At 68.4% G+C, this 53,823-nt stretch carries 57 protein-coding genes (1 of these 57 only partly in view); 31 read left to right on the top strand and 26 right to left on the bottom strand.

What is annotated here, in order from left to right:
• On the bottom strand, positions 1-254 hold the 5' portion of the coding sequence (locus tag ACLQ7T_RS10850) for a CsbD family protein (RefSeq protein WP_420471062.1). 55 nt of this gene lie to the left of the window's left edge; the window shows 254 of its 309 coding nt (coding positions 1-254); the start codon lies at positions 252-254; its stop codon lies off the left edge, out of view.
• 280 nt (positions 255-534) lie between these two features.
• On the opposite strand from ACLQ7T_RS10850, the gene ACLQ7T_RS10845 reads away from it, so the two are divergent.
• Positions 535-1,137, top strand: a complete 603-nt coding sequence (locus tag ACLQ7T_RS10845) for a DUF2239 family protein (RefSeq protein WP_420479445.1) — start codon at positions 535-537, stop codon at positions 1,135-1,137.
• 4 nt (positions 1,138-1,141) lie between these two features.
• Here the strand turns inward: ACLQ7T_RS10845 and ACLQ7T_RS10840 are convergent, their stop codons facing one another.
• Positions 1,142-2,884, bottom strand: a complete 1,743-nt coding sequence (locus ACLQ7T_RS10840; RefSeq protein ID WP_420479444.1) for an ATP-binding protein — start codon at positions 2,882-2,884, stop codon at positions 1,142-1,144.
• 178 nt (positions 2,885-3,062) lie between these two features.
• On the opposite strand from ACLQ7T_RS10840, the gene ACLQ7T_RS10835 reads away from it, so the two are divergent.
• Positions 3,063-3,260, top strand: a complete 198-nt coding sequence (locus ACLQ7T_RS10835) for a helix-turn-helix transcriptional regulator (protein ID WP_420479443.1) — start codon at positions 3,063-3,065, stop codon at positions 3,258-3,260.
• Positions 3,257-3,403: a helix-turn-helix transcriptional regulator gene (locus ACLQ7T_RS10830; RefSeq protein WP_420479442.1), complete on the top strand. Its 147-nt coding sequence runs from the start codon at positions 3,257-3,259 to the stop codon at positions 3,401-3,403. The genes ACLQ7T_RS10835 and ACLQ7T_RS10830 overlap by 4 nt, the downstream gene beginning before the upstream one ends.
• Here the strand turns inward: ACLQ7T_RS10830 and ACLQ7T_RS10825 are convergent.
• Positions 3,384-3,860 (bottom strand): hypothetical protein, encoded by a 477-nt coding sequence (locus ACLQ7T_RS10825; RefSeq protein ID WP_420479441.1) that lies wholly within the window; start codon positions 3,858-3,860, stop codon positions 3,384-3,386. The two genes, ACLQ7T_RS10830 and ACLQ7T_RS10825, sit on opposite strands and share 20 nt — an antisense overlap.
• Positions 3,860-4,864 carry a cobaltochelatase subunit CobS gene (gene cobS / locus ACLQ7T_RS10820; protein WP_420471058.1) on the bottom strand — a complete coding sequence of 335 codons (1,005 nt, stop codon included), beginning with the start codon at positions 4,862-4,864 and terminating at the stop codon, positions 3,860-3,862. The genes ACLQ7T_RS10825 and cobS overlap by 1 nt, the downstream gene beginning before the upstream one ends.
• A gap of 146 nt (positions 4,865-5,010) precedes the next feature.
• On the opposite strand from cobS, the gene ACLQ7T_RS10815 reads away from it, so the two are divergent.
• From ACLQ7T_RS10815 to ACLQ7T_RS10800, 4 genes are read left to right on the top strand one after another with little or no spacing between them, the layout of a single operon-like run.
• Complete coding sequence (locus ACLQ7T_RS10815; protein WP_420479440.1) at positions 5,011-5,643, top strand: TetR family transcriptional regulator; 633 nt, start codon at positions 5,011-5,013, stop codon at positions 5,641-5,643.
• Complete coding sequence (locus ACLQ7T_RS10810) at positions 5,640-6,617, top strand: HlyD family secretion protein (RefSeq protein ID WP_420479439.1); 978 nt, start codon at positions 5,640-5,642, stop codon at positions 6,615-6,617. The genes ACLQ7T_RS10815 and ACLQ7T_RS10810 overlap by 4 nt, the downstream gene beginning before the upstream one ends.
• Entirely contained in the window at positions 6,614-7,600 is a 987-nt protein-coding gene (locus ACLQ7T_RS10805; RefSeq protein ID WP_420479438.1) for an ABC transporter ATP-binding protein, read from the top strand. Before ACLQ7T_RS10810 ends, ACLQ7T_RS10805 begins: the two co-directional genes overlap by 4 nt.
• A complete protein-coding gene (locus ACLQ7T_RS10800; RefSeq protein WP_420479437.1) occupies positions 7,597-8,724 on the top strand; it encodes an ABC transporter permease in 1,128 nt (375 codons plus the stop codon). The genes ACLQ7T_RS10805 and ACLQ7T_RS10800 overlap by 4 nt, the downstream gene beginning before the upstream one ends.
• Here the strand turns inward: ACLQ7T_RS10800 and ACLQ7T_RS10795 are convergent.
• The gene (locus ACLQ7T_RS10795; protein ID WP_420479436.1) at positions 8,721-9,149 is read right to left on the bottom strand and encodes an organic hydroperoxide resistance protein; all 429 of its coding nucleotides are present in this window, start codon (positions 9,147-9,149) and stop codon (positions 8,721-8,723) included. The two genes, ACLQ7T_RS10800 and ACLQ7T_RS10795, sit on opposite strands and share 4 nt — an antisense overlap.
• Before the next feature lie 129 nt (positions 9,150-9,278).
• Between ACLQ7T_RS10795 and ACLQ7T_RS10790 the strand changes: the two genes are divergently transcribed.
• Positions 9,279-9,734: a MarR family winged helix-turn-helix transcriptional regulator gene (locus tag ACLQ7T_RS10790; RefSeq protein ID WP_420479435.1), complete on the top strand. Its 456-nt coding sequence runs from the start codon at positions 9,279-9,281 to the stop codon at positions 9,732-9,734.
• 6 nt (positions 9,735-9,740) lie between these two features.
• Here ACLQ7T_RS10790 and ACLQ7T_RS10785 read toward each other — a convergent pair whose 3' ends face one another.
• Entirely contained in the window at positions 9,741-10,415 is a 675-nt protein-coding gene (locus tag ACLQ7T_RS10785) for a J domain-containing protein (RefSeq protein ID WP_420471055.1), read from the bottom strand.
• 45 nt (positions 10,416-10,460) lie between these two features.
• On the opposite strand from ACLQ7T_RS10785, the gene ACLQ7T_RS10780 reads away from it, so the two are divergent.
• From ACLQ7T_RS10780 to egtB, 6 genes are all read left to right on the top strand, one after another.
• Positions 10,461-10,757, top strand: a complete 297-nt coding sequence (locus tag ACLQ7T_RS10780) for a BolA family protein (RefSeq protein ID WP_420471054.1) — start codon at positions 10,461-10,463, stop codon at positions 10,755-10,757.
• Between the two features lie 111 nt (positions 10,758-10,868).
• Entirely contained in the window at positions 10,869-12,680 is a 1,812-nt protein-coding gene (locus ACLQ7T_RS10775) for an ATP-binding protein (protein ID WP_420479434.1), read from the top strand.
• A 164-nt stretch (positions 12,681-12,844) separates the two neighbouring features.
• A complete protein-coding gene (locus ACLQ7T_RS10770) occupies positions 12,845-13,267 on the top strand; it encodes an RcnB family protein (RefSeq protein WP_420479433.1) in 423 nt (140 codons plus the stop codon).
• A gap of 125 nt (positions 13,268-13,392) precedes the next feature.
• Complete coding sequence (locus ACLQ7T_RS10765; RefSeq protein WP_420479432.1) at positions 13,393-14,367, top strand: mechanosensitive ion channel family protein; 975 nt, start codon at positions 13,393-13,395, stop codon at positions 14,365-14,367.
• A gap of 3 nt (positions 14,368-14,370) precedes the next feature.
• Positions 14,371-15,384, top strand: a complete 1,014-nt coding sequence (locus ACLQ7T_RS10760) for a threonine aldolase family protein (RefSeq protein ID WP_420479431.1) — start codon at positions 14,371-14,373, stop codon at positions 15,382-15,384.
• A gap of 100 nt (positions 15,385-15,484) precedes the next feature.
• Positions 15,485-17,638 carry an ergothioneine biosynthesis protein EgtB gene (egtB, locus tag ACLQ7T_RS10755; RefSeq protein WP_420479430.1) on the top strand — a complete coding sequence of 718 codons (2,154 nt, stop codon included), beginning with the start codon at positions 15,485-15,487 and terminating at the stop codon, positions 17,636-17,638.
• A gap of 58 nt (positions 17,639-17,696) precedes the next feature.
• Here egtB and ACLQ7T_RS10750 read toward each other — a convergent pair whose 3' ends face one another.
• Entirely contained in the window at positions 17,697-17,918 is a 222-nt protein-coding gene (locus ACLQ7T_RS10750; RefSeq protein ID WP_420471049.1) for a con-10 family general stress protein, read from the bottom strand.
• Positions 17,919-18,012: 94 nt separating this feature from the next.
• Positions 18,013-18,213: a hypothetical protein gene (locus ACLQ7T_RS10745; protein ID WP_420479429.1), complete on the bottom strand. Its 201-nt coding sequence runs from the start codon at positions 18,211-18,213 to the stop codon at positions 18,013-18,015.
• Positions 18,214-18,338: 125 nt separating this feature from the next.
• On the opposite strand from ACLQ7T_RS10745, the gene ACLQ7T_RS10740 reads away from it, so the two are divergent.
• Positions 18,339-18,629, top strand: a complete 291-nt coding sequence (locus ACLQ7T_RS10740; protein ID WP_420479428.1) for a hypothetical protein — start codon at positions 18,339-18,341, stop codon at positions 18,627-18,629.
• 7 nt (positions 18,630-18,636) lie between these two features.
• On the opposite strand, the gene ACLQ7T_RS10735 is transcribed toward ACLQ7T_RS10740, so the two are convergent.
• Positions 18,637-19,350 carry an MBL fold metallo-hydrolase gene (locus ACLQ7T_RS10735; RefSeq protein ID WP_420479427.1) on the bottom strand — a complete coding sequence of 238 codons (714 nt, stop codon included), beginning with the start codon at positions 19,348-19,350 and terminating at the stop codon, positions 18,637-18,639.
• A 186-nt stretch (positions 19,351-19,536) separates the two neighbouring features.
• Between ACLQ7T_RS10735 and tig the strand changes: the two genes are divergently transcribed.
• The 5 genes from tig to ACLQ7T_RS10710 all read left to right on the top strand — a co-directional run bounded on the left by tig (position 19,537) and on the right by ACLQ7T_RS10710 (position 24,160).
• Positions 19,537-20,880 carry a trigger factor gene (tig, locus tag ACLQ7T_RS10730; protein WP_420479426.1) on the top strand — a complete coding sequence of 448 codons (1,344 nt, stop codon included), beginning with the start codon at positions 19,537-19,539 and terminating at the stop codon, positions 20,878-20,880.
• A gap of 179 nt (positions 20,881-21,059) precedes the next feature.
• Positions 21,060-22,004 (top strand): hypothetical protein, encoded by a 945-nt coding sequence (locus tag ACLQ7T_RS10725; RefSeq protein ID WP_420479425.1) that lies wholly within the window; start codon positions 21,060-21,062, stop codon positions 22,002-22,004.
• 92 nt (positions 22,005-22,096) lie between these two features.
• Positions 22,097-23,017: a hypothetical protein gene (locus ACLQ7T_RS10720; RefSeq protein ID WP_420479424.1), complete on the top strand. Its 921-nt coding sequence runs from the start codon at positions 22,097-22,099 to the stop codon at positions 23,015-23,017.
• Positions 23,018-23,114: 97 nt separating this feature from the next.
• A complete protein-coding gene (locus ACLQ7T_RS10715; RefSeq protein ID WP_420479423.1) occupies positions 23,115-23,762 on the top strand; it encodes an ATP-dependent Clp protease proteolytic subunit in 648 nt (215 codons plus the stop codon).
• 74 nt (positions 23,763-23,836) lie between these two features.
• Positions 23,837-24,160 carry a hypothetical protein gene (locus tag ACLQ7T_RS10710; RefSeq protein WP_420471041.1) on the top strand — a complete coding sequence of 108 codons (324 nt, stop codon included), beginning with the start codon at positions 23,837-23,839 and terminating at the stop codon, positions 24,158-24,160.
• A 6-nt stretch (positions 24,161-24,166) separates the two neighbouring features.
• Here ACLQ7T_RS10710 and ACLQ7T_RS10705 read toward each other — a convergent pair whose 3' ends face one another.
• Entirely contained in the window at positions 24,167-24,814 is a 648-nt protein-coding gene (locus ACLQ7T_RS10705) for an HAD-IB family hydrolase (protein ID WP_420479422.1), read from the bottom strand.
• 189 nt (positions 24,815-25,003) lie between these two features.
• Here ACLQ7T_RS10705 and clpX point away from each other — a divergent pair, with 189 nt between their 5' ends.
• Positions 25,004-26,281 (top strand): ATP-dependent Clp protease ATP-binding subunit ClpX, encoded by a 1,278-nt coding sequence (clpX, locus tag ACLQ7T_RS10700; protein ID WP_420479421.1) that lies wholly within the window; start codon positions 25,004-25,006, stop codon positions 26,279-26,281.
• Positions 26,282-26,353: 72 nt separating this feature from the next.
• Here the strand turns inward: clpX and ACLQ7T_RS10695 are convergent, their stop codons facing one another.
• Both ACLQ7T_RS10695 and ACLQ7T_RS10690 read right to left on the bottom strand, forming a co-directional pair.
• Complete coding sequence (locus ACLQ7T_RS10695) at positions 26,354-27,667, bottom strand: chloride channel protein (protein ID WP_420479420.1); 1,314 nt, start codon at positions 27,665-27,667, stop codon at positions 26,354-26,356.
• Positions 27,668-27,738: 71 nt separating this feature from the next.
• Positions 27,739-28,071, bottom strand: a complete 333-nt coding sequence (locus tag ACLQ7T_RS10690; protein ID WP_420479419.1) for a hypothetical protein — start codon at positions 28,069-28,071, stop codon at positions 27,739-27,741.
• A 357-nt stretch (positions 28,072-28,428) separates the two neighbouring features.
• Here ACLQ7T_RS10690 and lon point away from each other — a divergent pair, with 357 nt between their 5' ends.
• On the top strand, positions 28,429-30,825 hold the full coding sequence (gene lon, locus ACLQ7T_RS10685) for an endopeptidase La (protein WP_420479418.1): 2,397 nt from the start codon (positions 28,429-28,431) through the stop codon (positions 30,823-30,825).
• 101 nt (positions 30,826-30,926) lie between these two features.
• On the opposite strand, the gene ACLQ7T_RS10680 is transcribed toward lon, so the two are convergent.
• The 4 genes from ACLQ7T_RS10680 to ACLQ7T_RS10665 form a co-directional block, all read right to left on the bottom strand.
• Complete coding sequence (locus ACLQ7T_RS10680; RefSeq protein ID WP_420479417.1) at positions 30,927-31,445, bottom strand: hypothetical protein; 519 nt, start codon at positions 31,443-31,445, stop codon at positions 30,927-30,929.
• Between the two features lie 137 nt (positions 31,446-31,582).
• Complete coding sequence (locus tag ACLQ7T_RS10675) at positions 31,583-31,960, bottom strand: hypothetical protein (protein ID WP_420479416.1); 378 nt, start codon at positions 31,958-31,960, stop codon at positions 31,583-31,585.
• The gene (gene aroC / locus ACLQ7T_RS10670; protein ID WP_420479415.1) at positions 31,960-33,045 is read right to left on the bottom strand and encodes a chorismate synthase; all 1,086 of its coding nucleotides are present in this window, start codon (positions 33,043-33,045) and stop codon (positions 31,960-31,962) included. The genes ACLQ7T_RS10675 and aroC overlap by 1 nt, the downstream gene beginning before the upstream one ends.
• A gap of 10 nt (positions 33,046-33,055) precedes the next feature.
• On the bottom strand, positions 33,056-33,790 hold the full coding sequence (locus tag ACLQ7T_RS10665; RefSeq protein ID WP_420479414.1) for a DnaJ C-terminal domain-containing protein: 735 nt from the start codon (positions 33,788-33,790) through the stop codon (positions 33,056-33,058).
• Positions 33,791-33,876: 86 nt separating this feature from the next.
• Between ACLQ7T_RS10665 and pdxH the strand changes: the two genes are divergently transcribed.
• Positions 33,877-34,551, top strand: a complete 675-nt coding sequence (pdxH, locus tag ACLQ7T_RS10660; protein ID WP_420479454.1) for a pyridoxamine 5'-phosphate oxidase — start codon at positions 33,877-33,879, stop codon at positions 34,549-34,551.
• Between the two features lie 6 nt (positions 34,552-34,557).
• Here the strand turns inward: pdxH and ACLQ7T_RS10655 are convergent, their stop codons facing one another.
• Together ACLQ7T_RS10655 and udk are read right to left on the bottom strand one after the other, a co-directional pair.
• Complete coding sequence (locus tag ACLQ7T_RS10655) at positions 34,558-35,181, bottom strand: TetR/AcrR family transcriptional regulator C-terminal domain-containing protein (RefSeq protein ID WP_420479413.1); 624 nt, start codon at positions 35,179-35,181, stop codon at positions 34,558-34,560.
• A gap of 68 nt (positions 35,182-35,249) precedes the next feature.
• Positions 35,250-35,897: a uridine kinase gene (gene udk, locus ACLQ7T_RS10650; protein ID WP_420479412.1), complete on the bottom strand. Its 648-nt coding sequence runs from the start codon at positions 35,895-35,897 to the stop codon at positions 35,250-35,252.
• A 214-nt stretch (positions 35,898-36,111) separates the two neighbouring features.
• Between udk and ACLQ7T_RS10645 the strand changes: the two genes are divergently transcribed.
• From ACLQ7T_RS10645 to ACLQ7T_RS10630, 4 genes are all read left to right on the top strand, one after another.
• The gene (locus ACLQ7T_RS10645; RefSeq protein ID WP_420479411.1) at positions 36,112-37,746 is read left to right on the top strand and encodes a long-chain-fatty-acid--CoA ligase; all 1,635 of its coding nucleotides are present in this window, start codon (positions 36,112-36,114) and stop codon (positions 37,744-37,746) included.
• A 4-nt stretch (positions 37,747-37,750) separates the two neighbouring features.
• Entirely contained in the window at positions 37,751-38,440 is a 690-nt protein-coding gene (locus tag ACLQ7T_RS10640) for a DUF1499 domain-containing protein (RefSeq protein ID WP_420479410.1), read from the top strand.
• Between the two features lie 112 nt (positions 38,441-38,552).
• On the top strand, positions 38,553-39,674 hold the full coding sequence (locus ACLQ7T_RS10635; RefSeq protein WP_420479409.1) for a YjgN family protein: 1,122 nt from the start codon (positions 38,553-38,555) through the stop codon (positions 39,672-39,674).
• Positions 39,675-39,676: 2 nt separating this feature from the next.
• Positions 39,677-40,828 carry a M48 family metallopeptidase gene (locus ACLQ7T_RS10630; protein ID WP_420479408.1) on the top strand — a complete coding sequence of 384 codons (1,152 nt, stop codon included), beginning with the start codon at positions 39,677-39,679 and terminating at the stop codon, positions 40,826-40,828.
• Here the strand turns inward: ACLQ7T_RS10630 and ACLQ7T_RS10625 are convergent.
• Positions 40,730-41,635, bottom strand: coding sequence for an MBL fold metallo-hydrolase (locus ACLQ7T_RS10625; RefSeq protein WP_420479407.1), 906 nt, complete (start codon positions 41,633-41,635; stop codon positions 40,730-40,732). The genes ACLQ7T_RS10630 and ACLQ7T_RS10625 overlap by 99 nt on opposite strands.
• Before the next feature lie 66 nt (positions 41,636-41,701).
• Between ACLQ7T_RS10625 and ACLQ7T_RS10620 the strand changes: the two genes are divergently transcribed.
• Entirely contained in the window at positions 41,702-41,848 is a 147-nt protein-coding gene (locus tag ACLQ7T_RS10620; RefSeq protein ID WP_420479406.1) for a hypothetical protein, read from the top strand.
• On the opposite strand, the gene ACLQ7T_RS10615 is transcribed toward ACLQ7T_RS10620, so the two are convergent.
• Positions 41,845-42,246 carry a protein tyrosine phosphatase family protein gene (locus ACLQ7T_RS10615; RefSeq protein WP_420479405.1) on the bottom strand — a complete coding sequence of 134 codons (402 nt, stop codon included), beginning with the start codon at positions 42,244-42,246 and terminating at the stop codon, positions 41,845-41,847. The two genes, ACLQ7T_RS10620 and ACLQ7T_RS10615, sit on opposite strands and share 4 nt — an antisense overlap.
• 275 nt (positions 42,247-42,521) lie before the next feature.
• Here ACLQ7T_RS10615 and ACLQ7T_RS10610 point away from each other — a divergent pair, with 275 nt between their 5' ends.
• Together ACLQ7T_RS10610 and ACLQ7T_RS10605 are read left to right on the top strand one after the other, a co-directional pair.
• Entirely contained in the window at positions 42,522-45,497 is a 2,976-nt protein-coding gene (locus ACLQ7T_RS10610; RefSeq protein ID WP_420479404.1) for a TonB-dependent receptor, read from the top strand.
• A 169-nt stretch (positions 45,498-45,666) separates the two neighbouring features.
• On the top strand, positions 45,667-46,233 hold the full coding sequence (locus tag ACLQ7T_RS10605) for a hypothetical protein (protein WP_420479403.1): 567 nt from the start codon (positions 45,667-45,669) through the stop codon (positions 46,231-46,233).
• 32 nt (positions 46,234-46,265) lie between these two features.
• Here ACLQ7T_RS10605 and metH read toward each other — a convergent pair whose 3' ends face one another.
• Genes metH through ACLQ7T_RS10585 form a run of 4 tightly spaced genes read right to left on the bottom strand, consistent with a single transcriptional unit; the run spans position 46,266 to position 51,915 of the window.
• Positions 46,266-48,932 (bottom strand): methionine synthase, encoded by a 2,667-nt coding sequence (gene metH, locus ACLQ7T_RS10600; RefSeq protein ID WP_420479402.1) that lies wholly within the window; start codon positions 48,930-48,932, stop codon positions 46,266-46,268.
• Positions 48,933-50,012 carry a homocysteine S-methyltransferase family protein gene (locus ACLQ7T_RS10595; RefSeq protein ID WP_420479401.1) on the bottom strand — a complete coding sequence of 360 codons (1,080 nt, stop codon included), beginning with the start codon at positions 50,010-50,012 and terminating at the stop codon, positions 48,933-48,935.
• Complete coding sequence (gene metF / locus ACLQ7T_RS10590) at positions 50,009-50,956, bottom strand: methylenetetrahydrofolate reductase [NAD(P)H] (protein ID WP_420479400.1); 948 nt, start codon at positions 50,954-50,956, stop codon at positions 50,009-50,011. Before metF ends, ACLQ7T_RS10595 begins: the two co-directional genes overlap by 4 nt.
• The gene (locus tag ACLQ7T_RS10585) at positions 50,953-51,915 is read right to left on the bottom strand and encodes an ArsR/SmtB family transcription factor (RefSeq protein WP_420479399.1); all 963 of its coding nucleotides are present in this window, start codon (positions 51,913-51,915) and stop codon (positions 50,953-50,955) included. The genes metF and ACLQ7T_RS10585 overlap by 4 nt, the downstream gene beginning before the upstream one ends.
• Before the next feature lie 126 nt (positions 51,916-52,041).
• Between ACLQ7T_RS10585 and ACLQ7T_RS10580 the strand changes: the two genes are divergently transcribed.
• Positions 52,042-52,611, top strand: coding sequence for an EF-hand domain-containing protein (locus ACLQ7T_RS10580; protein WP_420479398.1), 570 nt, complete (start codon positions 52,042-52,044; stop codon positions 52,609-52,611).
• On the opposite strand, the gene ACLQ7T_RS10575 is transcribed toward ACLQ7T_RS10580, so the two are convergent.
• Both ACLQ7T_RS10575 and ACLQ7T_RS10570 read right to left on the bottom strand, forming a co-directional pair.
• The gene (locus ACLQ7T_RS10575) at positions 52,612-53,436 is read right to left on the bottom strand and encodes a DUF6065 family protein (RefSeq protein WP_420479453.1); all 825 of its coding nucleotides are present in this window, start codon (positions 53,434-53,436) and stop codon (positions 52,612-52,614) included.
• A gap of 129 nt (positions 53,437-53,565) precedes the next feature.
• A partial coding sequence (locus tag ACLQ7T_RS10570; protein WP_420479397.1) for a hypothetical protein occupies positions 53,566-53,823 on the bottom strand: 258 nt, incomplete at its 5' end.

Below are 53,823 nucleotides of genomic sequence, written 5' to 3'. Positions count from 1 at the left end.
CCGGTGGTCAGCAGCGGCTTGCGACGGGCGAAATCGAGACCCTGACGGGCCTTGTCCTGGTATTGGGTGGGGGCCTTCTCGACCAGGCCGTCCAGGCCGTCGATGACGCGGCCGTAGGCGTCGAGCGCCTTGCCCTTCACCTCGTTGAACTTGCCGTCGAACTGAAGCTTGGCGTCGCCGGTGAGGCGGCCGAGGCCGGACTGGGTCTTGCCCTCGATCTCGGTGGCGAGGCCTTCGATGCGTTGGTCGGTCATGGGAATCTCTCGTGAGGATGCGGAGCCGGGGAGGCCTGTCGGAACAGCGCGAAAGCGGGGCGGTGGTTCCTTCGCGGCGGCGGCTTCTTCGTCGCCGCCCGCGAATATTACCCGGGTGATATTGCGCGCCGTATTTTACCCGGGTAAATATCGTCCGGACGGCAAAAAAACCCGTCCAGACCGTCCAGACCGTCCAGATCGTCTACCGATCCCTGACGGGGACGGGCTGATCCTAACCCTGGCCTGCGTCATTTCCGGACGCAGGCGCCCGAGACCGCCCATGACCGTGTCCGCTGATCGTTTCGTCCTCGCCTTCGCCGCCGACCGGCGCATCGCCGACGGCCCCCTGACCGAGGCCCTGCCGCTGATCCAGACGGCCGTTCAGGCCGGGCGGGATGTGCTGGTGTTCGACGCCGCCACGGGCAAGGTCATCGACCTGGACCTGCGCGGAACCGCGGCCGAGGCCCTGGCCCGGCTGGCGCCGGCCCCGACGCCGGAAGAGGCGGAGCCGGAGAAGCGCGGGCCGGGCCGACCGAAGCTGGGCGTCGTGCCCCGCGAGGTGACCCTGCTCCCGCGCCACTGGGACTGGCTGGCCGGCCAGCCGGGCGGCGCCTCCGTGGCGCTGAGGAAATTGGTCGAGGCGGGCATCCGCTCCGGCGAGGGGCCGGACCGCGCCCGTCGCGCCAAGGCCGCGACCTATGCCCTGATGACCGCGCTGGCGGGCGACCGGCCGGGTTATGAGGAGGCCGTGCGGATGCTGTTCGCGGGGGACTGGACGGCGTTCGACACGGCCGTGGAGGGCTGGCCCGACGACGTCCGCGAGACGGTCCGCGCCATGGCCTCGGCGGCGTGGCGGAACGGCGGGGGGCGGCCGGGAGTCTGAAGACTCAGCCCGCCGGGACAGCCGCCAGGGTGTCGTGCAGGGCCTCGATCTCGATGGGCTTGCGCAGGACCCCGTCGGCTCCGGCGGCGCGATAGCGGGCCACGTCCTCGTCGAAGACATTGGCGGTCAGCATATGGACGGGCAGGCGAGGGCGGCCGCTCCCGGCCTCCTCGGCGCGGATGGCGGCAAGCGCCTGGACGCCGTCCATCACCGGCATCATGACGTCCATCAGGACCAGATCGAAGCCGCCGCCCCGGGCCGCCGCGACCGCCTCGGCGCCGTTCTCGACCAGGGTGACGGTGGCGCCGAACTGGGCCAGCAGCAGGGCCAGCAGGCGGCGATTGGCCTCATGGTCCTCGGCGGCCAGAACGGAGAGGGGGCGCACCTCGCCGGTCGGAGCGGCGGTCTCGCCCAACAGGGCGCGGCGGGCGGGGATCTCGAACCAGAACAGGGCGCCGCCGTCCGCGCCGGCCGAGGCTCCGATGCGGCCGCCCAGACCCTCGATGTTGGCGCGGCAGATGGCGAGACCCAGACCGGCGCCGCCCGCGGCGCGCCCGGCCTCCAGCTGTTCGAACGGCTGAAAGATGCGTTCACGCTGGTCTTCGGGCACGCCCGGTCCCTGATCCTCGACCTCGATGCGCAGGGTGACGGCGTCGTCGCCCGCCGGCCGCGCCACGGCGCGGATCCGGATCACGCCGGCGGGAGTCAGTTTCAGGGCGTTGGACAGCAGGTTGATGACCACCTGTTCGAACCGCCCGCCATCGGTGGCGATGACGAAGTCCCCGGGCGCGCCGTCACAGTCGACCTCGAGCATCAGACCGAGCTCCTCGCTGCGCAGACGCCAGACGCGGGCGACGGCGCCCATGCGGGCGCGGATGTCGACCGGCGCCAGCTCGGGCTCGCTCTGGCCGCTCTCGATCTTGGAGAGGTCCAGGGCGCCGTTCAGCAGGCGCAGCAGCATGCCGCCGGCCTCGCCCATGTCCTCGACCAGCCCGGCCTCTTCCTTGCTCCGGCGCTTGCGGCGCAGCACCTCGACGATGCCGAGGATGACGTTCAGCGGGGTGCGGACCTCGTGGCTGATCATGGCCAGGAAGCGGGACTTGGCGCGGTTGGCGGTCTCGGCCGCCTCGCGCCCGGCGCGGGCGTCGTCGAGGGCGGTGTGCAGGGCGGCGGAGCTCTGGGTCAGGTCGACATAGAGCTCGACCGTGTCCCGGTCGCTGGTCGCCTGACGCCAGGCGGCGCCGGTGACGCCGAGCACGAACAGCAGGGCGGCGAGCAACAGGCCGGGATCGCCGCCGGCCTCGACCACGGCGATCAGGCCGATGGCGAGGGACGGGGGGATGACGGCGGCGGCGAAACTGAGGCGGCTGACGTGCACCTGCAGCGCCCCGACCATGAGATTGCCGCCGATCAGCATCAGCAGGTGCGGGGTCAGCGACGGCTCGGCCCGCCACGCCGCCAGGACGAACAGGGCCGTGTGCAGGGCGAGGGCGAGGGTCAGGATCTCGGTCCGGCCCTTGAGCCTGGCCCAGGCGCCGGGTTCGTCCGGCCGGGTCCGCGCCCGCTCCACGACCCGCCACAGCAGCCAGTAAACGGCGGACTGGCAGATCGCGAAATTGGCCGCCCATCCCCAGGACATCAGCCACAGCGCCAGACCGACGATGCCGGCCACCGACAGCAGACGGATCAGGAACATGTCCCGATAGCGGGCCGCATAGGCCCGCACGTGTTCGGTACTCTTGATCACTGCACGCGCCCCGGTTGTCGGGGCGGGGTTTAGACGGTGCAGCTTAAGGAGGGGTCAACTGGAGGCGGTCTCCTCGTCGCGCCGGCGCCCGTCGATCTGTTCGCGGCTTGATGTAGTGCGATTTCGGACGAACAATGTTTTGTCATGGGTTTGGGGTGAAGCGGAGGAGGGTGTGAGGATGTCGAAATCTGCGACTTTCACTGACCGGGGCGCCGAGGCCGGACACCCGGACGAATGGCTGAAGAACCCGACGCCGGGCGACATCCTGTCGGAAGACTTCCTCAAGCCGTCGGGTATGAGCCAGACCGCACTCGCCAACGCCATCGGCGTGCCGCCGCGGCGGATCAATGAGATCGTGCTGGCAAACGGGCGGTGACCGCCGACACGGACCTGAGGCTGTCGCGGTATTGGGGGCTGAGCGCCGGCTACTTCCTGGGGCTCCAGATGGATCACGATCTGCTGGAGCAGCGCCGGAAGATGGGGGCGGCGCTGGCGATGATTACACCGAGGGCGGCGTGATGCGGAACACGAACGGGACCTCGCTGTATTCCTGAACGTAGTAGGGGCGCCGCTCACCGCGGTCGCTGAACCGCATCCGATTGTCAGCCCACAGATGGCTTCGGATCAGGTAGTCGAGCTCCTCAGGTGACCCGGAAGCGTAGCGTGGGTCTTCATCGAACTCTGCGGCGAAGATGAGTGCAGCGGGTTCGGCGCCGTCGCGGAGCAGGATGTTCGCGATGCCGCAGATGATCTTTCTCGCCTCGTCCAGTCGAGGCGCGTGCGGCGAACCCGTCTCTTTCAGCGAGAAGACGTGTGGACACCCCAACGCTTCGAAAGTCCGTCGCATCGGCGCGCGGAACTCGGAATAGAACCCGCTATCATCCAACCAGAGCAGATCGGCGGCGCCGGCCAACTCGCCGATGGAGGTTTCAGCTTCGGCAGACAGCTTCTGACTGGAGCCGAAGCCGATGTTCATTACCCCACCTTCACCCTAGTCGCCGCTTCCGGAAGGTCTTCCCCGAAGGCGCGCTGGTAGAACTCGGCGATGGTCGGGCGCTCCAGCTCGTCGCACTTGTTCAGGAAGGTCAGGCGGAAGGCGAGGCCGATGTCGCCGCCGAAGATCCGGGCGTTCTGGGCCCAGGTGATGACGGTGCGGGGCGACATGACGGTGGAGATGTCGCCGTTCATGAAGGCGTTGCGGGTCATGTCGGCGACGCGGACCATGGCGGCGATGACGCCGCGGCCCTCGGCGGTGTCGTACTCGGGCGCCTTGGCGGCCACGATCCCGGCCTCGACGTCATGGTCGAGGTAGTTGAGGGTGGTCACGATGTTCCAGCGGTCCATCTGGCCCTGATTGATCTGCTGGGTGCCGTGATACAGGCCCGAGGTGTCGCCTAGGCCGATGGTGTTGGTGGTCGAGAACAGGCGGAACCACGGGTTCGGCCGGATGACGCGGTTCTGGTCCAGCAGGGTCAGGCGGCCCTGGGCCTCCAGCACGCGCTGGATGACGAACATCACGTCGGGACGGCCGGCGTCATATTCATCGAAGACAAGCGCGATGGGGCGTTGCAGGGCCCAGGGCAGCATGCCCTCGCGGAATTCGGTGATCTGCTTGCCGTCCTTCAGGACGATGGCGTCCTTGCCGACCAGATCGATGCGGCTGACGTGGCTGTCGAGGTTCAGGCGGACCAGCGGCCAGTTCAGGCGGGCGGCGACCTGTTCGATATGGGTCGACTTGCCGGTGCCGTGATAGCCCTGGACCATGACCCGACGGTCGAAGCTGAAGCCCGCGCAGATGGCCAGGGTGGTCTGCGGGTCGAAGCGATAGGCCTCGTCGATCTCGGGCACATGCGGATCGCGCTCGGCGAAGACCGGCACGGTCATGTCGCTGTCGATGCCGAAGAGCTCGCGCACGCCGGCGTGGCGGTGGGGCTCCAGCGTCAGGAGGGGATCGGGCGTCGAGTCGAGGGGGGAGGTCATCCGTCACCCTTAGAAAACCGCAGGGGCGGGGTCCAGCATCTTCAAATCCGTTCGTCCGGGCGAGGGGGCCGGGCTGAACCCGGGAGGCGTTTACAACGGCGTTCCCTGTCATTAATAACTGACCGGTCAGTTATAGAGAGCGCGCGATGCTGCCTCCCGGCGAACCCAAATTCCGGCGTCGGCCCGCCGACAGGCCCGCGGAAATCCTCGCGGCGGCGCTGGAGGTGTTCGCGGACTACGGCTTCCATGCCGCGCGGCTGGAGGAGGTGGCCCGGCGGGCGGGCGTGTCGAAGGGCGCGCTCTACCTGTATTTCGAGACCAAGGCCGACCTGTTCCGGGCGGTGGTGCAGACCGCCGTCACGCCCAATTTCGAGCATGTGAAGGCGATGGCGGTGGCCGCCGCCGCGACGGGGTTCGAGTCGGCGCTGCGGACGGGCGTGGGCCTGCTGGCGCGCAATGTGATCGCGGACCGGCGGATCAGCGGCGTGGTGCGGCTGGTCATCGCCGAGAGCCGGACCCATCCCGAACTGGCGACCATCTGGTACGAGACGGTGATCGCGCCGGGGGTGGCCCTGATGACCACCCTGATCTCGGAGGCGCAGACGCGCGGCGAGGTGCGGGCGGGCGATCCGCGGATGTTCGCCTTCGGCCTGATGGGACCGATGATCCTGTCGATCGTCTGGCGCGAGACCTTCGAGCCCGTCGGCGCCGAGCCGGTGGATGTTCCCAAGCTGGCGGACCAGCACGTCGAGACCATTCTGAGGGGGATGCGGCCATGAAACGCCTGCGGCCTGTGTTGATCCTCGGCGCCGTGATCGCGCTCGGCGCGGCCGGGTGGTGGGTGTTCCTGAGGCCGGATCCGGCCCGCACCCTGACCGGCTATATTGAGGGCGAACGGGTCTATCTGTCGGCGCCGGTCTCCGGCGCGGTGGCCCGGCTGTATGTGCGCGAGGGCGGACGGGTGGAGACGGGCGGCCGCACCTTCCTGATCGATCCCGGCGTGCAGCAGGCCCAGGCCGAGAGCGCGGCGGCGGGCGTGGGCGCGGCGCAGGCGCGGGTCGAGGACCTGACCAAGGGGCAGCGGGCGGAAGAGCTGTCGGTCTACGACGCCGAACTGCAGGCGGCGCTGGCCGGCGAGCGGCAGGCCGACGCCGACTACAACCGCATCGCGCCGCTGGTGCGGCAGGGCATCTACGCCCCGGCGCGGCTGGATCAGGTGCGGGCGGCGCGGGACGCGGCCCGGGCCCAGACAGCCGCCGTGCACCGGCGCCGCGAGGTCGCCACCCTGGGCGCCCGTCAGGACGCCGTGGCCCAGGCCCGTCAGCAGGTGGCGCAGGCGGAAGGCGGGCTCGCCGAGGCGAGCGTTCGCCTGCGTCAGTTGTCGCCGGTCTCGCCGTCCCCGGCGCGGGTCGAGGAGGTCTTCTACCGGCCGGGCGAATGGGCGCCCGCCAACCAGCCGATCCTGGCGCTGTTGCCGGACCGGGAGGTGAAGCTGGTCTTCTTCGTGCCCGAAGCCGAGATGGCGCGTTACCGGGCCGGACGGACGGTGCGGTTCGCCTGTGACGGCTGCGCGGCCGGGGGGCAGGCGCGCATCACCTGGATCAGCGCCCGGCCCGAGTTCACCCCGCCGATCCTGTACAGCAAGGGCAGCCGCGACCGGCTGGTCTATCGCGTCGAGGCCCTGCCCGCGAACGCGGCGGCCCTGAACCCCGGGCTGCCGGTCGATGTGACTCCGCTGGGGGCGGGGGAGTGACGGGACGGAAGCCTTCCCCCCTGACCGTCGAGGGGGAGGGCTCACCGGCCGTGATCGACGTGCGGGGGCTGAACAAGGCGTTCGGCGCCCTTCAGGCGGTGAAGGATTTCGGGATCACGGTCCAGCGGGGGCGCATCTGCGGCTTCCTGGGACCGAACGGAGCCGGGAAGACGACGACCCTGCGGATGCTGTGCGGCCTGCTGACGCCCGACAGCGGCGAGGGAGCCGTGCTGGGCTTCGACGTCATGAAGCAGTCGCGCGAGATCAAGACACGGGTCGGCTACATGACCCAGAAATTCTCGCTCTACGAAGACCTGTCGATCGAGCAGAACCTGATGTTCACGGCGCGGGTTCACGAGCTGCCGAACCGGCGCGCGACGGTGCAGGCGGCGCTGGAGCGACTGGGGCTGGAGAAGCGGCGGGCGCAACTGGCGGGCAATCTGTCGGGCGGCTGGAAGCAGCGGCTGGCGCTGGCGGCGGCGACGCTGCACCAGCCCGACCTGCTGCTGCTGGACGAGCCGACCGCGGGCGTGGACCCCGAGGCGCGGCGCACCTTCTGGGACGAGATCCATGCGCTGGCGGCGGACGGCATGACGGTGCTGGTGTCGACCCACTACATGGACGAGGCCGAGCGCTGTCACGAGATCGCCTATATCGCAGGCGGGCGGACGCTGGCGCGCGGGACGGCCGATGAGGTGATCGACGCCTCGGGCCTGATCACCTTCCACGCGGAAGGCTCGGGCGCGGACCGGCTGGGGTCGCAGCTGCGCGGCAAGCCGGGGGTGGAGATGGTGGCGCCGTTCGGGACGGTGCTGCACGTGTCCGGGCGGGACCGCGCCGCGCTGGAGGCCAGCATCGCGCCGCTGCGCAAGCCGCCGCTGGTCTGGAGCGAGACGCGCCCGACGCTGGAGGACGTCTTCATCCAGCTGATCCACGACATCGAGGCGGAGAAGGCCCGAATGCCGGAGGAGGCCGCCGCATGATCTCGCTGACCCGGACCTGGGCCGTGATGGCCAAGGAGTTCATCCAGCTGACGCGCGACCGGATCACCTATGCGATGATCCTCGCCCTGCCGATCGTGCAGTTGCTGCTGTTCGGCTACGCGATCAATGACGATCCCCGGAACCTGCCGACGGCGGTGCTGGTGCAGGACAACGGCGGCTTCTCGCGCTCGATCCTGACAGCCCTGGAGAACAGCGGCTATTTCGACATCACCCTGCAGGCGCGCAGTCAGGCCGAGCTGGACCGGGCGCTGGCGCGGGGCGAGGTGCAGTTCGCCGTGCTGATCCCGGCCGACTTCACCAGACGGGTGGTGCGCGGGGATCAGGCGCAGATTCTGGTGGAGGCCGATGCCGCCGATCCGTCAGCGACCAGCGGGGCGGTGGCGGCGATCGCCAGCCTGCCGCAGCAGGCGCTGGCGCGGGAGCTGACCGGGCCGCTGGCCGGCCGGGCGCCGGGGACGCAGCCTTTCGAGGTGGTGATCCACCGGCGCTACAATCCCGAGGCCATCACGGCCTACAACATCGTGCCGGGGCTGCTGGGCGTGATCCTGTCGATGACGCTGGTGATGATGACCTCGCTGGGCATGGCGCGGGAGCGCGAGCGGGGGACGATGGAGAGCCTGCTGTCGACGCCCGTGCGGCCGCTGGAGGTGATGATCGGCAAGCTGACGCCCTATGTGGTCGTCGGCCTGCTGCAGGCGGTGGTGATCCTGACCATGGCGCGGCTGCTGTTCGCGGTGCCGATGAGCGGAGGCTGGATCGCGCTGATCCTCGGCCTGAACCTGTTCATCATCGGCTCGCTGGCGCTGGGCTTCCTGATCTCGACCCTGGCGAAGACGCAGCTGCAGGCGATGCAGATGAGCTTCTTCTACATGCTGCCGTCGATCCTGCTGTCGGGCTTCATGTTCCCGTTCCGGGGCATGCCGGAGTGGGCGCAGGCCATCGGCACGGCGATCCCCGTCACCCATTTCCTGCGGGTGGTGCGGGGATCGCTGCTGAAGGGCGTCGGTATCGAGAACGCGGGCCCGAGCCTGATGGCCCTGACCCTGTTCGTGCTGGTGGTCGGCGCGCTGGCGATGCTGCGCTACCGGACCACGCTGGACTAGATGGCCTTCAGCTCGACGTCGACGTTGCCGCGGGTGGCGTTGGAGTACGGGCAGACCTGATGGGCCTTCTGGATCAGGTCGTCGATGACCGACTGCTCCAGCCCGTGGTCCGAGACGGTGATGCCGATGTCGAGGTTGAAGCCCTCGCCGCGGGTGTTGGGACCGATGCCGACGCGGGTGGCGATCTTCGTGTCCGGACCGACCGGCGTGCCCGCCTTGCCGCTCACCAGCCGCAGGGCGCCCATGTAGCAGGCGGCGTAGCCGGCGGCGAACAGCTGTTCCGGGTTGGTGCCCGCGCCACCCTTGCCGCCCATTTCGGCGGGCAGGGACAGCAGGACGTCGATCTTGCCGTCGTCGGTGGTCGAGCGGCCTTCGTCGCGGCCGCCGCCGGTGGAGACGGCGTGGGCGGTGTAGAGAATCTGCATGGGAAACGCTCCTGGGGAAGCCGTCGCGTCGGCGAGTTCTTTATCGCGATAAGGAATACCTAGGCGCGGATCTCCCTGCTGTCCAGTCGAAAGTTGGCGCGAAAGTAATTATTGTGATAATCAATCGGCATGGCCCGATCCGCTCCCATTCCGCCGCTGACCCTCGACGACCAGCTGTGCTTCGCCCTGTATTCCGCCTCGATGGCGGTGGGGCGGCTTTACAAGCCGCTGCTGGATGAAATGGGCATCACCTATCCGCAGTTCCTCGTGCTGACGGCGTTGAACGACGAGGGGACGCTGACGGTCGGCGGGCTGGCGGCGCGGCTGGGGCTGGAGCCGAGCACCATCACCCCGCTGGTCAAGCGGCTGGAGGCGGCGGGCTCGGTCCAGCGCAAGCGCGGGCTGAAGGACGAGCGGCAGGTGGAGGTCTCGCTGACCGGGACAGGCCGGGACATCATGGCCCGCACCCCCTGCCTGGCCGAGGCGCTGCTGGGCAAGGCGGGGATGTCGATTCCGGAGCTGAAGGCCTTCAAGGCCCAGGTGCAGGCCTTCGGCGCGAAGATCGCGGCGGCGGCGAACGACTGACCGGCGTCAGGCCGCCAGCCCGGCCTTCTTCAGCGTCTTGTAGGCCTTGATGACCCGCTGGAGCTTGGCCTCGGCGCCGCGGTCGCCGCCGTTGGTGTCCGGGTGGAAGCGCTTGAGCAGCTCATGATAGCGCGCCTTGACCGCCTGCTTGTCAGTGCGGACGTCCAGATCGAGGTCGGCGAGGGCGGTGCGTTCCAGCTTGCCGATGCGCAGGTCGTCCTGCCCGGCGGGGGCGGCGTGCTCGGTGGTGCGGCGGCCGAACAGGCCGAAGCTGTCGCGCCATGAGCCGGCGCCCTGGTTGTTGGACGTCCCCATCTTGGCGGCGAAGGCGGCGGCCTCGCGCGTGAACTTGCCGGCCTGCATCTCCCAGGTCGGGCGACCGCCGGTCATGGCCTCATTCTCCTGGGCGGCGCGGACCTCGCCCTCGCTCATCCCGGCGTAGAAGTTCCAGCCCTTGTTGTACTCGCCCGCGTGACGCTGGCAGAAATTATAGAAGTCGTTCAGCCGCTCGCGCGACTTGGGCGCGCGCGCCGTCGCGGCCTGACGGCAGTCCGGCCAGTCACAGGGTTTTTCGCCCGGCTTCAGATGCAGGACGTCGGCTTCCGCCGCCTCCTCTTCGGGCTTGGGCGGCTTGACGCGCATGTCCTTGAAGCGCGGCGTGTATTGAAAGGCGGACGACATCGCACGAAGTGTAGGGTCGATTTAGACCGCAACAAGGACTTGACGATGCCTGAGGGCCCGATCGCGACGATTATCCGCGAGAAACTGACCGCCGGGCTGGCGCCGGAGCGTCTGGAGATCGAGGACGACAGCTGGCGTCACGCCGGTCACCACCATGAAGGCGGCATGGATGCGAAACCGGGGGGCGAGTCGCACTTCAACATCGTCGTGGTCGCCGCGGCGTTCGAGGGGGTGGGCCGGGTCCAGCGACAGCGGACGATCAACGGCCTGTTGCGCGACGAACTGGCCGGGCCGGTGCACGCCCTGTCCATCAAGGCCCTGACCCCCGCCGAGGCGGGCTGAGCACAGGTTCGACGAACAAAGGTTGTCATCGAACCGTCAGCGTTCACTTCGTCTTAGGGTGTTCTACGTAGCGTCCCCGCCGGGTTGTGCAATCGCATGGCGGGGCAGGGCATGGTTGAATCAGACGGCATCGGAAAACCCGCGGGGGAACCCGACGCCGGCGAGGCCGCCCAGGCCCTGCGCGCGATCCTGCAGACGCAGTATCTGCGCTATCTGATTATCGCCAGCTGGGCGATCGGTCTGCTGGCCACCGTCGGCTGGACCGCCGCGACCCTGTGGTTTGTCGGCACCCTGGCCGCCGGCGCCGTTCGCGGCGCGGTGGAGAAGCGCATCAGCCAGCGTGTGGGCGCGGGCTGGGGGCTGGTGTTCCCGGCCGTCGCGACCGCGACGACCGCCGCCTGGGCCGTGGCGCCGCTGCTGGCCTGGTTCTCCGGCGCGACCTTCGGTCCGTCGCTGGGCATGACCCTGCTGGTCGCCGGCTATGTGCTGGTGTTCGCCCAGCTGCGCAGCTCGCCCCGACAGGCCATCGTGATTTCGTCGCCCTATGGCGTGGCGGCCCTGATCATCGCGGCCAGCCTCTGGGGACGGCCGGAGTTCTGGCAGTTCCTGGCGGTGGTGCCCTTCACCGCGGCCGGCCTGTTCGTGCTGGTCACCATGACCATGCTCCGCGAGGAGCGGATCCGCGCCTTCCAGGAACATCAGGCCCACCTGATCGAGGAACTGGAATCCGCCCGCGACAAGGCGAATGCGGCCAATGACGCGAAGTCCAACTTCCTGGGCGTAATCTCGCACGAACTTCGGACCCCGATGAACGGGGTGCTGGGCGCCGCCCAGCTGCTCGGCGCCACGCGCCTTGAGCCGACCCAGCGCGAATATCTGTCGATCATCCGGAACTCGGGCGACAACCTTCTGAGCCTTCTCAACGACATCCTCGACATGACCAAGATCGAGGCGGGCAAGATGACCTTCGAGGTCGTGGACGTGGACGTCGAGGATCTGGACAAGCGGGTGATCGGCCCGTTCCAGGCCCAGGCGGAAGCCAAGGGGCTGGATTTCGTCGCCGTCCGCGAAGGGGACATTCCGTCGTGCGTGCGGGGCGACCCGCTGCGCGTCTGCCAGGTCATCCACAACCTGCTGTCCAATGCGGTGAAGTTCACCGACCAGGGCCGGATCACCTACACCGTCCGCGGCGAGCGGCTGGACGACAGGAATGTGCGCTTCGACTTCGTGGTGCGGGATTCCGGCGGCGGCATCGCGCCCGACGATCTGGCGCGGCTGTTCCAGCCCTTCACCCAGGTCGACGCCTCCTCGACCCGCCGGTTCGGGGGCACGGGTCTGGGCCTGACCATTTCGCGCCGCATGGCCAACATCATGGGCGGCGACATCACGGTCGAGTCGACGGTCGACGAAGGTTCGGTCTTCACCTTCAGCGTCGAGGCCGAGGTGGTCCGCTGGGCGCCGGAGACGGCCGCCGAGGCCATCGTCGCCGAGGTCGAGGGCGGCCAGCTTCTGAAGGTGCTGGTGGTCGAGGACCATCCGGTGAACCGCATGATCCTGGAAGCCTGGATGTCGTCCGCGGGCCATACCTCGGCCACGGCCGAGAACGGCGAGATCGCCATCGCGGCGGCGGACGAGCAGCCGTTCGATCTGATCATCATGGACGTCAACATGCCGGTCATGGACGGGCTGACCGCCACCCGGGCCATCCGCGCCGGCGACGGCCCCAATCGCGATACGCCGGTGGTGGTGCTGTCGGCCTCGGCCCGGACTGAGGATCATCAGGCCGGACTGGACGCGGGCGCCGACGCCTATCTGAACAAGCCGATCGACTTCGCCGCCCTGGCCCAGGTCATGAACCGGGTGAATGGCGGCCGGGCAGGGATCCAGGCCCTGTCGGTCGTCCAGGAAGCGCAGGCGGCCTGACGGGCCGCGTAACGGTCGCGTATCAGCGCTGAAACACTGTCGGTTGAAACCCGGCGCTGCGCTGAACGGCGGGCGAATGTCGCCGTTCAGGTCGGGCTCAAGGCGGGTGCTCCACAGTGCGGGCAAGTCGGGACGTTCCCGGCTTCCAGCACAGGAGACTGACCATGAAGAAGATTCTGACCGCGGCGATCGCCGCCACCCTGGCCCTGGGGTCGGTCGGCATGGCGTCCGCCGCCGAGGCGCAGAGCCGCGGCCATGACCGCCAGGAACAACGGCAGGATCGTCGCGACGACCGGGCCGACCAGCGCCAGGACCAGCGCGCCTACGCCCGCTGGCAGCGTTCGGAACGCCGCTACAACGCCGGCCGCTACACGCCGCCGCGCGGCCAACAGACCCGCGCCTGGGCCTACGGCCAGCGCCTGCCGGCCAGCTACCGGTCGAGCCAATACGTCGTGCGCAACTACAGCGCCTACGGCCTGCGCCGGCCGCCGTCGGGCTACCAGTATGTCCGCAGCGGCAATGACGTGGTCCTGGCCGCCGTCACGACCGGCCTGATCACCGCCGTCATCGCCGGCCTGTTCAACTAGGCCCGGCATGCTGTCCGGGATCGTCGCCCCGGGGGTCCGTCCCCCCGGGGCGCTTTCCTGCCGGAAAGGCAAATGAATCCGGCTCGCGGGGTTCCATTCCGGGACTCGTGCGTTAGACCCGGCCCATGTCCAACTTCGTCTCCCCCCTGACCGAGGCCGTCGCCGCGGGCCAGAAGGCCGTCGCTGTCGACGCCGCCATGATCGCCAAGCTGACCGACATGGCCGGCGATTTCGCGATCAACCTGTCCATCGCCCTGATCATTCTGGTCGTCACCGTCTTCGTCTCGAAATGGGCGGCGGGGGTGACCCGTCGGGCCCTGTCGCGGGTGCGCGGGTTCCGGCATGACCCGACCGTGCTCAGCTTCGCCGTGCAGGTGGTGCGGGTGGTGGTGCTCATCGTCGGCTTCATCGCCGTCCTGCAGAGGCTTGGCGTCCAGACCACCTCGATCATCGCCGTCCTCGGCGCCGCGTCGCTGGCCGTGGGCCTGGCGCTGCAGGGCACACTGTCGAACGTGGCGGCGGGCGTGCTGCTGCTGGTGCTCCGCCCCTACCGGGTCGGCGATGTGATCGACATCGGCGGCGTCGCGGGGTCGGTGCAGCGGCTGGACCTGTTCACCACCCAGATGTCGAACGCCAACAACCACAAGATCGTGGTGCCGAACTCCAAGGTGCTGGGCGACACCATCCTGAACCTGTCCGGGCAGAAGACGCGGCGGGTCGAGATCAACTTCACGGTCGGCTACGGCGAGGATCTGAATGCGGCCCGACGCGTGCTGGCCGCCGTGGCCGAACTGCACGAGAAGGTGCTGCCCGACCCGGCGCCCTGGACCGGGGTGACGGGCCTGCTGGACAGCGCCGTGCAGATCACCCTGCATGCCTGGGTCGAGTCCGGTGACTGGTGGCAGACGCAGGCCGACCTGATGCAGGGCGGCAAGGAGGCGCTGGACGCCGCCGATATCGAAATTCCGTTCCCGCACCAGGTCGCCGTGCCCTATGGGGACGAGGACGTGATGCCGGTCGTCACCGTCCGCACCGCCGAACAGAAGGTGGAACGCGACCGGGTGTCCGGCGCGGACGAGGCGCCGCAGGGGGAAGGCTGAGTGATGCGTTACGACTTCGGTTCCGACAACACCGCCGGCATGGCGCCGTCGGCCCTGCAGGGGCTGATCGACGCCAACACGGGCTATGCCCGGGCCTACGGCGCGGATGACGTCACGGCGCGGGCGGCAGACCAGATCCGACAGCGGCTCGACGCCGACGCGGAAGTCCGGTTCGTTTTCTCGGGCACCGCGGCCAACGCCATCGCCCTGTCGATGCTGGCCTGGCCGCATGAGGCGGTGCTGGCCCACCACGCCGCCCACATCTGCACCGACGAGACGGGGGCCCCGGGCTTCTTCGGCCAGGGCGTGGGTCTGATCGGCCTGCCGGGGTTCTCGGGCAAGATCGATCAACTGGCGCTTCAGGCCGCGCTGGAGGAGCCCGAGGTGGGGCACCGTCAGCCGCCGGCGGCCCTGAGCCTGACCCAGGCCACCGAATACGGCACGGTCTACACCGAGGAAGAGCTGCGCCACCTGATCGAGCCGGTGAAGGCGAAGGGCTACGGCGTCCACATGGACGGCGCGCGGCTGGCGAACGCCGCCGCCGCAGGCTTCGACCTGACGCAGATCGCCCGGCTGGGCGTGGACCTCCTGGTCTTCGGCGGGGCCAAGGCGGGCGCGAACTGCACCGAGGCCATCGTCATGTTCGACAAGTCACTGGCGCGGCGGATCGACAACCGGCTCAAGCAGGCGGGGCAGGTGGCCTCCAAGGGACGGTATCTGGCGGCGCCCTTCCTGGGCCTGCTGGAAAGCGGCGACTGGGAGAGCGGCGCGGCGCACGCCAATCTGATGGCGCAGAAGCTGGCCGAGGGGATCGCGCTCAACACCCCCTTCGTCCTGGCCCATCCGGTCGAGGCCAATGCGGTCTTCGTGCGCATGCCGCCGGAGGCGCATGAACGGCTGAACGCCCTGGGCTGGGCCTGCTACCGCTTCGATGACGGCTCGGTGCGCTTCGTCTGCTCTTGGGCGACCACGGAAGAGACGGTCGAGGCGGTGCTGGAGGCCATGCGCGGCCTTTGAGCCCGGCCTGTCGCCACCCTGCTGACAGGAACGGGACCGGACCGTGGCAGTTTCCCTTTCGACGCCCCATCTTGGTGGCGTGCGTTGGGGAGCCGTCCGCATGAACGTCCATTCGCCTGTCCCGTCGACCGTAGACGACGACATCGCCCTGTACCGCCGGGTGCGGGCGGGCATGCCGGAACTGGCGAAGGGCCTGTCGGCGGAGGATCTGGCGGCCCAGTCCATGGCCGACTGCAGTCCGGGCAAGTGGCACCTGGCCCACAGCAGCTGGTTCTTCGAGGCCATGATCCTGTCGCGGGAGCCGGACTATCGTCCGGTCGACGCCCGCTGGCAGACCCTGTTCAACAGCTACTACGAAGCCCTGGGCGAGCGGGTGGCGCGACCCGAGCGGGGGCTGATGACCCGCCCGTCGCTGGATGAGGTGCTGGCCTATCGCCGTGAGATCGACCGGCGGATGATCCGCTGGCTTGGGCAGGGCGAGATGGACGCCCACGCCCGCTATCTGTTCGTTCTGGGCCTGCATCACGATCAGCAGCATCAGGAGCTGTTCCTGATGGACGTGCTGAACCTGATGTCCCGTTCGCCGCTGGACCCGGAGGCCTTCCCGGTCGAGCCCCGGCCGGGCCCGGTCCAGCCGCCGCGCGGCGGTGACAACGTCCTCGAGGGTGGTCCGGTGGAGATCGGCCACGTCGGCGGGGCTTTCGCCTTCGACAATGAGGGGCCCAGACACCGGGTGTGGCTGGAGCCCTTCTCCCTGGACCAGGACCTGGTCAGCAATGGCGACTGGCTGCGCTTCATCGCCGACGGCGGCTACAGCCGGCCGGAGCTCTGGCTGTCGGACGGCTGGGCGACGGTGACGGCCGAGGGCTGGGACGCGCCCCTGTACTGGCGCCGGGACGAGGCGGGCTGGAGCACGATGACCCTGGCCGGCCGCCGGCCGGTCGACCCGGCGGCGCCGGTCCGGCATGTCAGCCTGTACGAGGCCGACGCCTATGCGCGCTGGGCCGGCAAGCGGTTGCCGACGGAAGCCGAATGGGAACATGCGGTCGCGTCCCGGCCTGAGGCGTTCAGCAACGCCTTCGGCGAGGTCTGGCAATGGACCGCCTCCGCGTATGCGCCCTATCCGGGCTTCCGTCCGACAGAGGGGACGGCGTCGGAGTACAACGGCAAATTCATGATCAACCAGGCGGTGCTGCGCGGGTCCAGTTTCGCGACGCCGGACGGGCACGCGCGCGTGACCTACCGGAACTTCTTCCATCCGCATCAACGCTGGGCCTTCGCCGGGCTGAGGCTGGCGTCGGACGCCGATCCCCGGTCGTCGGCGACGACGGACGAGGCGGAGGCCTTGCGGACGGACCTGATCGCCGGGCTGTCGCGGACGCCCAAAAGGACGTCGCCGAAATGGTTCTATGACGCGACGGGGTCGGAGCTGTTCGAGGACATCACGCGGCTGCCGGAATACTACCCCACCCGTCAGGAGGCGGCCCTGCTCCGGGCGGTGGCTCCGGAGTGGGCACCGCGGTTCGGTCCGCGCGCCACCCTGGTCGAATTCGGTTCGGGCGCGAGCGAGAAGACCCGGATTGTGCTGGATGCCGTTCCGGACCTTGCGACCTATGTGCCCATCGACATCAGCCCCGATGCGCTGGAGGCGGCCGCCGACCGGCTGCGCGCGGCCTATGCCGATTTGCAGGTCCGGCCGGTGACGGGCGACTTCCTGTCGCTGGAAGGCCTGCCGGACGGGGTGGGGGAGGGGCGGAAGATCGGCTTCTTCCCGGGCTCGACCATCGGCAATCTGACCCCCGACGAGGCCGTCGCCTTCCTGACGGGCGCGCGCCGGCTGCTGGGGGAGGACGCCCTGTTCGTGCTGGGGGTGGATCTGGTGAAGGCCCCGGAGACCCTGATCGCCGCCTATGACGACGCCCGTGGAGTGACGGCCGCCTTCAACCGCAACCTGCTGGTGAGGGCCAATCGGGAGCTTGGAGCGGATTTCGACGTCGAGGCCTTCGCCCATCTGGCGGTCTGGAACCCCGCCGCCTCGCGCATGGAGATGCACCTGCAGGCGACCCGGCCGATGGCGGTGACCATCGGCGACCGCCGCATCGACTTCGCCCGGGGGGAAACCATCCACACCGAGAACTCGCGCAAATTCACCGAGGCCTCGGTTCGCGAACTGGCGTCGGCCTCCGGGTGGCGCGTGGCCGACTTCCGCGAGGGGGGCGCGCCGTCGGTCGCCCTGGCGCTTCTGGAAAGCTGACACGAAAAAAGGCGACGCCTCGAAGGCGCCGCCCTTTCGGGATCATTGGTCCGGGCGGTTACTCCGCCTCGGGAGCCTTCTGGTTCCGCGAGCCGTGAGAGGCTTCTCCCCCCTTGCGGCCGGCCTGTGCGGCGAGGCTGCGATCCTGGGAGAAGCTGCGTTTCTCACTGGGGACGCTGGCGCCGCCCTTGCGGGCGATTTCGCGCTGGCGCTCCGGGTCCATCGAGGCAAAGCCCCGTTTGGAGACGCCGGAGGCTCGGGTGGGCTGACCTTGAGCCATCGGTGGTTCCTTTCGTGGCGACAGTGGCGGTTGCCAGATCAACCCCCACGCTCCCGTCCGGTTCCGGCGGGTGTTTCACGGAATTGCGAACGAATCACAGGGTTTCCGACGGTGACTGCGGCGTCTCGTCCGGCGCGCCCGCCGGATCGATGTCCGGCGCGGGGGAGTCAGGGGGGCTCACCTCGGGCGGAACGTCGGCGGGGATGTCGGGGGCGGTGTCCGGCGACGGCGGCGGCCTTTCCGACGGCGCGCCGGCGGGATCGATATCAGGCGGGGCGGCGGGGGTGTTGCTCATCGTCAGTCTCCCTTTACCCGGAGGCAACGCGGCCCCGGGGGCTCCGTTGCCTGGACCGCGCGACGGGAACCGGGCCGGAGGGGGCGGATTGAACCAGCGCGTTCATCCTTCCCGAGGAGTTTCCGATGACCGAGACCTACGCCGGACAGACCACCGCCGATGATATTGTCGATGCGTTCGACACGCCCGCCCAGCGCCTGGACCGTGAGGCGGACGCCATCCTGCAGCGCGACGAGATGCGGTCGCTGGGCGTGAGGCCTTTGCGGCAGGCGATTCGCGAGGACGCCCGCGCCGTCGGCGACTGGGGGCGGGGCCGCGCCGGACAGCTGCGCCATACCGTCGAGGAGGAGCCCGTCCGCTATGCGGTCTATGCGCTGGGTCTGGGTATCCTGATCGGCCTGCTGGCGGCGCGCTAGACGCGCGTCAGGAGGGGCCTGTCGCCGGACGCGGGATCGGCGCGCGCCGCAGGGCCTCGTCCGAGACGAAGGGATTGGTCCGCCGCTCGGCGCCGAAGGTCGAGTGCGGGCCGTGCCCCGGAATGAAGGTGACGTCGTCGCCCAACGGCCAGAGGCGCGTCACGATGGCGTCCAGCAGGGCGGCATGATCGCTGCGCGGAAAGTCGGTGCGCCCGATCGAGCCCTGGAACAGGACGTCGCCGACCTGGGCGAAGCGCGCCTCGCGGTTGAAGAAGACGACGTGGCCGGGCGTGTGGCCGGGACAGTGGTAGACCTCCCAGGTCGTTTCGCCGAGCGTCAGGACGTCGCCGTTCTCGAGCCATCGGGTCGGGGTGAAGCTGCGACAGCCCGGCATGCCGAACCGCAGGCCGTTCTCGGGAATCTGGTCGATCCAGAACTGGTCCTCGATATGCGGGCCGATAATGTCGAGGCCGGTTTTCTCCTGCATTTCGGCCGCGCCGCCCGCATGATCGAGGTGGCCGTGGGTGATCCAGATGGCCTCCAGCGTCAGGCCGTTCTGCTGCACAGCGGCCAGAAGGCCGTCGACCGAGCCGCCCGGATCGATGATCGCGGCCTTCCTCGTCTTCCGGCACCAGACGATGGTGCAGTTCTGCTGGAGCGGGGTGACGGGGACGACGCCGACGCCGATCGGGGAGGGGGCCGGGGAGGAGGAAGGGCTCATGCCTCCACAGATAGCGACCCGGACGTCGGACTGAAACCATCCGCTCACGTTGACCTTTGAGGCGGTCATCGACATAAGGGCGGGCTTCAAAGGCGCCGCCCCCCGAAAGGGCGGCCCTTATTGCATTTCCCACACCGCGCGCGCCGGCCTCATTGGCGCCGCCCCAGAGCGTCAGATATCCCGACCATGCAAGTCGTCGAAAAGTCCTCCGAAGGCCTGAGCCGCGTGATCGCGGTGACCATTCCCGTCGCCGAGCTGAACGAAAAGCTGGATGCGCGCCTGAAGGAAGTTGCGCCCCAGATGAAGCTGAAGGGCTTCCGTCCGGGCAAGGTTCCGGTCGCGCACGTCAAGAAGACCTTCGGCCGCGAGTTCATGGGCGAGATCATCAACGACTCGCTGAACACCTCCAGCCAGGCCGCCCTGGACGAAGCCAAGGTCCGTCCGGCCGCGCCGGCCGAGATGAAGCTGGTCTCGGACATGGACAAGGTCATCGCCGGTCAGGAAGACCTGGCCTATGAAATGTCGCTGGAAGTCATGCCGGAGTTCACCCCGGTCGACCCGAAGACCCTGAAGCTGGACCGTCCGACCTATGAGGCGACCGACGCCGATCTGGACGAGGCCCTGACCGAACTGGCCGGCCAGGCCAAGTCCTACGAGGACAAGAAGGGCAAGACCGTGAAGGCCGCCGAGGGCGACCAGCTGATCATCGACTTCGTCGGCAAGCTGGACGGTGAAGTGTTCGAGGGCGGTTCGGCCGAGGACGCGGAACTGGTCATCGGTTCGGGCCGCTTCATCCCGGGCTTCGAAGAGCAGCTGACCGGCGCCAAGGTCGGTGAAGAGAAGACCATCGAGGTCACCTTCCCCGCCGACTACCAGGCCGCCAATCTGGCCGGCAAGCTGGCCACCTTCGACATCACCGTGAAGGCCATCAAGGCCGAGGCCGAAGCCAAGGTGGACGACGAGTTCGCCAAGCGCATCGGTCTGGAGTCGCTGGACAAGCTGAAGGAACTGCTGTCGGCGAACCTGAACCAGCAGTACGCCGGCGCCGCCCGCTTCAAGCTGAAGCGCGCCCTGCTGGACGCCCTGGACAAGGCCCACGACTTCGCCCTGCCGCCGAAGATGGTCGAGGCCGAGTTCGACGGCATCTGGCAACAGGTCGAGGCTGACAAGGCCGCCGGCCGCCTGCCGGAAGACGACGCCAAGAAGTCGGACGACGAGCTGAAGACCGAGTACCGCAAGATCGCCGAGCGCCGGGTGCGCCTGGGTCTGGTCCTCGCCGAGATCGGCCGCGCCAACAACGTGACCGTCTCCGACCAGGAGCTGAACAACGCCATCATGAACGAGGCCCGCCGTTACCCGGGCCAGGAGCGTCAGGTGCTGGACTTCTACCGCCAGAACCCCAACGCCGCCGCCCAGATGCGCGCCCCGATCTATGAGGAGAAGGTCTGCGATCTGATCTTCGACACCGCCGAAGTGACCGACAAGCCGATCACCAAGGAAGAGCTGCTCAAGGAAGAAGACGAGATCTGATCCGGCGGCCCGGCGACGGGCTGACCGGCATGATCCCATGACCGCCCGGCGAGACCTCGCCGGGCGGTTTGTCTTTGAGGGGCGTCGCCGGATTACAGCGGTGACAGAAACCGGTCTCAGGGCCGCCGGAATCGCATGCCGTGGTGCGTGTGAACGGGGTGAGTACAAGGGGAGGGCGTATGAGTGTTCTGACAGGCCTGCTGGCCGCAACGGTTCTGTGGGGCGCGCAGACGCCGCAGGCGGCTCCGGCGCCCGCGCCGGTCGCGGCTTCGCAGGAGCAGGACGTCACCGATCTGGGCGAGGTCATCGTCGGCGGCCGCCCGGCGCGGGAGGTGGCCTCCAGCTTCATCGAGACCGTCGGCGCGCCGTCGTCCTCGCGGCGGCTGGCGCGCTGGCCGCATTCGGTCTGCGTCAGCGTCGCCAATCTGGCGCAGGAGCCGGCCCAGTACCTGGTCGACCGGGTGTCCGAGGTGGCCGAGGACCTGGGTCTGCGCGCCGGCGAGCCCGGCTGTGTCGCCAATGTGCTGATCATCGCCGCCAGCGACGCCTCGGCGATGGCCGACGCCCTTGTCGATGAATACCGCGTCGCCTTCCGTCCGGCGGGCGGCGGCACGACCCGGTCGCTGTCCGTGCTGGAAGACTTCCGCAAGGTCGATCGCCCGGTGCGCTGGTGGCATATCAGCCTGCCGGTCGATTCCGAGACGGGCGATGCGGCCGTCAGAACGCGGCAGGGGGACGATCCGCCGGCCATCAATATTTCGCGCGCCTCCCGCCTGCGTTCCGACATTCGCGACGACCTGAACAAGGTCATCATCGTCGTCGACGTCGACAGGCTGGGCGGCGTGAACATCCGTCAGCTGGGCGACTACATCGCGCTGGTGGCCCTGGCGCAGGTCGACCTGCGGGCCTCCCCGACCGGCTTGCCGACGGTGCTGAACCTGTTCGAGGAGCCGGAGAGCACCCCGGGACTGACCGAGTGGGACCTCGCCTATCTGCAGGCGCTGTACCGGGCCGAGCCGAACCGCAGCACCGCGGCGGGGCAGGCGTCCGATCTGGCCGCCCTCATGCTGCGCCGCCGCCGCGCGCAGGACCAGGAGGCCGCGCCGGCGCCGAATCAGCCCTGAGGTGAAACCCGAGCCTGCGCCTGTGAGGGTTGTGCTTGTGCGCCGGAGCGCCCTGACGCAGTCTGGCGCCGAGGGTTTGCAGGAGGCTCAGGATGTTCGCCGCACTCGTCGCCGGGGCCCTGCTGGGGCTGTCCACGCCGTCGCAGGACCCGCCAGCCCTGCCGTCCACCCCGGACCCGGAGGCCGCCACCCGACTGTCGGACGTGGTCGTCTCCGCCCGGGACCTTGAGGAGCGAACGCGGGCGCTGGTGGACGAAATGGCCGCCCCCGCGAACCATCGCGGGCTGGCGCGCTGGGGCGGACGGGTCTGTGTGGGCGCGGTCAACGTGCGGCAGGAAGTCGCGCAGGCGATGATCGATCGCGTCTCGCGACTGGCGGCGGACCTGAACCTGCGCGTGGGCGAGCCCGGCTGCACGCCCAATGTAGTGCTGATCTTCACCGAGGACGCCCAGGGGATGAGCCGGGCCATGGTCGAACAGGACCGCCGGGCGTTCCACAACGGGATCGGCGGCCTGGATCGGGGACGGGCGGCGTTGGACGCCTTCCAGAACGGGGACGCCCCCGTCCGCTGGTGGCACGTCAGCCTGCCGGTCGTGGGCGCCACCGGAGCGCGCGCGATCCGGTTTCCCGGAGACGGTCCTGTCTTCGTGCCCGGCGAGGGCAGGGTGAACCGGGGGCGGCCGATCACCGACGTCCTGAACAAGGTCCTGATCGTCGTGGATGTGGATCAGCTGGAAGGCGTCAGCCTGCCGCAGCTGAGCGACTATGTGGCCATGGTGGCCATGGCGCAGATCGATCCGGACGGCGACACCGCCGCCCATGACACCGTGCTGAACCTGTTCTCCGACCCGCTGGGGGTGGACGGCCTGTCCGACTGGGACGCGGTCTATCTGCAGGCCCTCTACGATTCGGCCTGGGAACGGGTGAACCCGAGCGGCCAGGCCGCGGCGATCGCCCGGGTGGTCCGTCGCGCCGAACGGGACCAGGCGCGTCGCGAGCGTACGGCGCAGTAACCCCGACGCCTTGCGTCAACGCTTCCTCAAGACGATATCCTGTCCAACAGGGACAGCGACCGGTGAGTCGCGGCCCAGAACATCCGAGAAGGCCTGAATGCGCGATCCGATCGAACTGATGAACATGAACCTCGTCCCGATGGTGGTCGAGCAATCCAGCCGGGGCGAACGCTCGTTCGACATCTTCTCGCGCCTGCTGCGCGAGCGGATCATCTTCCTGACCGGCCCCTTCGAGGACGGCATGGCGTCGCTGATCTGCGCCCAGCTGCTGTTCCTGGAATCGGAGAACCCGAAAAAGGAAATCTCCATGTACATCAACAGCCCCGGCGGACAGGTGTCCTCGGCGCTCGCGATCTACGACACCATGCAATACATCCGCTCGCCGGTCTCGACCGTGGTCATGGGCATGGCCGCCTCGGCCGGTTCGCTGATCCTGACGGCCGGCGCCGCCGGTCAGCGCGTGGCCCTGCCGAACGCCCGCGTCATGGTGCACCAGCCCTCGGGCGGCTTCCGCGGCCAGGCGTCGGATATCGAGCTGCACGCCGCCGACATCCGCTACACCAAGCGCCGTCTGAACGAGATCTACGTTCACCACACCGGCCGCACCTATGAGGAAGTCGAGAAGACCCTCGACCGCGACCACTTCATGTCGGCCGAGGAAGCCAAGGCCTGGGGCATCGTGGACCACGTCTACGACCGCCGCGAACAGGCCGACGCCGACGGCGTGAAGACGCCCGGCAACTGATCGACGGCCGGTTTTGAAACGACGGGGGCGCGCCGGGGACGGCGCGCCCTTTTCGTTTGTGCTATCAGCCCGTCATGCAGAATCTGACGCGTGACACCGAAGGGACCGTCGAGGTCGACGGCGACCTGTATCACTGGGCGCTGCGCCGCCAGCCGCGGCCGACCCACGGCGGCGAGTGGGAGGGGATCGCGGTGACCCTGCGCCACGTCGACTACAAGCGCGAGGCCATCGTGCAGTTTCCGCCGCCGGTGCGTCCGAACGGCCGTCCGGACACGGAAAAGCAATTCGTGAACCTGGAGCATGTCCGCAATGCCGTCGCGGCGATCATCGAGGCGGGCTGGGAGCCCACCTCGCGCGGCAAGGCGGTCAGCTTCGACGTCGACGAACAGGGGCGGTGAGGCGACTCAGGGCCGCCCGGTGAACACCCGGAAGCCCTTTTCGTCGGCGGCGGCGATCATCTCGGTGTCGCCGGAGGTGTCGCCGTAGGCGGCGCTCAGGTGGACATCCTCGCCATAGGCCGCCTTCAGCCGTCGCACCTTCTCCTCGCCGCGGCAGTTGGGGGTGTCGAAGCCGCCGGTGATCCGGTCTTCGGAATCGAAGGTCAGATGGGTGCCGATCAGGCCCTCGGCGCCGAGGCGGCGGGCGAAGGGAGCCACGGTGGTCTCCGGACTGGCGGTCACGATTACGCGATGGGCGCCGCGTCGTCCCCAGTCACGCCAGACTTCCAGCGCGTCCGGGCGCATGAAATCCGTCCACACCTGTTCCGTGAACCGTTCGGCGTCGGCCTCCAGTTCGGCGCGACCGACGCCCTTGAGGAATTCCTTCACGGAGGCCGCCTTGATCCGGCCCCGGTCGCGGTCCCGGGCATAGGCGGCGACCGCCGGAGCCATCCTGACAAGGCCCAGCGCCCAGCCTCCGGCCCCGGCGCGCCAGCGCAGGAAGCTGGTGAAGCTGTCGCGGATCGTCAGGGTGCCGTCGAAGTCGAAGGCGACGACCGGCACGCCCTTTGCAACGGTCTGGCGAAAATCCTTAAGGGTTCCCATGTCAGACATTCGCCGCGATCCCCATCAACAGTGAACGTCCCGAAACCGGCAATGGCCACGCTTTGGCGGGGTTGTGGCGGACGCGGGGATGGGTGATTGTCAATTTTTGAAGACCTTTGCGCCCAATGTTCGGGAATCAACGCGGAGGAAGCGCGTTCAGCCTCATATCGGGGCGAACCGCGGGAGTGAGAAGGGTCTATGACCAAGGCAGCCGGCACCGACGCCAAAAGTACGCTCTACTGCTCGTTCTGCGGCAAGAGCCAGCACGAGGTGCGCAAGCTCATCGCCGGGCCGACCGTGTTCATCTGCGATGAATGCGTCGAGCTCTGCATGGACATCATCCGTGAAGAGCACAAAATCTCCTTCTCGAAGGCCAAGGACGGCGTCCCGAGCCCGAAGGAGATCCGCGAAGTCCTGGATGACTATGTCATCGGGCAGGGCCACGCGAAGAAGGTGCTCTCGGTGGCGGTTCACAACCACTACAAGCGCCTGAACCACGCGACGAAGAACAACGACGTCGAACTGGCCAAGTCGAACATCATGCTGATCGGGCCCACCGGCTCGGGCAAGACGCTGCTGGCCCAGACGCTGGCGCGCATCATCGACGTGCCCTTCACCATGGCCGACGCCACCACCCTGACCGAAGCCGGTTACGTGGGCGAGGACGTCGAGAACATCATCCTGAAGCTGCTGCAGGCGTCCGACTACAATGTCGAGCGCGCCCAGCGCGGCATCGTCTACATCGATGAAATCGACAAGATTTCGCGCAAGTCGGACAACCCCTCGATCACCCGCGACGTGTCGGGCGAGGGCGTGCAGCAGGCCCTGCTGAAGATCATGGAAGGCACTGTCGCCTCCGTGCCCCCGCAGGGCGGCCGCAAGCATCCGCAGCAGGAGTTCCTGCAGGTCGATACGGCGAACATCCTGTTCATCGTGGGCGGCGCCTTCGCCGGCCTCGAGAAGGTGATCTCGGCCCGCGGCGAGGGCGTCTCGATCGGCTTCGGCGCCAAGGTCAAGGAAGTCGATGAGCGCCGCACGGGCGACATCCTGAAGGAAGTCGAGCCCGACGACCTGATGCGCTTCGGCCTGATTCCCGAGTTCATCGGCCGTCTGCCGGTTCTGGCGACGCTGGAAGATCTGGACGAGAAGGCGCTGGTCACCATCCTGACCGAGCCGAAGAACGCCCTGGTCAAGCAGTACAAGCGCCTGTTCGAGATGGAGAATGTGGACCTGACCTTCACCGACGACGCCCTGATGGCCGTCGCCAAGAAGGCCATCACCCGCAAGACCGGCGCGCGGGGGCTGCGCTCGATCCTGGAAGGGATCCTGCTGGAGACCATGTTCGAGCTGCCGACCTTCGAGGGCGTCGAGGAAGTCGTCGTCAACGCCGAGGTCATCGAGGGCAAGGCCCAGCCGCTGCTGATCTATGCCGAGACCAAGGGCAAGAAGAACGCCCAGCCCGACAGCGCCGCCTGATCGCGACGCCGGACGGCACGGAAAACGGGGCCGCTCGCCAGCCATGGCGGGCGGCCTTTCCCGTTTCGGGGATCAGCGCGCCGCGGGCGCGGACCGCTCGGGCTCGGGTTCAGGCTCGGCAGGACGCCGCAGGCCGTCGGCCAGGCCGTGGTAGAGGCGCTTGCCGCTGACGGTCCGGGCCGCGACATCGGCGACGACGGCGGCGGCGAACAGCGGCAGGATCATGCCCCGGTTGGCGGTCATCTCGGCGATGATGACCACGGCGGTCAGGGGCGCCCGGACGACGCCGACAAAGTAGGCGATCATGCCCAGTAGGACGATGGCGCTGCGGCTGTCGCCCGGGAACAGGTCGGCCAGAAGGCCGCCCAGCCCCGCGCCGACCGACAGCGACGGGGCGAAGACGCCGCCGGGGGCGCCGGACAGGCTGGACGCCAGGGTGCTGATGAATTTGGCGGGGGCGAACCAGATCGGCTGGCGACCGCCCTCGACCAGGGTGCGGGCGGTGTCGTAACCGGTGCCCCAGGTCAGGTTGAGCGCCAGGACGCCCACGATCGCCACCACGAAGCCGAACGCCGTCGCCGCGATCAGGGGGTGGCGGCCGAGGATTGAGCCCGGCTTCAGCAGGGCCAGGGAGACGCGGGAGAACAGGCCGCCGGCGGCGCCGCCGATCACGCCGACGACAAGGGCGGCGGGCAGGGCGTGCAGGGCCGACATGGTCCCGGATACGGCGCCGAAATAGACATAGTCCCCGGCCAGACCCAGCGGGATGAGGCCGGCGATCACGATGGTCGCCATGACCAGCAGGGTGAGCCTCTGCTCGTAGGCGGCGGCCAGTTCCTCCAGCGCGAAGGCCACGCCGGCGATCGGGGTGTTGAAGGCGGCCGCCACGCCGGCCGCGCCGCCGGCGATGATGACGGCGGCGTTGACCGGCATGCGCAGCAGGCGATGGAAGGCGACCATCAGGGCGGCGCCGACCTGAACCGTCGGCCCCTCCCGTCCCACCGACCCGCCCACGGACAGGGCCGCGAGGGTGGCGGCGATCTTGAATGCGGCGGTCCGCAGCGACACGAAGCCGTCTGCGGCCTGGGGATCGCGGGCCGCGGCGATGACCTGGGGAATGCCCGACCCCTTGGCCAGGGGGGCGAAGCGACGCGTGCTCAACACCAGCAGGAAGAAGCCGAGCGGGGTCAGGATCAGCGGCGCCAGCGGCCACAGGGCGACCAGACGGGCGAACAGGGTCTGGGCCTCATCGGCGGCGCGGGCGAAGCCCCAGGCGAACAGGCCCACACAGATCGCACCGCCCGCGGCGGCCGTGCGGCTCTTCCAGACCGGGCCGATGTGTTCACGCCACGCCGCGTGCAGGGCCTTGCGGGTTCGGGCCGCCATGCCGTCCTGACTTCACTGGGGGTTGAGCGCCTGACCTAGACCTCATCCGGGCCAGGCGCAAATCCGGGTCTTCAGGGGGTGCGGGGATGGAGATTGGTCTGCTCGGCCTTTTCCTTGGCCATGTCGCGGGTCGACGGACTGGGGCCGCTCATCATGCCGTCGCCGGGCGGCGGCGGTTCCGTGGCGCCGGGCGCGGCGGCGCCGCCGCTGCCCGTCGTCGGAGCCCTGTCCATCGACTCCGCCGGGGCGGCGCCCGGAGCGGTCATCGGGCCGGCGGCGCTTTCGGCCTCGGTCGTCCCCGTTGCGTCCGCCGTGGGCGCCTCGGGCTCGGCCGGCTGCTGGCAGGCGCCGAGGGCAAGCGTCAGGGTCAGGGCGCCGACAGCGCCGAACAATTGGGTATTCATGGACGGTTTCCTCCCTTTTATGTCCGACTGCTGAACGGCAACGCTGCCGGAATCGTTGCGTTTGCGGGGGAGGGTGGCGGAGCGGCCACAGGGCTGTGCGGCGCCGTCATGCCGTCCGGCGCGATCCCGCGCACGGCCCACGGGGTGTCAGGGGCTGTCGCGCACGATCCGTGCAGCGTCGCTTTTCATCAACGGTCCCCAGTCGCCTGCGGCCGTTACGCTTGAACGGCGCGACCGCAAAACCACATACTCACCTGAAGGCCGCCGAAACGGCGGGCCGAGTCGAAACGGTGGAACATCGCGTTCCGGACGCCGGCGCGGCGGGCCCAAGATCAACAAGGGCCCCGGAGTAGTATCATGACCGAGACCAAGACCCTTCCCGTCCTGCCTCTGAGAGACATCGTCGTCTTCCCGCACATGGTCGTGCCCCTCTTCGTGGGTCGCGAGAAGTCCGTGCGCGCGCTGGACGAAATCATGAAGGGTGAGAAGCAGATCCTTCTGGCGACCCAGAAGAACAGCGTCGACGACGATCCCGCCGCGGACGCCATCTATCCGATCGGCGTGCTGGCCAATGTCCTGCAGCTTCTGAAGCTGCCCGACGGCACCGTGAAGGTGCTGGTCGAGGGCAAGGGGCGCGCCCGCCTGCTGAAGTTCACCGACCGGACCGAGTATTTCGAGGCTGAGGCCGAGGAGATCGCGGACGAGGAGGGCGAACCCTCCCAGTCCGAAGCCCTGCTGCGCGCGGTGATCGAGCAGTTCGAAAACTATGTGAAGCTGAACAAGAAGGTGCCGCCCGAGGCCCTCAGCTCGATCCCGCAGATCACCGACCCGTCCAAGCTGGCGGACTCGGTCGCGGCCCACCTGTCGGTCAAGATCGGCGACAAGCAATCGCTGTTGGAGACCGTGGCGGTGCCGTCGCGTCTGGAGAAGGTCTACGGCCTGATGGAGGGCGAAATCTCCGTCCTGCAGGTCGAGAAGAAGATCCGCTCGCGCGTGAAGCGCCAGATGGAGAAGACCCAGCGCGAGTACTATCTGAACGAGCAGATGAAGGCGATCCAGCGCGAGCTGGGCGAGACCGACGACCAGCGCGATGAAATCCTCGAGCTGGAGAAGCGGATCCGCAAGACGCGCCTGTCCAAGGAAGCGCGCACCAAGGCCGAGGCCGAGGTGAAGAAGCTGCGCAACATGAGCCCGATGTCGGCGGAATCGACGGTGGTGCGGAACTACCTCGACTGGCTGCTGTCGATCCCGTGGGGCAAGGCCAAGCAGAAGCCGATCAACCTGCAGACGGCCGAGGACATCCTCGAGGAGGATCACTACGGCCTGGAGAAGGTGAAGGAGCGGATCATCGAGTATCTGGCCGTCCAGGCGCGCACCGGCTCGCTGAAGGGGCCGATCCTGTGCCTCGTCGGCCCTCCCGGCGTCGGCAAGACCTCGCTGGCCAAGTCCATCGCCAAGGCGACGGGCCGTGAATACGTCCGCATGTCGCTGGGCGGCGTGCGCGACGAGGCCGAGATCCGCGGCCACCGCCGGACCTACATCGGCTCCATGCCGGGCAAGATCATCCAGTCGATGAAGAAGGCCAAGACCACCAACGCCTTCATCCTGCTGGACGAGATCGACAAGCTGGGCGCCGACTGGCGCGGCGACCCGTCGTCGGCGCTTCTGGAGGTGCTGGACCCGGCCCAGAACTCGACCTTCGGGGATCACTACCTCGAGGTCGACTATGACCTGTCCAACATCATGTTCGTCACCACGGCGAACAGCCTGAACATGCCTCAGCCCCTGCTGGACCGGATGGAGATCATCCGGGTCAGCGGCTACACCGAGGACGAGAAGGTCGAGATCGCCAAGCGTCACGTCCTGCCCAAGGTGACGACCGACAACGGTCTGAAGCCGGCGGAGTTCGTGGTGCCGGATGACACCATCCGCGACCTGATCCGCTACTACACCCGCGAAGCTGGCGTGCGGTCGCTGGAGCGGGCGTTCGGCGGACTGGCCCGCAAGGCCGTGCGCGAGATGGCCAAGACCGGCGCGACCGCGATCACCGTGGACGAGGCCAAGCTGGCCGAGTACGCGGGCGTGCGGAAATTCCGCTATGGCGAGACGGACGAGGAAGATCAGGTCGGCATCGTCACCGGCCTGGCCTGGACCGAGTTCGGCGGCGACATCCTGACCATCGAGGCGATCAAGATGCCGGGCCGCGGCCGCATGACCGTGACCGGCAACCTGAAGGAGGTGATGAAGGAGTCGATCTCCGCCGCCGCCTCCTACGTCCGCTCGCGGGCGCTCAGCTTCGGCGTGAAGCCGCCGGTGTTCGAGAAGACCGACATCCACGTGCACGTGCCGGACGGCGCGACGCCCAAGGACGGTCCTTCGGCCGGTGTCGCCATGACCGTGGCCATGGTCTCGGTCCTGACCGGCATCCCGATCCGCAAGGATATCGCCATGACCGGCGAGATCACCCTGCGCGGCCGGGTCACCGCCATCGGCGGCCTGAAGGAGAAGCTGCTGGCGGCCCTCCGCTCGGGCATCAAGACGGTGCTGATCCCGGAAGAGAACGAGAAGGACCTCGCCGACGTGCCCGACAATGTGAAGGGCGCGCTGGAGATCGTTCCGATCAAGACCGCCGACGAGGCTCTGAAATGGGCCCTGACCGGCGTCCTGACCCCGGTGGAGTGGGACGAGGAAGCCGAACCGCTCCCCGCCGCCACCCCGCCGACCGACGGCGCCACGGTGAGCGCGGCTCACTAAGGCCGGTCAAAGCCTGAAACGAAGACCCCGCCCGGAGCGATCCGGGCGGGGTTTTTGCTGGCTGCTCTTTGACGGTCCCGGCTTGGTGCCCCGCAGGCCACTCACTCGTCCCGTTGGCGATCAAACGGCCGTGCGAAATTCTGGACAAGGGCCTCGGCCGGGACCGCGTCCGCGCCCATGTGTCTTACGAAGGCTTCGCTCAACACAGAGACCCACCTGAGGTGTTTGTCCGGCGGGCTTTTCACATCAGATTCAGCGCTGATCGCCAGTTCAGCGAACTCTTCGGCTGTTACGATGCCGGTCGATGGCAGAAGGTCTGTGACGTGTGTCGGCTTGCCGTTCACGATGCCCCCGCAAAAGCCGAGTCTGATGCATATGTTGGCCAGCAGCAGGTCAAAGGTCGTCGGGTAGATAATCTCGACTTCGCGAGAGCGGGCGTCGCACCAAAAGCGGATTGAATGCTTCCCCACGTCGGCGAAGGTTCGATCAGGTGCGCCGTCATTTAGCGAATACCGGACGCCGATCCTCGCCAGATATGGAAGTTCATATTGCTCCCCGCTGGGTTCGAGGGTGAAGGTCAGGACCTCTTCGGTGTTGTTCTCAAAGACGCTGACGGGCATGCCTCGTCTCTAGCACGCCGGGCCGCCGACGAGAGAACGACCACGTCAGCCTTTCCCGCATTGAAGGCCAAGCCATGGGCGATCAGGGCAGGGTTCTTACTGGGCCGAGCCCGGAGTGCTGTTGTCTTGTGAGCGGCCTATCGCTGACAGGGCCAGCGGGTGTTCTTCACCCTGTACATATAGCCCCAGCGGACGCCCAGTTGCCGTAGTTGGATCCGGTCGCCGATGCGACAGCCGTGACGGGCGGGCAGTTCCACGCGCGCGAAGCCGTCGGCGACTTTGATGCTGGCTGTGCTGACCGAACCCTGACCTTCGAGTTCGGCAAAGCCCAAACCGGTGATCTGGCCTGTGATGTCGCGGGCGGGATAGCGTGGCGCAAGGATCAGCCCCGCGAGGCCGAACAGGGCCGCAAACGCCAGAATGGTCAAAGGCAGTCCGAGCGACGCGTTGTGTTCGGCCAGCCAGAAGCGGGCCGTTTCTCTCCAGCCCACCTTGCGCCGAGCCGGGCCTGGCATCACCCCACCTGCGCCCGGTGTCTCAGCATCGCATCGGCCAGAACACAGGCGGCCATGGCCTCGACAACCGGCACGCCTCTCAACGCGACGCAGGGGTCGTGGCGGCCCTTGGTGCGCAGGTCTGCCTCGGCGCCGTCGCGGGTGACGGTCTGGCGCAGGGTCAGGATGGAGGAGGTGGGCTTGAAGGCGACCCGGGCGGTCACCGGCTGGCCGGTCGAGATGCCGCCCAGAACGCCCCCCGCATGGTTGGACAGGAAGACCGGCTGGCCGTCCTCGCCCAGTCGCATCTGGTCGGCGTTCTCCTCGCCGGACAGGGCGGCGGCGTCGAAGCCCGCGCCGATCTCGACGCCCTTCACGGCGTTGATCGACATCATGGCCGCGGCCAGTTCGGCGTCCAGCTTGCCGTAGAGCGGCGCGCCCCAGCCCGCGGGAACGCCCGTCACCTCCAGCGCCACCACGGCGCCGATGGACGAGCCCGCCTTGCGGACGCTGTCCAGATAGGCCTCCCACTCCGGCACGACCGCGGCCGAGGCGGCGAACAGGGCGTTGTCATGGACGGCGTCGAAGTCGACGGCCGCCGGCGCGATCCGGTGCGGGCCCAGTTGGACCACGCCCGCGCGGACGCGGATGTTTTCGCCCAGCACCTTGCGGGCCACGGCCCCGGCGGCGACGCGCATGGCGGTCTCCCGCGCCGAGGAGCGTCCGCCGCCCCGGTGGTCGCGCACGCCGTATTTGGCCTGATAGGTGTAGTCGGCGTGGCCCGGGCGGTAGGCGCGGGCGATCTCGCCGTAGTCCTTCGACCGCTGGTCCTCGTTCTCGATCAGGATCGAGATGGGCGTGCCGGTGGTGACGGGGCCTTCTCCATCGTCGAAGACGCCGGACAGGATGCGCGCGGTGTCGCTCTCCTGCCGCTGGGTGACGAAGCGGCTGCCGCCGGGCTTGCGCCGGTCCAGCCAGGGCTGGAGGTCGGTCTCGGTCAGCGGAATGTTGGGCGGGCAGCCATCCACGACACAGCCGATCGCCGGCCCGTGGCTCTCGCCCCAGGTGGTCACGCGAAACAGATGGCCGAAGGTGTTGTGCGACATAGGCTCTGGCTTAAGCCGCCAGACGGTCCGGCGTCCAGACGCGGGTGAAGCGAACCAGCAGGTCTTCCGCCGCCGAGGGGGCGTCTTCGGACGGGATCAGGGTCACGAACAGATGCCCCTGTGGCCGCGAGCCGCGCGCCGGGAGACCCAGTCCGCGCAGGCGCAGACGAAGCGGCTCCTGGCCGGCGACGATCCAGGCCGAGCGGGGGCCGGCGTGGGTGTCGATCTCGATGCGGCCGCCGTCCTCGACCAGTCGTCGGGCGACGGGCCAATCCATGTAGAGGTCGTCGCCGATGACGTTCAGCCCGTCCGCCGCGCGGATCAGGACCGGAAGATGCAGATCGGCGCCGTCCGCCGCGCCGCCCCTGAGGCGAAGGCGCTCGCCCGAACGCAGGCCTGCCGGAGCATGAACCTTCAGGCGTCGGGTCCCGAGCGCGACGGAGACCGGTCCGCCCTCAAGGGCCTGGCGCGCGGTCAGGATGACGACGGGGGGCGGGGCGGGAGCGCGGGCCGACGCGGCCGGGGCGGCCAGCGCGGGCTGTCCGGCCTGGGCCTGCACCAGACGCCAGGCGGCGATCACCTTGCGGAAGCGGGCCTCGTCGCCGCCGGCCTGATCCGGCCGGGCGGCCTTGATCGCCGCGCGGAAGGCCGCGGTCAGGGCCGCGCCCTCGGCCGGGCCGGTCAGGCCGAGCAGGGTCCAGGCTTCGCCGAGCGAGGTGACCTCGGAGGAGGGGCGTGCGCGCATCCCGGCACTGAGCACCCAACGTGGTGAAGACCGGCTTAACCGTGATCCCCCTCCCGTTCCGAACCGTGAAGGTCTATCTGAAGGCCATGACCGCGCCCGTGATCCCGCCCAGCCCGACCCGTGAAGAGTATGCGGAGCAATACGCCGCCGCCCTGGCCGCCAACGGGGATGAGACCATCTTCGACCGGACCGAGCCTTACGGCCTGTTCGTCGAGTGGCTGGAGGACGCCAAGCGGTACGAGCCGAACGACGCCAACGCCATGTCGCTGGCGACGGTCACCGGGCAAGGGGTTCCGGACTGCCGTATCGTCCTGCTGAAAGATGTCGATGGTCGAGGTTTTACTTTCTATTCCAACCGCGAAAGCGCCAAAGGCGAGGCGTTGGGCGAGGTTCCGGCGGCGGCTCTGGCCTTCCACTGGAAGTCGTTGCGCCGTCAGGTGCGGGTGCGCGGGCGGGTCGAGCCGGTGAGCGTGGCGGAGGCGGACGCCTATTTCGCCAGTCGGGCGCGTGAGAGCCAGATCGGCGCCTGGGCGTCGAACCAGTCTCGGCCGATGGAGGCCCGGGTGGTGCTGGAGGACGCCATCGCGCGCGAAATGGCGCGGTTCGACGGGCAGGACGTGCCCCGGCCCGAGCGCTGGACCGGCTGGCGGGTGATCCCCGATCAGGTGGAGTTCTGGCGCGACCGGCCGTTCCGGCTGCATGACCGGCTGCTGTTCACGCGCGACGGCGACGGCTGGACGACCGGCCGGCTGCAGCCCTGACGCCGGTCAGGCCCCGTAGCGGGCCATGAAGGTTTCGATGGCGTGGGCGACGACCTCGGCGTGGGTGCGCGCGGCCTTGACCTCATCGCCGGTGACCAGCGGGACGAAGAAGACGGGGTGCTCGATCATCCCCATCAGTTCTCCGGCGGCCCAGGACGCCTTGTCGATGTTCTTGAGTTCGCCCCGGGCCTGGTGGTCCTTCAGGATCCCGATCAGGGTCAGGCCGAACTCGCCGCGGCCCTTTTCGAAGAAGCGGCGCGCGGTGTCCTCGAAGCGGGACCGCTCGGCCATGACCAGACGAAAGACGGAGCGCACGAACCCGTCGCCCATGAAGTCGGCATAGGCCTGGGCGAAACTGGTCAGGCGCTGTCGGGCCTCGCCGTCACACGCCCGGACCCGGGCCATCTGGCTGGAGAAGAGGGCGGCGGCGTCGTCGATGACGGCGTTGAACAACTCCGCCTTGCCGGCGAACAGGGCGTACAGGGTGGCGGTGGAGACGCCGGCTTCCCGGGCGATGGGTTCGATGCGCGCGCCGGCGTAGCCATCCGCCATGAAGGCGTCGCGGGCGTAGCGCAGGATCAGCCTGCGTTTGGCGTCATGTTCATCCGTCGAACCGAAGGGTCCAGGCATGCTTAGTCCCCGAAGCATCAGCGACAGGTTGACGCAGCTTTACCATAACGGCAAGCGCTCTCGTGTGTTCAACCGTGGGTGAGTTGCGCCAGCAAGGGGTGCGCCAGAACCGGGGCGGCGAGGCGGACGACGGCCTGGGCGTCCTCAAGCCGCACGGCGGCGGTCGCGTCGGCGACGATGAAGTCGGCGTTGAGCCGGGACGGCTCGGTCCAGCGCTCATGGCCGGGGCGGACAGTGCCCAGATATTGGCCAATCACCGACTCGGCCGTCCGGCCCCGCTCGGCCTGATCGCGCAGCAGGCGGCGGATGAAGCGGATGTCCGCCGGGGTGTCCACGAAGACCCGGATGTCGAATAACTCGACCAGCGCCGGGGTGCACAGCACATGGGTGCCCTCCACGATCACCACCTCGGCGGCAGGCACCGCCTCGCCGCCCGGCTCACGCCCGTGGTGGATGAAGGAATAGATCGGTGCGGTGATCGCTCGCCCGGCCTTCAGTTCGGACAGGTCGCGGATCATCAGATCGTGGTCGCGGGCGGCCACGTCGTCGAAGTCGAAGGTGTTTGGATCGAAGTCCGGCAGGCTCGCGGCATCGAGGTAATAGGAGTCCTCGCGGAGCAGAACCGCCGCGCCGACAGGCAGGGCGGCGACCAGCGCCTCGGCCAGGGTGCTCTTGCCGGAACCGGAGCCGCCGGTGATCGCGATGAGGATGGGCATGGACGTCGCCGGGTCGAGGGTCGAAGGCGCGAGCCATAGGCAATCCGGGCGTCGGCGTCCACGCGCCTCGGCGGTTCCGGCCGCAGCCGCGTCGCCGGAGCTCCTTCCTTCGCGGCCCCGAACGTGACCCTGCGTCACGTTTGCTTATCGCTGTTCACATGGATAGCGTGCCCTCAAGCGTCCCGCTCAGCGGATGCAAACACGAGGGATCGCAATGCTTGGGTTGATGCAGGACTGGCCGCTGACGGTCGACAAGATCATCACGCACGCCAACAATTGGCACGGTCATCGCGAGGTCGTGACCCGTTCGGTCGAGGGACCGATCGTCCGCGCCACCTATGCCGAGATTCACTCGCGTGCGCGGCGGGTCACCAGCGTGCTGAAGGACTGGGGCGTTCAGGTCGGCGACCGCGTCGCCACCCTGGCCTGGAACACCGGCCGGCACATGGAAATCTGGTACGGCGTGATGGGGATGGGGGCGGTCTGCCACACCCTGAACCCCCGCCTGTTCCCGGAACAGCTGGCCTACATCATCAACCACGCCGAAGATAAGATCATCTTCGTCGACCTGACCTTCATCCCGCTGCTGGAGGCGATCCTGCCGCATTGCCCGTCGGTGGAGCGGGTGGTGGTGATGACCGACGAGATGACCATGCCGGCGACCCGGTTGCCGGGGGCGGAGTGCTACGAGGCCCTGCTGGCCGGCGCGTCCGAGACCGTCGTCTGGGGCGACTTCGAGGAGAACACCGCCTGCGGCCTCTGCTACACCTCGGGGACGACGGGGAACCCGAAGGGGGTGCTGTACTCGCACCGCTCGAATTTCATCCACACGCTGCTGGGCATGCAGTCGACGGTGTTGGGCGCCTCGCCGAGCGAGGTGATCCTGCCGGTGGTGCCGATGTTCCACGCCAATGCCTGGGGCATCGCCTTCGCCGGACCGGCGGGCGGCACCAAGCTGGTCATGCCGGGCGCGCGCATGGACGGCGCGGCCATCTATGAGCTGATCGAAAGCGAGGGCGTGACCTTCTCGGCCGCGGTGCCGACGGTCTGGCAGGGCCTGCTGACCCATCTGCGAGAGAACAATCTGAAGATCCCGACCGTCAAGAAGGTGCTGATCGGCGGCTCGGCCGTGCCGGAAAGCCTGATCCGCGCCTTCCATGACGAGTTCAACATCGAGGTTCTGCAGGGCTGGGGCATGACCGAGACCTCGCCTATCGGCACCCTGTCGAACATGACGCCGGAACTGTCCGCCCTGCCGTACGACGAGCAGATGAAGTGGCGGGTCAAACAGGGGCAGCCGCCGCTGGGCGTCGAGCTGAAGCTGAAGAACTACGCCGGGCAGGACATGCCGCATGACGGGCACACCTACGGCCGCCTGATGATCAAGGGGCCGACCATCGCGGGCGGCTACTTCAAGGGCGAGGGCGGGGATATCCTGGACCACGAAGGCTTCTTCGACACCGGCGACGTCTCGACCATCGACGAGCACGGCTTCATGCAGATCACCGACCGGGCCAAGGACGTGATCAAGTCCGGCGGGGAGTGGATCAGCTCCATCGAGATCGAGAACATCGCCGTCGGTCATCCGAAGGTCGAGCTGGCCGCCGTCATCGGCGCGGCTCATCCGAAGTGGGACGAACGTCCGGTGCTGGTCCTCAAGCTCAAGCCCGGCGAGAGCGAGGACAAGCAGGAGCACCTCGACTTCCTACAGGGCAAGATCGCCAAATGGTGGATGCCGGACGATGTGCTGTTCGTGGACGACATCCCGCTGGGCGCCACCGGCAAGATCGACAAGAAGGTCGTGCGCGAGCGGCTGAAGGACTATCGTCTGCCGACCACGGGAGGCTGATGCGATGGCGAGGACGGCGGTGAAGGGCAGGGGGGCGGTGCAGGCCCTGACGGCGCTGGCGGTCGCCTCGCCCCTGCTGGTGCTGCTGTCGATCATCGGGGTGCGCGGCGGACTGCTTCCGGTCGAGACCGGCTATGATCTGCTGACCTGGACGGTCGCCTGGTGGCTGTCCTTCGCCGGGGCCGCGGCGGGCGTTCTGGCCGTCGTGGTCGCTCTGCGGAACCTGAAGGTGCTGGGTCCGGTCGCCGTGGCGGCCTTCCTTGTCGGGGCCGGCTCCCTGGGCGGGTTCCTGTGGCAGAAGCAGGCCCTGGCCGCCGGTCCGGTGGAGAACGTCAGCACCGATCTGGCCGAGGTGCCCGGCTTCGGACGGCTGCGGCCCGACCGGATGGGCGGGTTGCAGCCGGCGGTCGGCGTCGAGGCCTGTCCCGGCGCCGTGCCCGTCCCGACCCAGATCGCGCCGGAAAGCGCCGCCTGGGCGCTGCAGGAAGCCGGCTTCTCCCTCGGTCGCGCCGGGGTCGCCCGCGCGGACGGCAGCCGGCAGTCGGTCTGGTTCGGCTTCGGCTATGACGCGGTGATCCGCATCCGGCCGGGACGGACGGACATTCGCGTGGCGGCCCGGGACGGCCGGCCGCACGGCGGCGAGGCCTGTCGTCTGGTGACCCGCATCAGCAGCCTGCTGAACGCCTCGATCTGATACCCGTTTCCGTGGCGACGGCGCCACGTTACGCGTTTCGCTTGCTGAAACCGTTGCCTCCGTCGCCGGTGCTGGCTACGCCGTAGGTGGACCAGATCCGGGGGGATACAGAGTGACCGACATTTTCGCCGAAAGCGTGCCCGAGGACGACGGCGGCGAGGCGCTGACCTTCTCGACCACCCTGAAGCCTTCAAGCTTCCTCGGGCTGAGCCTGAAGAACGGGCTGCTGAACCTGATCACCCTGACCCTTTACCGGTTCTGGGGGAAGACCGAGGTGCGTCAGCGCGTCTGGAAGGGCATCCGGCTGAACGATGACGCCTTCGAATACACGGGCCGTGGCGTCGAGTTGTTCATCGGCTTCCTGCTGGCCCTCGTGGTTCTGGGCGTGCCCTTCCTGGCGCTGGTGTTCGCCGTGCAGTTCATCGGCGAGTGGGTGATCTATGTCGCCTACCTGCCGCTCTACATCTTCGCCGGCTGGCTCTGGGGTTTCGGCACCTATACGGCGTTCCGCTATATGGCCAGCCGCACGACCTGGCGGGGCATTCGCTTCCAGCTGAAGGGCTCGGCCGCCAAATACGGCTGGTCCTTCCTTGGCGCGATGTTCCTGAGCGGCATCACCTGGGGCTGGTACTGGCCCGCGGCCGAGCGGAACCTGGCCGAGAAAATCTGGGACGAGCTGCGCTTCGGTGATCGCCGCCTTCGCTTCCGCATGGGGCGTGCGCAACAGGAAGGCGTCTACGGACCCTATGCGATCGGCTGGGTCGGCACCGGCGTGGGCTATGTGCTGGTCATGCTGGCGGTCGTCGCCGTCGGCATGACGACCGGTCAGATGGGCGAGGAGTCCGGGGCGACGCCGGGCATGGCCGACGCGATCATGCTGAACCTGGCCATCTACGGCGTCCTGATCCTGCTCTCGCCGTTCTTCCTGCTGATCTGGGCCCCCTACCAGGCGGCCATGATGCGCTCGATCACCCGGGGCGTGACCGTCGACGGGGCCACCTTCACCCTGAAGGTCGGGGCGCTGTCCCTGTGGTGGCTGACCGTGACCAACCTGTTCTTCCTCCTGATCACCTTCGGCTTCCTGATGCCCTGGGTGCAGGCGCGGACCGGCCGGTTCCTGGTTTCCCGTCTGAAGTCCGAAGGCACGGCGCGGCTGGCGCTGGCCCAGCAGGCGGATCGCGGACCCGGCAGCGGTGAAGGCCTGGCGGACGCCTTCGGCTTCTCGGCGATCTGATCTTGAACGCCCGCTTCTACAACGGCCGGTCGGCCGAGGCCCATGAGGCGGAAGCCGCGCTCGACGGCGAGGTCCTGCGCATCGTCGCCGACGGCGAAACCCGCGACTGGCGGCTGAAGGATGTCACGGTCGAGATCGAGGCCGATCAGGCGCGCGTCTCGCATCGCAAGGAGCGGGACGCCCGTCTGGTTCTGCCCGTGGGGGACTGGACCCCGCTGGTCGGCGACCGGCTTGCGCATCTGGTCCGGGGCCGGCGGCGCCGCGAGCTGTGGCTGGTGGGCGGACTGACGGCGGCGGCCGCGGGGGTGGTGCTGTTCGTCACGGTGGGGGTTCCGGCCCTTTCAGGCCCGGTCGCCCGCGCCACGCCGGTGTCGATGGAACAGCGGATGGGCGACAACTTCAACGGCCAGATCTCGACCTTCTTCCAGACCTGCGACGACGCCGAGGGACAAAGGGTCCTGGCGGCGCTCGGGGACCGGATCGGCGCGCAGGCGGATACGCCGTTCGATATCCGCGTCCGCGCCGTCGATGCGCCCATGGTCAACGCCTTCGCCCTGCCGGGCGGCTACATCCTGATCACGGACGACCTGATCCGCGAGGCGACCTCGCCGGACGAGCTGTCCGCCGTCATCGCCCACGAGGTCGCCCACGTCGAAAAGCGGCACGTGATGCAGGCGGTCTGGCGCAATTTCGGCGTCGGCATGCTGCTGGACCTGATCGTCGGCGGCGGTACGGGCGCCGGCCAGCAGGCGGTCATCCTGGCCGGGCAGGCGTCGGAACTGAGCTACAGCCGGTCCGCCGAGCTGGAAGCCGACAGTCGCGGACAGGCCTTGCTGCATGCGGATGGCCTGACGTCGACAGGCATGGCGCCCTTCTTCGAGCGGATGGCGGCCGGCGAGGCCCATGACACGGTCAATGACGCGGCTGAATTCCTGGCGACCCACCCGGATTCGCGCCGTCGTGCCGGCGCGGCGCGTGCGGCGCAGAGACCCGGCCGCAGCGCCCTGACCGCGGAGGAATGGCGCACGGTGAAGGGCGTCTGCGCGGTCGAGGAGTCAGAGAGCCCGGTAGACCGCCTGAAGCGTCGGTTCGGGATCGGCGGCGACGCGTCCGACACGGACGAGCGCCTTGAGGTGCGACCACACGGACAGTGAGGCGGCCGGCCACAGCCGGCTGTCGACCGCCGCATAGAGAGTGGGCACCATCTCCGCGATGGTGCGATCTCCCGCGGCGAGGCGGGCCAGGACCTGGGCCTCGCGCTCCAGACGATGGGCGCGATAGGCGGCCAGGAAGGGGGCGGGCTCCCTGACCGGCGCCCCGTGGGTCGGCCACAGGGTGCTGAAGTCCCGGGCGATGACCGCGTCCAGGCTGGCCATGTAGTCGGTCATGTCGCCGTCCGGCGGGGCCACCACCGTGGTCGACCATCCCATGATGTGATCGCCGGGGAAGAGGGCGTTCTCCTCCGTCAGGATGAAGGCCATGTGGTTGGAGGCGTGGCCCGGCGTGGCCATGGCCTCCAGGGTCCAGCCGTCGCCGTGGATCCGTTCGCCACCGGTCAGGATGACGTCCGGCGCGAAGGTCTCATCCTCCTCCTCGTCCAGCGAACCGGAGGCGTGGATGGTCCGCGCCGGTGGTTGCGCCGCCAGGATCGGGGCGCCGCCGACCGCATCGGCGAACGGCCGGGCGAGGGGCGCGTGGTCCCGATGGGTGTGGGTGACCAGAATGTGGGTGACCGTCTGGCCGTCAACCGCGTCGAGCAAGGCCTGCAGATGGGCCTCGTCCAGCGGGCCCGGGTCGATCACCGCGACCTCCGCGCCGGGCATGTCCTGTCCGATGATGTAGGTCCCGGTGCCGGTGAAGGTGAAGGGGCCCGGGTTGTCGGCCACCACGCGGCGGATCCGGGGGGAGACCCGGTCCGCCCGGCCGTACTCGAACTCGAACTCTCGAACAAAGGGGATCAAGGGACTCTCCCGGGGCGGCCCGGCGCTTGCGTTAGGACTCTGTAAACCTTCCGCGGAGTGCCCGATATGGCCGTTTCCATCGCCCTGGCTGTTTCAAATCGGCTCCTGCCGGTCGCGGGCGCCTTCCTGTGTCTCATCGCGGCGCAACTGGCCGTGGCCTCCTGCACGCCGGAGCCGGCGCCCTACGCCGCGCGTGCGGCCGTCACCCGCTAGAGCGGAACGCGGCTGAGATCATAGCCGGCGGCGGCGGCGGCGGCGCGCACCGCGTCCGGATCCGCCCCGTCGGCGCACATCGCCCTGGCCCAGGCGACGGTGGATCGCATCCCGGAGCGGCAGAACATCAGGACGGGGCGATCGGCCGAGCTCCGCCGCAGCACCGCGGCGGTGGCCTCGACCGCCGCGTCGTCGGGAAAACCGCTGACCGGGATCCAGACATAGTCGAGACCGAGGCGGCCGGCTTCGGCGGCCAGAGACTCACTCGTCGGCTGACCGGGCTCCTCGCCGTCCGGGCGGTGGTTTACAACCGTGACGTATCCCGCGGCCTTCACCTCTCCCATCTCGCGAAGCGAAATTTGCGGCCTGATTGCGACGTTCGATCCGGGACTGTCCATTTTGCCTCTCAAAAAACCGAATAAAAACAGCTATATGCTCGGCCTGTGTTCTTCCTGTGACACATTTGGCCCCGAATGATTACGGCTGTGTAATTGTGTCGCGCTGCAGCAATAGCGGGCATAGGGTTCCGGGGGCCTGCATGCAAAGGGGCGTGCAGGTCATTGGTTGTCGCATGCCTGGTTACAGGCTCGACCTCAGGAGGACCAAGATTTTGAAGACCCAAACCATCCGGCAGCGTTTGCTGCATTCAACCATGATCGGTGGCGCTGCACTGATGGCGCTCGTCGCCGCTCCGGCGGTCACCTTGATGACGCCCAGCGTTGCTGTGGCGCAGGACTTCACGACCGGCACGCTGGAAGGGACCGTCAAGAACACGTCGGGCCAGGCTGTCTCGGGCGCGACCGTCACCGTGACCCAGAACGGCCGCAGCCAGAGCCGCACCTACACGACCGACGCGAACGGTCGCTTCCGCGCCTCGCAGATCCCGGTCGGCACCTACACCGTGCAGATCGCGGGCTCGGGCTATGAGACCTACACCGACGCTTCGGTGCCGGTGAGCCTGGGGGGAACGGCCGCTTTCGACTTCACCGTCGGCCGTCCGGGCGAGAACCAGGCGTCGAGCGACCTGGGTGAAGTGGTTGTCGTCGGCACCCGTTCGGCGGCCGTCGATTTCGACCGCACGACCACCGGCATCACCGTCGACGTCCAGGAGACCTTCGACCGCATCCCGACCCAGCGGAACCTCGCCGCCATCCAGCTGCTCGCTCCGTCGACCAGCCAGGGCGACTCGGCGTTCGGCAACGAGATCTCGATCTCGGGTTCGTCGGTGGCCGAAAACGTCTACTACGTGAACGGCTTCAACATCACGAACTTCCGGAACTTCGTGGGCGGCAACACCGTCCCGTTCGAGTTCTACCAACAGGTCGACGTCAAGACCGGCGGCTACCAGGCCGAGTTCGGTCGTTCGACCGGCGGCGCGGTGATCGCGGTCACCCGTTCGGGCTCGGATGAGTTCCACGGCGGCCTGAACTACTACGTCGAGCCGGAAAGCCTGCGCGACAGCACCCCCGACACCTACGTCGGTCCGGGTTCGGCCCTCGGCCTGGACTCGCAGGACACTGCCGAACGCTCGGAAGCCAACGTCTGGCTGTCGGGTCCGATCTGGCAGGATCACATCTACTTCTTCGGCTTCTACAACTGGCGTGATTTCGAAAGCGGCTCGCTGGACACGTCCGGCACCCGTACGACGTCGACCCAGGACGATCCGTTCTACGGCGGTAAGCTCGACTTCTACCTGAACCCGGATCACCGTCTGGAACTGACCTACTTCTCGGACGACCAGACGCAGCAGATCAATCAGCGCTTCTCGGGCGGCGACTCGGCGAACACCTTCAACTTCGTCGGCGGCGAAACCAAGATCGCCAAGTACACCGGCAACTTCACCGACTGGTTCACCCTGTCGGCGCTGTACGGTGAAGGCTCGTTCAACCAGACCGTCTCGGGCGATCTGGACTCGGAAGTCTCGGTCGTCGACCTGGGCCTGAACACGGTGCGCGGCAACCCCGCCCTGCTGATCTCGACCGGCGAAGACACCCGCAAGATGTATCGCATCGACGCGGACTTCTACGTCGACAACCTGATGGGCGACCACCACTTCCGCATCGGCTACGACCGGGAAGACCTGAGCTCCAGCTCGGTGTCGACCTATTCGGGCGGCCGCTACTTCCGCTACTACCAAGCGGGTGCGGGCGGCGCCTTCGGCGGCGCTGTGGCTCCGGGTGCGATCTACGTTCGTGACCGCCTCTACGATTCGGGTGGCGAGTACTCGACCGAACAGACCGCCTTCTACATCCAGGACGCCTGGGATGTGACCGATCGTCTGTCGCTGCAACTCGGCCTGCGCGCCGAGAAGTTCTCGAACATGAACGCCGCGGGCGAAGTCTTCGTGGAGACCGATTTCGATCTGTCGCCGCGCCTGGGCTTCAACTACGACCTGTTCGGCGATCGCTCGACCAGCCTGAAGGGCTTCTTCGGCCGGTACTACATCCCGATCGCGGCCAACACCAACATCCGGATGGCCGGCAACGAGCTGTTCACGCAGGACTTCTACAACATCTCGGCCATCGGCGGGTCCTACCCGGCGACCGCCGCGGGTCTGGACGCCTGTCTGGCCGCCTCGCCGCGCAACAACTGTCTGCCGACCGTGGCCGGTGGACCGGTGTCGTCGGAAGTCCTGTCGCCGGGCGTCGTGCCTGAGTCCCAGTCGCTGGTCTCCGAGAACCTCGAAGCCCAGTACCAGGACGAAATCATCTTCGGTATCGAGCATGAAATCTCGAGCGCCGGGATGTTCGACGGCTGGACCGTCGGCGCGAACCTGATCTACCGCGACCTCAAGAAGGTCATGGAAGACTTCGACACCAGCTACATCATCGACGCCTACTGCGCCTCGGAAGGCATCGCGCCGGCCGATTGCGGTCAGATCAACGGCGCCGGCTACGTGCTGCTGAACCCGGGTTCGGATCTGGTCATCACGCCGGACGCCTCGACCTTCCCCTACCTGGCGGGTCAGACCATCACCATCAGCAGCGACATCCTGGACATCCCGGAGGCCAAGCGGACCTACAAGGCCCTGGAACTGACCTTCGAACGTCCGTGGGATGGCCGTTGGAGCCTGCAGGGTTCGGCCGTGTTCGCCGAGTCCAAGGGTAACATCGAAGGCGGCGTGAAGTCCGACAACGGTCAGTCCGACACCGGCCTGACCCAGGACTTCGATGAGCCGGGCTGGACCGACGGTTCGTACGGCTTCCTGCCGAACCACCGTGGCCAGACCTACAAGCTGTTCGGCTCGTATGCTGTCACCGAGGACATCACCATCGGCGCCAACGCCATCCTGCAGTCGCCGCGCAAGTACGGCTGCATCGGCTCCTACCCGCTGGGTGACGGTCGCGCTTCGCCGACCACCATCACGGCCTGGTACTGCAACGGCGTCCTGACGCCGCGCGGCAGCCAGTTCGAAGGCGAGTGGTACAAGAACGTCGACGTGTCGCTGGCCTGGAACCTGCCGTTCAGCGGCATCCCCGGCCGCGTCCAGTTCCGTGCTGACGTCTTCAACGTGTTCGACTTCGAATCGGCCACGGACTTCGTCGAGTCGGGTGAACTGGCCCCGGGTTCGGCGAACCCGGACTACCAGCGCATCTCGGGCTACCAGACCCCGCGCTACGTGCGTCTGGGCCTGTCCTACCAGTTCTAAGAACCGGTCAGGATGACAATCGGGGCGGCGGATCTTCGGGTCCGCCGCCCTTTTTGTTTGCGTGAAGGACACACCTGGCGGCCCGCGTGTCCGCCCCATAAAAACCATTCGTCGATTCAAGCGTTGCAGCGTCCTGTCGGGCGATCGCGCCCCTCGTTCCGGAGCCTTCATGTTCGCCAGCCTCGCCGCCGCCCTGTTGCTGTCCGCCGTCCCGACGTCGCAGGACGGGCCCATCGTCACCGCGCCCCGTCAGGCGCAGGATGACGGACCTGTCGTGACCGCGCCGGTCGCCGAGACGGGCGACTCCCTGCGACTGCGCGAGGCGGTGGCCTACGCCAACCCGCTGCCGCGCGGCGCGCCGGACGCCGACTATCCGCTGGTGGCCTGGTGCGAGGCGCTGGTGAACGGCCACGTGGCGCTGGGCGAAACGCTGGAGAACCGCGACGACCTGGACAACGACATCATCCGGCTGGGCCGTCTGGAGGCGGTGGACTTCGGCGCGGCGCTGGCGTCCGCCCGCGGCCGTCAATCCGCGGCGACCCTGACCGCCGCCCGCGCCGCGGCCGCCGAGGCGACGTCGAAATGGACGCCGCTGATGGGGCAGGATCAGGCGACCCGTAGCCAGGCCTTCGGCCTGTTCTTCGGTCTGCCGGGCCGCTGCGAGCACGCCGCGCGGCGGATCCGCGAGAACATCACGACGCCGCCGGCCACGCCCGCCGAGGTGGGGCTGGAATAGGAGCCCCCTTCCCGCAGGGCGGGGCGCAGACCCTACGCCGCTTCGGTGCGGGCCACGCTCGCCGGATCATAGTTGAGGATCGGCGCCAGCCAGCGCTCGGCCGTCGCCACGTCCCAGCCCTTGCGGGCCGCATAGTCCTCGATCTGGTCGCGGTCGATCTTGCCGACGCCGAAATAATGGCTGTCCGCATGGCCGAAATAGAGGCCTGACACCGAGGCGGGCGGGGTCATCGCAAAACTTTCGGTCAGCTGCATTCCGGCATTGGCTTCTGCGTTCAAAAGATTGAACAACGTGGCCTTTTCGGTGTGATCCGGTTGCGCCGGATAGCCGGGGGCGGGGCGGATGCCGAGGTATTTCTCCTCGATCAGGTCCTGCACCGACGTCTGTTCGTCCGGGACATAGCCCCACAGCTGCGTCCGGACTTCCTTGTGCAGCCGCTCGGCGAAGGCCTCGGCCAGACGGTCGGCGAGGGCGGTCGCCATGATGGCGGAATAGTCGTCGCCCTTCGCCTTGAACTCGGCGGCCTTCTCCAGCTCGCCATGGCCGGCGGTGACGGCGAAGGCCCCCAGATAGTCCTCGCCGTCCTCGGCCACGAAGTCGGACAGGCACAGGTTCGGCTTGCCGTTCGACTTGGCGATCTGTTGGCGCAGCCCGTGGAAGCGGGCGGCCTCGACCGTGCGGCTCTCGTCGGTCCAGACCACGATGTCGTCGCCGCGCGCATTGGCGGGCCAGAAGCCGACCACGCCCCTCGCCGTGAACCACCGCTCGTCGATGATCCGCTTCAGCATCGCCTGGGCGTCGCGGAACAGGTCCTGCGCGGCCTCGCCCACGATCTCGTCCTCCAGGATCAGGGGATAACGGCCGATCAGCTCCCAGCTGGCGAAGAAGGGCGTCCAGTCGATGTGGTCGGCCAGGTCCTGCAGGTCCCAACTGTCGAAGGCGCGCACGCCCAGGAAGGACGGACGGGCGGGCAGGGGCTTTTCAGCATCCGGCTTGAAGCGGTTGGCGCGGGCGGCGGGCAGGGCGGCGCGGGCCTTGACCTCCTGCCCCCGGGCGAACTGCTCGCGGATACGGACGTATTCGTCGCGGGTGGCGGCCTCGTTCCTCGCCCGCTCGGTCGGGGACAGCAGGCCCGCGACCACGCCCACCGCGCGGCTGGCGTCGATGACATAGGTCGTCGAGCCCCGGCGGTAGGCCGGTTCGATCTTCACCGCCGTATGGGTCCGGCTGGTGGTCGCGCCGCCGATCAGCAAGGGCAGGTCGAGGCCCCGCCGCTCCATCTCGGACGCCACGAAGACCATCTCGTCCAGCGACGGGGTGATCAGGCCGGACAGGCCGATGATGTCGCAATCGTTGGCGACGGCCTCGTCGAGGATGCGGTCAGCCGGGACCATGACGCCCAGATCGATCACCTCGTAGTTGTTACACTGGAGAACCACGCCGACGATGTTCTTGCCGATGTCGTGGACGTCGCCCTTGACCGTCGCCATCAGGATGCGGCCGGCGGACGACCGCGCCTGACCGGCCTTTTCGGCCTCCATGAAGGGTTCCAGCCAGGCCACGGCCTGCTTCATCACCCGGGCAGACTTGACCACCTGCGGCAGGAACATCTTGCCCGAGCCGAACAGGTCGCCCACCACGTTCATCCCGTCCATCAGCGGGCCTTCGATGACGTGCAGGGGGCGTTCCGACGCCAGTCGCGCCTCCTCGGTGTCAGCCTCGATGAACTCGGTGATGCCGTGGACCAGGGCGTGTTCGATGCGCTTGCCGACGGGGGCCTCGCGCCAGCTCAGGTCCACGACCCGCGCCGCGCCTTTCTCGCCCTTGTAGCTGGGCGCCATGTCTACCAGCCGCTCGGTGTTGGACACATTGGTCCGCTGCGGCCGGTTCAGGATCACATCCTCGACCGCCTCGCGCAGCTTGGCGTCGATATCATCATAGACCGGCAGGTCGCCCGCGTTGACGATGCCCATGTCCATGCCGGCGTTGATGGCGTGGTACAGGAAGACCGAGTGGATCGCCCGGCGCACCGGCTCGTTGCCGCGGAAGCTGAACGAGACGTTCGACACCCCACCCGACACCCGGGCGTAGGGCAGGGTGGCCTTGATCACCCGCGTCGCCTCGATGAAGTCGACGGCGTAGTTGTCGTGCTCCTCGATCCCCGTCGCCACGGCGAAGATGTTGGGGTCGAAGATGATGTCCTCGGGCGGGAAACCGACCTCGTTGACCAGGATGTTGTAGGCGCGGGTGCAGATCTCGATCTTGCGCGCGGCGGTGTCGGCCTGGCCCACCTCATCGAAGGCCATGACCACCACGGCGGCGCCGTAGCGCAGGCATTTCACCGCGTGCTCGCGGAAGATCGCCTCGCCTTCCTTCATCGAGATGGAGTTGACGATGGGCTTGCCCTGCACGCACTTCAGGCCCGCCTCGATCACCTCCCATTTGGAGCTGTCGATCATCACCGGCACGCGGGCGATGTCGGGTTCGGCCGCGATCAGGTTGAGGAAGGTGCGCATGGCGACGGCGCCGTCCAGCAGCCCCTCGTCCATGTTGATGTCGATGATGGCGGCGCCCGCCTCGACCTGCTGACGCGCGACGTCCAGCGCGGCGGTGTAGTCGCCCTCGACCACCAGCTTGCGGAATTTGGCCGAGCCGGTGACGTTGGTCCGCTCGCCGACGTTGATGAAGGTGGGACGCACTTACGCAACCAGTTCAAAGGGTTCGAGGCCGCTGAGTCGCATGGCCACCGGACGTTCCGGGATCGCGCGCGGGGTCACGTCCGCGACCTCTTCGGCCACGTGTTTGATATGGTCCGGCGTCGTGCCGCAGCAGCCGCCGACGATGTTGACCAGACCGGAGCGCGCCCATTCCTCGATGAAGTGGGCCGTCTCGTGGGGCTGCTCGTCGTACTGGCCCATGGCGTTGGGCAGGCCGGCGTTGGGATAGGCGGCCACCAGGGTGTCGGCGACGCGGCTCAGTTCGGCGATGAAGGGGCGCATCAGCTCGCCGCCCAGGGCGCAGTTGAAGCCGATCGCGAACGGCTTGGCGTGGCGCACGCTGTTCCAGAAGCCCTCGGCCGTCTGGCCCGACAGGGTGCGGCCCGAGCGGTCGGTGATGGTGCCCGAAATCCAGATCGGCAGCGGCGGCAGGCCCTCGTGCTCGAGGTCCTTGATCGCCTTGATGCAGGCCTTGCAGTTCAGCGTGTCGGTGATGGTCTCGATCAGATACAGGTCGACCCCGCCCTCGTTCAGCGCCTTCACCTGATGGCGATAGGCCTCATAGACCTGATCGAAGGTCACGCTGCGGGCGCCGGGGTCGTTCACGTCGGACGACATGGACAGCATCTTGTTCAGCGGGCCGATGGAGCCGGCGGCGAAACGCGGCTTGTGCGGCTCCTTCTCCGTCCAGCGGTCGGCGGCGGCGCGGGCTAGCTTCGCGCCCTCCAGATTGATGTCCCAGACCGCCTGCGCGTCGAGGTGATAGTCCTCCTGGGCGATGGTGGTGGCCGAGAAGGTGTTGGTCTCGGAGATGTCGGCGCCCGCCGCATAATACTGGTCGTGCAGGTCGGCGATGACGTCCGGGCGGGTGAGGCACAGGATGTCGTTGTTGCCCTTCATCTGGCCGGTGTGACCGACGAAGCGGTCGCCGAGGAAGTCGGCCTCGTCCAGCCCGCGGCGCTGGATCATCACGCCCCAGCTGCCGTCGAGCACGAGGATGCGCTCCTTCGCGGCGGCGTGCAGGGCGGCGATGCGGTCGGGGCGGGTCAGGGGGGAGGTCATGCGGTCGCCTGTTCGCGAACGCCCAGCACCCGGCAGATGGCGTAGACCAGATCGGCGCGGTTCAGGGTGTAGAAGTGGAAGTCCTGGAAGCCCTCCTCCTGCAGACGGGCGCAGGTCTCGGCGGCGACCGAAGCGGCCAGCAGCTTGCGCGTCTCGGGATCGCCGTCCAGCCCGTCGAAATGGGCCTTGAGCCAGTCGGGAATGGCGGTCCCGCAGGCGCCGCACATCCGCTGCAGACCGGCGAAGTTGGACACCGGCATGATCCCGGGGATCAGGGGAATGGTCACGCCCGCCGCGCGCACCCGGTCACGGAACCGCAGGAAGGCGTCCATATCGAAGAAGAACTGGCTGATGGCGCGGGTGGCGCCGGCGTCCACCTTGGCCTTCAGCACGTCGATGTCGTGATCGATCGAGGGACTTTCCGGATGCTTCTCCGGATAGGCGCCGACGGTGATGTCGAAGCCGCCGATGCGGTTGATGGCCGCGGTCAGTTCGGTGGCGTTGGCGTAGCCGTCAGCGCGGGGCTGATAGACGCCGCCGATGCCGCTCCCGCCGGGCGGATCGCCGCGCAGGGCCACGATGTGCTTCACGCCCGACGCCTTGTAGCCCGCGATGACGGCGTCGACCTCGTCGCGGCCGGCGTCGACGCAGGTCAGGTGGGCGGCGGGCTGGAGGTCGGTCTCGCCCAGGATGCGTTCGACCGTGCGGTGGGTTCGCTCGCGGGTCGAGCCGCCCGCGCCGTAGGTCACCGAGACGAAGGCCGGGTTCAGCGGGGCGAGCCGCTGGATCGCCTTCCACAGGCTGGCTTCGGCTTCATCCGACTTGGGCGGGAAGAATTCGAACGAGACGCGCGGGCGCGAGGCGTCCTGACCGGCGCGGGCGACGGGTCCCAGCGGCGACAGCAGCAGAGCGCGGGCTTCGGCGAGGCTGATGGGCGTGCTCATGCCGCTTTCGCTTTCGTCCGGACCGGCCGTTCGGCGGTCCAGATGGAGACGGTCAGGCCGTCGGTGTCGGGGGGGAGGGTGGTCGCGGGACCGGCCGTGAGGCCGGCGCCCTGAAGCCAGCGGCGCATCTCGTCGTCGGCGAAACCGAGGCGGCGGTGCTGATGCTCCTCGCGCAGATGCTCCAGCTGATGCGGGGCGAAGTCGACGATCAGCAGGCGGCCGCCCGGCGACACCAGACGCGCGGCCTCGGCCACGGCGGCGGCGGGGTCGGCGAGGTAGTGCAGGACCTGGTGCACCAGCACCAGATCGGCGCTGTGCTCGGGCAGGCGGGTGGCGAAGATATCGCCGTGCCGCAGCTCCACCTTGTCCAGCCCGGCCCTGGCGACATTGGCCCGGGCGATGTTCAGCATATTGTGGCTGAGGTCGAGGCCGACGGACATCTTCGCCTGCTTGCCCAGCAGGGTCAGCATGCGGCCGGAACCGGTGCCCAGGTCGACCACCCGGTCGAAGGGCCCGTCGCCCGCGGCCCTGAGGATGGCGGCCTCGACGTCGGTCTCGCAGACATAGAGGGAGCGGATCCGGTCCCACTGGGGCGCGACCCGTTCGAAATAGGCGTTGGCGGCGGCTTCCCGATCCTTGCGCACGTCCTCCAGCCGGCGATCGTCGGCGGCGTTGGCGGTGTCGTCCAGCAGGTCCAGCACCGTATCGATCAGGCGTCGCGCCAGCGGATCGGACGACAGGCGATAGAAGACGCGGGCGCCGTCCGGAAACCGCTCGATCAGACCGGCGTCGGCCATCAGCTTCAGGTGACGGGAGACCCGGGGCTGGCTCTGCTCCAGCACCCGCGACAGCTCCATCACCGACAGCTCCTCTCCGGCCAGCAGGGAGAGGACCCGCAGCCGGGTCGGTTCGCCCGCGGCGCGCAGGGCCTCGACAGTCTGATCAGCGGTCAGCGACATGGCTTTATATAAAGATATCCTTATATGATTTGGCAAGCAAAAAGCGGCCGTCAAAAAGGCTCTGGTCAGACGATCATTCCGGGCACACTCTGGGATCCCTGATTGTCCTGTGTCCGGAAGCTCTCGATGCGTTCTCTTTCGATTCCGTCGGCGATCCTCGCCGCATCGGCCGTTCTGGCCCTTGCGCCGGTCGCCCTGGCCCAGACCCCGCCGCCGGCGGGGGATCACGCCGGCCATCAGGCCCCGCCACAGGGTGGTCCCCAAACCGGTCCTCAGGGCGGTCCTCCGGGGATGCGTCCGGGCGGCATGGGCGGCGGCATGGGGATGCTGCCGCGGTCGGCGGATCAGGTCGACGGCTGGGCGGACCGTATCTTCGCCCGGCTGGACGCGAACGCCGACGGCGCCGTGACCGGCAACGAGCTGACGCCGCTGACCCAGGAGCCGATCGCCTCGATGGGGGGTGGGCGCCTGCGCGCCATGATCTCCCAGTCGGACGCCAACCGTGACGCCCGGGTCAGCCAGGACGAGTTCCGGGCCGGGGCCCTGCGGATGTTCCAGCGGATGGACACGAACGGCGACGGCCAGTTGTCGGATGATGAAATGCCGCGCCCGGCCCAGCCGCGTCCCGTGACCGTTCCGATGCCGAGCCAGCCGGACCCCATGCCGATGCCGATGCCGGACGGTTCCGGCGGCTGATCAGTCCTTGCGGGCTGGACCCGAGAGGCCGCTCCGGTAGTCGATCACCGGAGCGTCGAGGCGGGGCGGGGGCGGCGCCGGAAGCGCAGTGTCGGGCAGGGCGGCCAGCCGCCGCTTGTTGACGTGGCCGTCCGGGCGGGTCTCCGCGGCGTCGGGGAACTCGCCCCGGAAATAGTAGCGCTGCCAGGCCTGTTTCATCGCCGCGGGGTCGCCGTCGGCCATACGGGCGTTGAAGTCGGCGCGGACCTCCTTCCAGAGCTCGTACTGGCGCGACAGGTCGCTGTCGTCCGACAGGGCGGCGCCGACGGGCTCGAACGCCTCGATCCGGTGGTGCTGGACGGGCTGGATGAAGCAGAAGGGCTCGTCCTTTTCGAACCGCACCTTGCCGGGCGCGGTGAAGCGCCAGTTCATCGTGAACGGGTAGGGCAGCCAGTCGGTCTCGATCAGACCTTCCAGGGGCGCGATGCCGTGCTTGGCCCGGTTGGGGCTGCCGGAAGCCCGGAGCGCCCAGCCCGGCGGCGTGCGAAACAGCCAGCCGAGATGGAAGGTGACCACGCCGTGGGTGAAGTGCGAGGCGACCAGATGATCGAGCAGCGCATCCGGCTCGTCGGTCCGGAACCGGATGGCGGCGGCGTCCAGACCCCCGTTCCACTCGGCCTCGAACCCGAACGGGCAAAGCAGCTCCCAGCCCGTGGTGTTGGCCATGGTCAGGGGCAGGCAGCGATAGGGATGACGCGCGGCGAAGGCGTCCATCCAGTCCCGTTCCGGCCGCCCCGGGACCAGCCGCGGCGGGCGGCTGGTGGTCGGGAAACACTCCAGACGCAGGGGCGCGTCGTCCGACGGCGGCGCATTCAGGGGCTGGTTCAAACGCGGTCTCTCTTCAGATGCGATCCGTCGCATCTGACCGCAGAACGAGGCCGACCGCCACCCCTGCGCGGCCGTGACCGCCGACAATCAGGCCCAGGGGTCGACGGACGGAACGCCGGCCACCGGATGAGGGTCGATCAGCATGGGCCCGTCGGGGCCCGCAACAAGGGCAAGGTTCAGGAAGGCCGCCGCATCCACCGCTCCGGCTCCGTCCGGAAGGTCGGGCAGAACCAGCGCGCCGTCATCGAAGTCCTTGTCGGCCAGCCCGGGCAGGACGTGCGGTGCGTCTGGCAGCAGGAAGTCGTCATCGGAGGCGGCGGGCAGGGTCAGGGGGATTTCGCCGAC

This window comes from Brevundimonas sediminis (assembly GCF_048799765.1).
Taxonomy (GTDB): Bacteria; Pseudomonadota; Alphaproteobacteria; order Caulobacterales; family Caulobacteraceae; genus Brevundimonas.
Note: the sequence above shows the minus strand (reverse complement) of the source record. Positions and strands in the feature narration are given on the sequence as shown.

What these genes read in the sequence shown, in the direction of transcription:
- ACLQ7T_RS10800 (WP_420479437.1), top strand. Translation starts at nt 7,597, where the DNA reads ATGATCTCGCTGACCCGGACCTGGGCCGTGATGGCCAAGGAGTTCATC.
- ACLQ7T_RS10610 (WP_420479404.1), top strand. Translation starts at nt 42,522, where the DNA reads ATGGCGCTCGTCGCCGCTCCGGCGGTCACCTTGATGACGCCCAGCGTT.
- ACLQ7T_RS10785 (WP_420471055.1), bottom strand. Translation starts at nt 10,415, where the DNA reads ATGTCGTCCGCCTTTCAATACACGCCGCGCTTCAAGGACATGCGCGTC.
- ACLQ7T_RS10835 (WP_420479443.1), top strand. Translation starts at nt 3,063, where the DNA reads ATGTCGAAATCTGCGACTTTCACTGACCGGGGCGCCGAGGCCGGACAC.
- ACLQ7T_RS10735 (WP_420479427.1), bottom strand. Translation starts at nt 19,350, where the DNA reads ATGAGCCCTTCCTCCTCCCCGGCCCCCTCCCCGATCGGCGTCGGCGTC.
- ACLQ7T_RS10790 (WP_420479435.1), top strand. Translation starts at nt 9,279, where the DNA reads ATGGCCCGATCCGCTCCCATTCCGCCGCTGACCCTCGACGACCAGCTG.
- ACLQ7T_RS10740 (WP_420479428.1), top strand. Translation starts at nt 18,339, where the DNA reads ATGACCGAGACCTACGCCGGACAGACCACCGCCGATGATATTGTCGAT.
- ACLQ7T_RS10695 (WP_420479420.1), bottom strand. Translation starts at nt 27,667, where the DNA reads ATGGCGGCCCGAACCCGCAAGGCCCTGCACGCGGCGTGGCGTGAACAC.
- ACLQ7T_RS10680 (WP_420479417.1), bottom strand. Translation starts at nt 31,445, where the DNA reads ATGCCCGTCAGCGTCTTTGAGAACAACACCGAAGAGGTCCTGACCTTC.
- ACLQ7T_RS10705 (WP_420479422.1), bottom strand. Translation starts at nt 24,814, where the DNA reads ATGTCTGACATGGGAACCCTTAAGGATTTTCGCCAGACCGTTGCAAAG.
- ACLQ7T_RS10580 (WP_420479398.1), top strand. Translation starts at nt 52,042, where the DNA reads ATGCGTTCTCTTTCGATTCCGTCGGCGATCCTCGCCGCATCGGCCGTT.
- ACLQ7T_RS10595 (WP_420479401.1), bottom strand. Translation starts at nt 50,012, where the DNA reads ATGACCTCCCCCCTGACCCGCCCCGACCGCATCGCCGCCCTGCACGCC.
- clpX (WP_420479421.1), top strand. Translation starts at nt 25,004, where the DNA reads ATGACCAAGGCAGCCGGCACCGACGCCAAAAGTACGCTCTACTGCTCG.
- ACLQ7T_RS10810 (WP_420479439.1), top strand. Translation starts at nt 5,640, where the DNA reads ATGAAACGCCTGCGGCCTGTGTTGATCCTCGGCGCCGTGATCGCGCTC.
- ACLQ7T_RS10780 (WP_420471054.1), top strand. Translation starts at nt 10,461, where the DNA reads ATGCCTGAGGGCCCGATCGCGACGATTATCCGCGAGAAACTGACCGCC.
- tig (WP_420479426.1), top strand. Translation starts at nt 19,537, where the DNA reads ATGCAAGTCGTCGAAAAGTCCTCCGAAGGCCTGAGCCGCGTGATCGCG.
- ACLQ7T_RS10690 (WP_420479419.1), bottom strand. Translation starts at nt 28,071, where the DNA reads ATGAATACCCAATTGTTCGGCGCTGTCGGCGCCCTGACCCTGACGCTT.
- ACLQ7T_RS10745 (WP_420479429.1), bottom strand. Translation starts at nt 18,213, where the DNA reads ATGAGCAACACCCCCGCCGCCCCGCCTGATATCGATCCCGCCGGCGCG.
- ACLQ7T_RS10795 (WP_420479436.1), bottom strand. Translation starts at nt 9,149, where the DNA reads ATGCAGATTCTCTACACCGCCCACGCCGTCTCCACCGGCGGCGGCCGC.
- ACLQ7T_RS10765 (WP_420479432.1), top strand. Translation starts at nt 13,393, where the DNA reads ATGTCCAACTTCGTCTCCCCCCTGACCGAGGCCGTCGCCGCGGGCCAG.
- ACLQ7T_RS10655 (WP_420479413.1), bottom strand. Translation starts at nt 35,181, where the DNA reads ATGCCTGGACCCTTCGGTTCGACGGATGAACATGACGCCAAACGCAGG.
- ACLQ7T_RS10770 (WP_420479433.1), top strand. Translation starts at nt 12,845, where the DNA reads ATGAAGAAGATTCTGACCGCGGCGATCGCCGCCACCCTGGCCCTGGGG.
- ACLQ7T_RS10815 (WP_420479440.1), top strand. Translation starts at nt 5,011, where the DNA reads ATGCTGCCTCCCGGCGAACCCAAATTCCGGCGTCGGCCCGCCGACAGG.
- ACLQ7T_RS10675 (WP_420479416.1), bottom strand. Translation starts at nt 31,960, where the DNA reads ATGCCAGGCCCGGCTCGGCGCAAGGTGGGCTGGAGAGAAACGGCCCGC.
- aroC (WP_420479415.1), bottom strand. Translation starts at nt 33,045, where the DNA reads ATGTCGCACAACACCTTCGGCCATCTGTTTCGCGTGACCACCTGGGGC.
- ACLQ7T_RS10645 (WP_420479411.1), top strand. Translation starts at nt 36,112, where the DNA reads ATGCTTGGGTTGATGCAGGACTGGCCGCTGACGGTCGACAAGATCATC.
- udk (WP_420479412.1), bottom strand. Translation starts at nt 35,897, where the DNA reads ATGCCCATCCTCATCGCGATCACCGGCGGCTCCGGTTCCGGCAAGAGC.
- ACLQ7T_RS10845 (WP_420479445.1), top strand. Translation starts at nt 535, where the DNA reads ATGACCGTGTCCGCTGATCGTTTCGTCCTCGCCTTCGCCGCCGACCGG.
- ACLQ7T_RS10750 (WP_420471049.1), bottom strand. Translation starts at nt 17,918, where the DNA reads ATGGCTCAAGGTCAGCCCACCCGAGCCTCCGGCGTCTCCAAACGGGGC.
- ACLQ7T_RS10725 (WP_420479425.1), top strand. Translation starts at nt 21,060, where the DNA reads ATGAGTGTTCTGACAGGCCTGCTGGCCGCAACGGTTCTGTGGGGCGCG.
- ACLQ7T_RS10760 (WP_420479431.1), top strand. Translation starts at nt 14,371, where the DNA reads ATGCGTTACGACTTCGGTTCCGACAACACCGCCGGCATGGCGCCGTCG.
- ACLQ7T_RS10720 (WP_420479424.1), top strand. Translation starts at nt 22,097, where the DNA reads ATGTTCGCCGCACTCGTCGCCGGGGCCCTGCTGGGGCTGTCCACGCCG.
- ACLQ7T_RS10620 (WP_420479406.1), top strand. Translation starts at nt 41,702, where the DNA reads ATGGCCGTTTCCATCGCCCTGGCTGTTTCAAATCGGCTCCTGCCGGTC.
- ACLQ7T_RS10585 (WP_420479399.1), bottom strand. Translation starts at nt 51,915, where the DNA reads ATGTCGCTGACCGCTGATCAGACTGTCGAGGCCCTGCGCGCCGCGGGC.
- ACLQ7T_RS10615 (WP_420479405.1), bottom strand. Translation starts at nt 42,246, where the DNA reads ATGGACAGTCCCGGATCGAACGTCGCAATCAGGCCGCAAATTTCGCTT.
- ACLQ7T_RS10775 (WP_420479434.1), top strand. Translation starts at nt 10,869, where the DNA reads ATGGTTGAATCAGACGGCATCGGAAAACCCGCGGGGGAACCCGACGCC.
- ACLQ7T_RS10665 (WP_420479414.1), bottom strand. Translation starts at nt 33,790, where the DNA reads ATGCGCGCACGCCCCTCCTCCGAGGTCACCTCGCTCGGCGAAGCCTGG.
- egtB (WP_420479430.1), top strand. Translation starts at nt 15,485, where the DNA reads ATGAACGTCCATTCGCCTGTCCCGTCGACCGTAGACGACGACATCGCC.
- pdxH (WP_420479454.1), top strand. Translation starts at nt 33,877, where the DNA reads ATGACCGCGCCCGTGATCCCGCCCAGCCCGACCCGTGAAGAGTATGCG.
- ACLQ7T_RS10825 (WP_420479441.1), bottom strand. Translation starts at nt 3,860, where the DNA reads ATGAACATCGGCTTCGGCTCCAGTCAGAAGCTGTCTGCCGAAGCTGAA.
- ACLQ7T_RS10715 (WP_420479423.1), top strand. Translation starts at nt 23,115, where the DNA reads ATGCGCGATCCGATCGAACTGATGAACATGAACCTCGTCCCGATGGTG.
- cobS (WP_420471058.1), bottom strand. Translation starts at nt 4,864, where the DNA reads ATGACCTCCCCCCTCGACTCGACGCCCGATCCCCTCCTGACGCTGGAG.
- ACLQ7T_RS10710 (WP_420471041.1), top strand. Translation starts at nt 23,837, where the DNA reads ATGCAGAATCTGACGCGTGACACCGAAGGGACCGTCGAGGTCGACGGC.
- ACLQ7T_RS10640 (WP_420479410.1), top strand. Translation starts at nt 37,751, where the DNA reads ATGGCGAGGACGGCGGTGAAGGGCAGGGGGGCGGTGCAGGCCCTGACG.
- ACLQ7T_RS10605 (WP_420479403.1), top strand. Translation starts at nt 45,667, where the DNA reads ATGTTCGCCAGCCTCGCCGCCGCCCTGTTGCTGTCCGCCGTCCCGACG.
- lon (WP_420479418.1), top strand. Translation starts at nt 28,429, where the DNA reads ATGACCGAGACCAAGACCCTTCCCGTCCTGCCTCTGAGAGACATCGTC.
- metF (WP_420479400.1), bottom strand. Translation starts at nt 50,956, where the DNA reads ATGAGCACGCCCATCAGCCTCGCCGAAGCCCGCGCTCTGCTGCTGTCG.